This is a genomic window from Bacillus sp. Xin1, assembly GCF_013314535.1.
Classification (GTDB): domain Bacteria; phylum Bacillota; class Bacilli; order Bacillales; family Bacillaceae_G; genus Bacillus_A.
On sequence record NZ_JABUAE010000016.1, the window covers coordinates 1 to 57671 of the forward strand.

General features: G+C 36.9%; 57 protein-coding genes, 2 pseudogenes and 2 other annotated features (1 of these 61 running past the window's edge). Of the genes and pseudogenes, 11 read left to right on the forward strand and 48 right to left on the reverse strand.

The genetic code is table 11. The annotated features are described in order from the left end of the window. Window positions 1–15 precede the first annotated feature (15 nt). Both HRG09_RS15190 and HRG09_RS15195 read right to left on the reverse strand, forming a co-directional pair. Entirely contained in the window at window positions 16–1770 is a 1755-nt protein-coding gene (locus HRG09_RS15190; protein ID WP_174101612.1) for a DHA2 family efflux MFS transporter permease subunit, read from the reverse strand. Window positions 1771–1784: 14 nt separating this feature from the next. Then, on the reverse strand, window positions 1785–2438 hold the full coding sequence (locus HRG09_RS15195) for an HlyD family secretion protein (protein ID WP_174101614.1): 654 nt from the start codon (window positions 2436–2438) through the stop codon (window positions 1785–1787). Between the two features lie 296 nt (window positions 2439–2734). On the opposite strand from HRG09_RS15195, the gene HRG09_RS15200 reads away from it, so the two are divergent. Next, on the forward strand, window positions 2735–3352 hold the full coding sequence (locus HRG09_RS15200) for a TetR/AcrR family transcriptional regulator (RefSeq protein WP_174101616.1): 618 nt from the start codon (window positions 2735–2737) through the stop codon (window positions 3350–3352). 40 nt (window positions 3353–3392) lie between these two features. On the opposite strand, the gene HRG09_RS15205 is transcribed toward HRG09_RS15200, so the two are convergent. From HRG09_RS15205 to HRG09_RS15300, 20 genes and pseudogenes are all read right to left on the reverse strand, one after another. Beyond that, window positions 3393–4478, reverse strand: a complete 1086-nt coding sequence (locus HRG09_RS15205) for a M42 family metallopeptidase (RefSeq protein ID WP_174101618.1) — start codon at window positions 4476–4478, stop codon at window positions 3393–3395. Between the two features lie 68 nt (window positions 4479–4546). Next, window positions 4547–5038, reverse strand: coding sequence for a dUTP diphosphatase (locus tag HRG09_RS15210; RefSeq protein ID WP_000365055.1), 492 nt, complete (start codon window positions 5036–5038; stop codon window positions 4547–4549). A 296-nt stretch (window positions 5039–5334) separates the two neighbouring features. Continuing rightward, window positions 5335–5598, reverse strand: a pseudogene (locus tag HRG09_RS15215) (zinc-dependent alcohol dehydrogenase); the annotation flags it as partial. Window positions 5599–5613: 15 nt separating this feature from the next. Further along, window positions 5614–6159: a dihydrofolate reductase family protein gene (locus HRG09_RS15220; RefSeq protein WP_174101620.1), complete on the reverse strand. Its 546-nt coding sequence runs from the start codon at window positions 6157–6159 to the stop codon at window positions 5614–5616. 131 nt (window positions 6160–6290) lie between these two features. Next, a complete protein-coding gene (gene rplT, locus HRG09_RS15225) occupies window positions 6291–6647 on the reverse strand; it encodes a 50S ribosomal protein L20 (protein WP_174101621.1) in 357 nt (118 codons plus the stop codon). A 38-nt stretch (window positions 6648–6685) separates the two neighbouring features. Then, window positions 6686–6886 (reverse strand): 50S ribosomal protein L35, encoded by a 201-nt coding sequence (gene rpmI / locus HRG09_RS15230; protein ID WP_001125945.1) that lies wholly within the window; start codon window positions 6884–6886, stop codon window positions 6686–6688. Between the two features lie 21 nt (window positions 6887–6907). Further along, entirely contained in the window at window positions 6908–7411 is a 504-nt protein-coding gene (infC, locus tag HRG09_RS15235; RefSeq protein WP_174101776.1) for a translation initiation factor IF-3, read from the reverse strand. A 63-nt stretch (window positions 7412–7474) separates the two neighbouring features. Continuing rightward, window positions 7475–7595, reverse strand: a sequence feature (ribosomal protein L20 leader region). A 210-nt stretch (window positions 7596–7805) separates the two neighbouring features. Next, window positions 7806–9737 (reverse strand): threonine--tRNA ligase, encoded by a 1932-nt coding sequence (gene thrS, locus HRG09_RS15240; protein WP_174101624.1) that lies wholly within the window; start codon window positions 9735–9737, stop codon window positions 7806–7808. A gap of 48 nt (window positions 9738–9785) precedes the next feature. Next, window positions 9786–10014, reverse strand: a binding site (T-box leader). A 31-nt stretch (window positions 10015–10045) separates the two neighbouring features. Next, window positions 10046–10927, reverse strand: a complete 882-nt coding sequence (ytxC, locus tag HRG09_RS15245; RefSeq protein ID WP_174101625.1) for a putative sporulation protein YtxC — start codon at window positions 10925–10927, stop codon at window positions 10046–10048. Window positions 10928–11272: 345 nt separating this feature from the next. After that, the gene (dnaI, locus tag HRG09_RS15250; RefSeq protein ID WP_174101628.1) at window positions 11273–12211 is read right to left on the reverse strand and encodes a primosomal protein DnaI; all 939 of its coding nucleotides are present in this window, start codon (window positions 12209–12211) and stop codon (window positions 11273–11275) included. 33 nt (window positions 12212–12244) lie between these two features. Further along, entirely contained in the window at window positions 12245–13663 is a 1419-nt protein-coding gene (locus HRG09_RS15255; RefSeq protein ID WP_174101630.1) for a replication initiation and membrane attachment family protein, read from the reverse strand. Window positions 13664–13827: 164 nt separating this feature from the next. Next, window positions 13828–14289, reverse strand: a complete 462-nt coding sequence (nrdR, locus tag HRG09_RS15260) for a transcriptional regulator NrdR (protein WP_174101632.1) — start codon at window positions 14287–14289, stop codon at window positions 13828–13830. Between the two features lie 172 nt (window positions 14290–14461). Beyond that, window positions 14462–14845, reverse strand: coding sequence for an adenosylmethionine decarboxylase (speD, locus tag HRG09_RS15265; RefSeq protein WP_006096185.1), 384 nt, complete (start codon window positions 14843–14845; stop codon window positions 14462–14464). 389 nt (window positions 14846–15234) lie between these two features. Continuing rightward, the gene (locus tag HRG09_RS15270) at window positions 15235–16263 is read right to left on the reverse strand and encodes a glyceraldehyde-3-phosphate dehydrogenase (RefSeq protein ID WP_174101634.1); all 1029 of its coding nucleotides are present in this window, start codon (window positions 16261–16263) and stop codon (window positions 15235–15237) included. A 109-nt stretch (window positions 16264–16372) separates the two neighbouring features. Beyond that, entirely contained in the window at window positions 16373–16975 is a 603-nt protein-coding gene (gene coaE, locus HRG09_RS15275; protein WP_174101636.1) for a dephospho-CoA kinase, read from the reverse strand. A 52-nt stretch (window positions 16976–17027) separates the two neighbouring features. Continuing rightward, complete coding sequence (gene ytaF / locus HRG09_RS15280) at window positions 17028–17660, reverse strand: sporulation membrane protein YtaF (RefSeq protein WP_174101638.1); 633 nt, start codon at window positions 17658–17660, stop codon at window positions 17028–17030. Between the two features lie 83 nt (window positions 17661–17743). Then, window positions 17744–18574, reverse strand: coding sequence for a DNA-formamidopyrimidine glycosylase (mutM, locus tag HRG09_RS15285; RefSeq protein WP_174101640.1), 831 nt, complete (start codon window positions 18572–18574; stop codon window positions 17744–17746). 12 nt (window positions 18575–18586) lie between these two features. Beyond that, on the reverse strand, window positions 18587–21220 hold the full coding sequence (gene polA / locus HRG09_RS15290) for a DNA polymerase I (protein WP_174101642.1): 2634 nt from the start codon (window positions 21218–21220) through the stop codon (window positions 18587–18589). 557 nt (window positions 21221–21777) lie between these two features. Beyond that, window positions 21778–23541, reverse strand: a complete 1764-nt coding sequence (pnpS, locus tag HRG09_RS15295; protein WP_174101644.1) for a two-component system histidine kinase PnpS — start codon at window positions 23539–23541, stop codon at window positions 21778–21780. After that, complete coding sequence (locus HRG09_RS15300; RefSeq protein WP_174101645.1) at window positions 23534–24250, reverse strand: response regulator transcription factor; 717 nt, start codon at window positions 24248–24250, stop codon at window positions 23534–23536. The genes pnpS and HRG09_RS15300 overlap by 8 nt, the downstream gene beginning before the upstream one ends. 169 nt (window positions 24251–24419) lie before the next feature. Here HRG09_RS15300 and HRG09_RS15305 point away from each other — a divergent pair, with 169 nt between their 5' ends. Continuing rightward, a complete protein-coding gene (locus HRG09_RS15305) occupies window positions 24420–24743 on the forward strand; it encodes a YnfA family protein (RefSeq protein ID WP_174101647.1) in 324 nt (107 codons plus the stop codon). Window positions 24744–24897: 154 nt separating this feature from the next. On the opposite strand, the gene HRG09_RS15310 is transcribed toward HRG09_RS15305, so the two are convergent. From HRG09_RS15310 to HRG09_RS15330, 5 genes are all read right to left on the reverse strand, one after another. Next, window positions 24898–25371: a MaoC/PaaZ C-terminal domain-containing protein gene (locus HRG09_RS15310; RefSeq protein ID WP_174101649.1), complete on the reverse strand. Its 474-nt coding sequence runs from the start codon at window positions 25369–25371 to the stop codon at window positions 24898–24900. Between the two features lie 216 nt (window positions 25372–25587). Beyond that, window positions 25588–26526 carry a malate dehydrogenase gene (gene mdh / locus HRG09_RS15315; protein WP_174101651.1) on the reverse strand — a complete coding sequence of 313 codons (939 nt, stop codon included), beginning with the start codon at window positions 26524–26526 and terminating at the stop codon, window positions 25588–25590. A gap of 20 nt (window positions 26527–26546) precedes the next feature. Further along, window positions 26547–27839 carry an NADP-dependent isocitrate dehydrogenase gene (gene icd / locus HRG09_RS15320; protein ID WP_174101653.1) on the reverse strand — a complete coding sequence of 431 codons (1293 nt, stop codon included), beginning with the start codon at window positions 27837–27839 and terminating at the stop codon, window positions 26547–26549. Between the two features lie 161 nt (window positions 27840–28000). Further along, complete coding sequence (gene citZ, locus HRG09_RS15325; protein ID WP_174101655.1) at window positions 28001–29149, reverse strand: citrate synthase; 1149 nt, start codon at window positions 29147–29149, stop codon at window positions 28001–28003. A 386-nt stretch (window positions 29150–29535) separates the two neighbouring features. Continuing rightward, window positions 29536–29997, reverse strand: coding sequence for a DUF441 domain-containing protein (locus tag HRG09_RS15330; RefSeq protein ID WP_174101657.1), 462 nt, complete (start codon window positions 29995–29997; stop codon window positions 29536–29538). A gap of 534 nt (window positions 29998–30531) precedes the next feature. Between HRG09_RS15330 and ytvI the strand changes: the two genes are divergently transcribed. Next, window positions 30532–31650, forward strand: coding sequence for a sporulation integral membrane protein YtvI (ytvI, locus tag HRG09_RS15335; protein ID WP_174101659.1), 1119 nt, complete (start codon window positions 30532–30534; stop codon window positions 31648–31650). A gap of 248 nt (window positions 31651–31898) precedes the next feature. Here the strand turns inward: ytvI and HRG09_RS15340 are convergent, their stop codons facing one another. The 8 genes from HRG09_RS15340 to dnaE all read right to left on the reverse strand — a co-directional run bounded on the left by HRG09_RS15340 (window position 31899) and on the right by dnaE (window position 42932). Then, a complete protein-coding gene (locus HRG09_RS15340; protein WP_174101661.1) occupies window positions 31899–32288 on the reverse strand; it encodes an FxsA family protein in 390 nt (129 codons plus the stop codon). A 238-nt stretch (window positions 32289–32526) separates the two neighbouring features. Next, a complete protein-coding gene (pyk, locus tag HRG09_RS15345; protein ID WP_174101662.1) occupies window positions 32527–34284 on the reverse strand; it encodes a pyruvate kinase in 1758 nt (585 codons plus the stop codon). Window positions 34285–34337: 53 nt separating this feature from the next. After that, window positions 34338–35297 (reverse strand): 6-phosphofructokinase, encoded by a 960-nt coding sequence (gene pfkA, locus HRG09_RS15350; protein ID WP_174101664.1) that lies wholly within the window; start codon window positions 35295–35297, stop codon window positions 34338–34340. Between the two features lie 128 nt (window positions 35298–35425). Further along, complete coding sequence (gene accA / locus HRG09_RS15355; protein WP_174101666.1) at window positions 35426–36400, reverse strand: acetyl-CoA carboxylase carboxyl transferase subunit alpha; 975 nt, start codon at window positions 36398–36400, stop codon at window positions 35426–35428. Beyond that, window positions 36388–37257 (reverse strand): acetyl-CoA carboxylase, carboxyltransferase subunit beta, encoded by an 870-nt coding sequence (accD, locus tag HRG09_RS15360; RefSeq protein ID WP_174101668.1) that lies wholly within the window; start codon window positions 37255–37257, stop codon window positions 36388–36390. The genes accA and accD overlap by 13 nt, the downstream gene beginning before the upstream one ends. A gap of 344 nt (window positions 37258–37601) precedes the next feature. Continuing rightward, window positions 37602–38246 carry a FadR/GntR family transcriptional regulator gene (locus tag HRG09_RS15365; protein ID WP_174101670.1) on the reverse strand — a complete coding sequence of 215 codons (645 nt, stop codon included), beginning with the start codon at window positions 38244–38246 and terminating at the stop codon, window positions 37602–37604. A 14-nt stretch (window positions 38247–38260) separates the two neighbouring features. Then, entirely contained in the window at window positions 38261–39469 is a 1209-nt protein-coding gene (gene ystJ, locus HRG09_RS15370; RefSeq protein WP_174101777.1) for an NADP-dependent malic enzyme, read from the reverse strand. A 133-nt stretch (window positions 39470–39602) separates the two neighbouring features. Next, window positions 39603–42932 carry a DNA polymerase III subunit alpha gene (dnaE, locus tag HRG09_RS15375; protein WP_174101672.1) on the reverse strand — a complete coding sequence of 1110 codons (3330 nt, stop codon included), beginning with the start codon at window positions 42930–42932 and terminating at the stop codon, window positions 39603–39605. A 117-nt stretch (window positions 42933–43049) separates the two neighbouring features. Here dnaE and ytrH point away from each other — a divergent pair, with 117 nt between their 5' ends. Together ytrH and ytrI are read left to right on the forward strand one after the other, a co-directional pair. Further along, window positions 43050–43385 (forward strand): sporulation membrane protein YtrH, encoded by a 336-nt coding sequence (ytrH, locus tag HRG09_RS15380; RefSeq protein WP_174101674.1) that lies wholly within the window; start codon window positions 43050–43052, stop codon window positions 43383–43385. Beyond that, complete coding sequence (gene ytrI / locus HRG09_RS15385) at window positions 43382–43885, forward strand: sporulation membrane protein YtrI (protein ID WP_174101676.1); 504 nt, start codon at window positions 43382–43384, stop codon at window positions 43883–43885. Before ytrH ends, ytrI begins: the two co-directional genes overlap by 4 nt. A gap of 40 nt (window positions 43886–43925) precedes the next feature. Here the strand turns inward: ytrI and HRG09_RS15390 are convergent, their stop codons facing one another. Further along, window positions 43926–44858: a DHH family phosphoesterase gene (locus HRG09_RS15390; protein ID WP_174101677.1), complete on the reverse strand. Its 933-nt coding sequence runs from the start codon at window positions 44856–44858 to the stop codon at window positions 43926–43928. 246 nt (window positions 44859–45104) lie between these two features. Here HRG09_RS15390 and HRG09_RS15395 point away from each other — a divergent pair, with 246 nt between their 5' ends. Then, a complete protein-coding gene (locus HRG09_RS15395) occupies window positions 45105–45410 on the forward strand; it encodes a YtpI family protein (RefSeq protein ID WP_174101679.1) in 306 nt (101 codons plus the stop codon). A 22-nt stretch (window positions 45411–45432) separates the two neighbouring features. Here the strand turns inward: HRG09_RS15395 and HRG09_RS15400 are convergent, their stop codons facing one another. Together HRG09_RS15400 and HRG09_RS15405 are read right to left on the reverse strand one after the other, a co-directional pair. Beyond that, window positions 45433–45693 (reverse strand): DUF3949 domain-containing protein, encoded by a 261-nt coding sequence (locus tag HRG09_RS15400; RefSeq protein ID WP_174101681.1) that lies wholly within the window; start codon window positions 45691–45693, stop codon window positions 45433–45435. Window positions 45694–46032: 339 nt separating this feature from the next. Beyond that, window positions 46033–47346 carry a DRTGG domain-containing protein gene (locus HRG09_RS15405; RefSeq protein ID WP_174101683.1) on the reverse strand — a complete coding sequence of 438 codons (1314 nt, stop codon included), beginning with the start codon at window positions 47344–47346 and terminating at the stop codon, window positions 46033–46035. Window positions 47347–47593: 247 nt separating this feature from the next. On the opposite strand from HRG09_RS15405, the gene HRG09_RS15410 reads away from it, so the two are divergent. Next, window positions 47594–47752 (forward strand): hypothetical protein, encoded by a 159-nt coding sequence (locus HRG09_RS15410; RefSeq protein WP_174101685.1) that lies wholly within the window; start codon window positions 47594–47596, stop codon window positions 47750–47752. Window positions 47753–47790: 38 nt separating this feature from the next. On the opposite strand, the gene HRG09_RS15415 is transcribed toward HRG09_RS15410, so the two are convergent. Further along, on the reverse strand, window positions 47791–48474 hold the full coding sequence (locus tag HRG09_RS15415; RefSeq protein ID WP_174101687.1) for a metal-dependent hydrolase: 684 nt from the start codon (window positions 48472–48474) through the stop codon (window positions 47791–47793). Window positions 48475–48622: 148 nt separating this feature from the next. Here HRG09_RS15415 and pepQ point away from each other — a divergent pair, with 148 nt between their 5' ends. Continuing rightward, the gene (pepQ, locus tag HRG09_RS15420) at window positions 48623–49720 is read left to right on the forward strand and encodes a Xaa-Pro dipeptidase (RefSeq protein ID WP_174101689.1); all 1098 of its coding nucleotides are present in this window, start codon (window positions 48623–48625) and stop codon (window positions 49718–49720) included. Window positions 49721–49749: 29 nt separating this feature from the next. Here the strand turns inward: pepQ and HRG09_RS29685 are convergent. Then, window positions 49750–50153: pseudogene (locus HRG09_RS29685) on the reverse strand (DUF3221 domain-containing protein). Between the two features lie 165 nt (window positions 50154–50318). Here HRG09_RS29685 and HRG09_RS15430 point away from each other — a divergent pair. Further along, window positions 50319–51152, forward strand: a complete 834-nt coding sequence (locus HRG09_RS15430) for a DUF2785 domain-containing protein (protein WP_174101691.1) — start codon at window positions 50319–50321, stop codon at window positions 51150–51152. A gap of 13 nt (window positions 51153–51165) precedes the next feature. Here the strand turns inward: HRG09_RS15430 and HRG09_RS15435 are convergent, their stop codons facing one another. The 7 genes from HRG09_RS15435 to HRG09_RS15465 form a co-directional block, all read right to left on the reverse strand. Further along, the gene (locus tag HRG09_RS15435; protein ID WP_098359250.1) at window positions 51166–51372 is read right to left on the reverse strand and encodes a hypothetical protein; all 207 of its coding nucleotides are present in this window, start codon (window positions 51370–51372) and stop codon (window positions 51166–51168) included. Window positions 51373–51655: 283 nt separating this feature from the next. Beyond that, window positions 51656–52000: a DUF6176 family protein gene (locus HRG09_RS15440; protein ID WP_174101693.1), complete on the reverse strand. Its 345-nt coding sequence runs from the start codon at window positions 51998–52000 to the stop codon at window positions 51656–51658. A gap of 2 nt (window positions 52001–52002) precedes the next feature. Next, a complete protein-coding gene (locus tag HRG09_RS15445; protein ID WP_174101695.1) occupies window positions 52003–52797 on the reverse strand; it encodes a GNAT family N-acetyltransferase in 795 nt (264 codons plus the stop codon). Then, window positions 52794–53126 (reverse strand): cupin domain-containing protein, encoded by a 333-nt coding sequence (locus HRG09_RS15450; RefSeq protein WP_174101697.1) that lies wholly within the window; start codon window positions 53124–53126, stop codon window positions 52794–52796. Before HRG09_RS15450 ends, HRG09_RS15445 begins: the two co-directional genes overlap by 4 nt. 174 nt (window positions 53127–53300) lie before the next feature. Further along, window positions 53301–53726 (reverse strand): hypothetical protein, encoded by a 426-nt coding sequence (locus tag HRG09_RS15455; protein ID WP_174101700.1) that lies wholly within the window; start codon window positions 53724–53726, stop codon window positions 53301–53303. A 143-nt stretch (window positions 53727–53869) separates the two neighbouring features. After that, the gene (gene ald, locus HRG09_RS15460) at window positions 53870–55003 is read right to left on the reverse strand and encodes an alanine dehydrogenase (RefSeq protein ID WP_174101701.1); all 1134 of its coding nucleotides are present in this window, start codon (window positions 55001–55003) and stop codon (window positions 53870–53872) included. 274 nt (window positions 55004–55277) lie between these two features. Continuing rightward, complete coding sequence (locus HRG09_RS15465; RefSeq protein ID WP_217448053.1) at window positions 55278–56165, reverse strand: SDR family oxidoreductase; 888 nt, start codon at window positions 56163–56165, stop codon at window positions 55278–55280. A 58-nt stretch (window positions 56166–56223) separates the two neighbouring features. Between HRG09_RS15465 and HRG09_RS15470 the strand changes: the two genes are divergently transcribed. After that, window positions 56224–56682: a universal stress protein gene (locus HRG09_RS15470; protein ID WP_174101703.1), complete on the forward strand. Its 459-nt coding sequence runs from the start codon at window positions 56224–56226 to the stop codon at window positions 56680–56682. Window positions 56683–56725: 43 nt separating this feature from the next. Here HRG09_RS15470 and HRG09_RS15475 read toward each other — a convergent pair whose 3' ends face one another. Continuing rightward, complete coding sequence (locus tag HRG09_RS15475; protein WP_174101779.1) at window positions 56726–57421, reverse strand: hypothetical protein; 696 nt, start codon at window positions 57419–57421, stop codon at window positions 56726–56728. Window positions 57422–57535: 114 nt separating this feature from the next. Here HRG09_RS15475 and HRG09_RS15480 point away from each other — a divergent pair, with 114 nt between their 5' ends. Next, a protein-coding gene (locus tag HRG09_RS15480) for a ProA domain protein (protein ID WP_098335431.1) crosses the window boundary here: on the forward strand, window positions 57536–57671 show its 5' portion. 44 nt of this gene lie beyond the right edge of the window; 136 of the gene's 180 nt are visible here — the first part of the coding sequence; it begins with the start codon at window positions 57536–57538; the stop codon falls past the right edge of the window.

Here is a 57671-nt window from a genome sequence, read left to right on the forward strand (position 1 = left end):
AAAAAGCAGAGAAAATTAATTCTCTGCTTTTCTATTTGGCTTATTACCTGATGGTAAGAAAAATGATAACACCCAAGCAATTCCTGCTAATATAGTTGCAATTAAGAAAGCATCATTAATGCCATTAATTGCAGAAAGCTTTGAAATTTGTCCAAATAGTAGCTGAGAGCTCATCGTATTTCCTGCTTGTGCTGATCCAGCCACGGATGCTAAACTTTGTCCCATTCCATGTACTTGATCAACTAAAATTGGATTTGTTTTTGTTATCATATTTCCGTAGTCTGCAACGTGATTCGTTGTTTGTTGCGTCATAATTGTAATTAAGATTGCTGTACCAATTGAACCCGCTACTTGTCTTGATGTATTTTGCGTTGCTGTACCATGAGAAATTAAATTCATCGGCAGCGCGTTCATACCAGCTGTCATGATTGGCATCATAATGAATGACATTCCAAATGAACGGATAATATAGTCCATCATAATAACGCTATATGGTGTATCCATCGACAGCTGCGTAAATTCATACGTAGCATATGTTGTAATCGCTAATCCAACGATTGCTAGCGGGCGAATACCGTACTTATCAAATAACTTCCCTGCGACCGGTCCCATAATCCCCATAATTAATGATCCTGGAAGAAGCAGGAGACCTGATTCAATTGGCGTAAAGCCACGAATGTTTTGCAAGTATACAGGAAGTAATAACATCCCGCCAAATAATGCCATTGTTACGATTGCATTAATTAATAATGTAAAAGTAAACGTTGGATATTTAAATACTTGTAAATCAAGCATTTTGTTATCAGTCGTCATCTCTCTCCAAATGAATACCGCTATACCAATTACACCAACGATAAGTGAAATCACAACTTCGGCACTACTCCAGCTGTTATTTCCAGCTTCACTGAATCCATACAGTAAGCTACCAAGTCCAATACTCGAACTAATAACTCCAAACATATCTAGCTTTGTTTTTGAAACTGGCTGAGCTAGTGTAAAGAATTTTAAAGATAAGAATGTAATAACTAAACCGATGGCAAACATCGCATAGAACATTAAGTTCCAGCTGTAATTTTCAATAACCCAACCTGTTACAGTTGGCCCGATCGCTGGCGCTAAAATCATCGCTACACCAAGCAATCCCATTGCAGCTCCGCGCTTATGCGGCGGGAACAGCGTCATAAAAATATTCATACCAACTGGCATTAAAATCCCTGCGCCAACTGCTTGAATGACGCGCCCTGTCATCATCATTGTGAAGTTTCCAGATATCGCGCAAATAATAGAACCTACTGTAAAAAATAGCATCGCTGCTACAAATAATTTACGGTACGTAAACCGCGAAACTAAGAACGCACTAATTGGCACTAAAATCCCGTTTACAAGCATAAAGCCTGTAATTAACCATTGCGCTGTTGAAGTTGATACGTTGAACTCATTCATTAATGGAGGCAAGGCAACATTAATGATTGTTTGGTTTAAAATCGACACGAACATACCAAGAATTAATACCGCTACAACGGCTTTTACATTGACATTCTCTATCGGCATTTGCTGTTTCGATTTTTCTTGCTTTTTCGTTTCTTGTTTTGATGCTTCTAATTCAACTACATTTGAAGTTTTTTGCTCTGACTGATTTATTTCTATCTTACTTACGGCTGGGACTTGTTCTTCTCCCGCGTTCGTTTTTTTCTTTCTTAAAAGACGATTTACAAGGAAAAAGACGATAATACAAAATGCTGCATATCCTACAATTAAACCTGAGGACATTTTATCTTCCCCCCTTACTTATGAATACGAACTGTCACATTCATTCCAGGAACAATATTTACTGATTTGCTATGATCTAAAGAAACTTTAACTGGTACAACTTGCGTTACTTTCGTATAGTTCGCTGTTGCGTTGCTTGATGGAAGCATAGAGAATGTATTTGCCGTTGTTAATCCAACTTGTTCTACTTTTCCTGTTAAAGTTGTATCAGGATATGCATCTACATACACATCAACTTCTTGACCTTTTTGCACATCATCAACATCTGTTTCTTCAATATTTGCTGTTACCCATAAATCACTCATATCGTATGCATACGCAATTGGACTACCTGCCGCCACGAAAGCATTTGTTGTCGCATTTGATTGAACAACTGTTGCACTATGCGGAATTGTTACATCCATCGTTTGCTCACCATTTTGACCTGGTGCAGAAACAGAACCTAATTTATCATTTTCATTGTAACTCTTACCTATTTCAGCATTCCATTCTGTTAATTTCCCTGCTACTGGTGATGCGATTGGGATTACTTTCCCATCAATTTTCGCATTATCTGTTTTTAAGTAATTTTCAGCTTGGTTATAGTAGTAATAACCGCCGATACCACCGCCAACTAATACAATTAATGTGATAATGTTAATAATCACCATTCTTCGAAACTGATTCATTGCATTCCTCTCCTTATATCGCATATAATTTTTTTCTAAACTATTTATACCCCTTTTATTTATACTGTTTAATTGTTAATTATATTAACAATTAAACTAAAAAAGCACACCTTACGCATAGCAAACCAATTCTTTGCTTGTATGCTACCGGTGCTGTTTTCTAAAGGAATATCGTTTATAATTATAAATAATTATTTTGAATCTACAACCGACAATTTGAGCATATATGTTGGTTATCCAACACTACACTATATATTTGTTGGTTAAGTAATCAAAATTCAGCAAGGAGAAATAAAATGTCTATTAAAAATACAAACGATCCGCGTGTAAAACGAACGAGACAATTGATACAGGATGCTTTTGTCGCTTTAGTAGGCGAAAAGGGATTTGAAAATGTAACAGTTCAGCATATCGCTGAACGTGCTCCTGTCAATAGAGCTACCTTCTATAGCCATTATCATGATAAATACGATTTATTAGATAAGTGTATAGAGGAAATGCTAGCATCTTTATCAGAAGTGATTAAGCCCACAAAGCAAACAAAAGAAGATTTGCAACTTACCTTTAATTCACCACATCCAATTTTTCTAGCCTTATTTGAACACATCGCTGATAATGCTACCTTTTACAACGTAATGCTCGGTGATAAAGCAGCTGGAAACTATTCTTATAAAATGATGAAAACCATTCAAACACATTTAACATTAAGCTTATCTATTTCTCAGCCAGATGATGAAGAACTTATGGTTCCTCGTGATATTCTCATTAGCTACGTAACAGGTGCACATATCGGGATGATTATGTCGTGGTTAAAGAGAGGGATGATTTATACGCCACACTTTATGGCGATGCAACTCACCCGTTTAATTATTTTAGGGGCTCATACTGCCGCTGGGTTAGAGAGACCTTTTTAAAACATAAAAAAGCGAAGGGAACTCCCTTCGCTTTTTCTCATTAATTAAATGTAATGTTATGTACAGCCTCTTTATCAAGACGTTTAATTACTTCTACAATTAACTTCACTGCATTCTCATAGTCATCACGGTGTAACATTGCCGCATGAGAGTGAATATAACGAGTTGCAATCGTAATCGCCATAGACGGGATACCATTTACAGAAATATGAATTGCACCTGCGTCAGTACCGCCACCAGCTACAGAATCATATTGATAAGGGATGTCTAATTCATCTGCCACATCAACTACGAAATTGCGAAGTCCAGTATGTCCAATGACTGATGCATCATATAAAATGATTTGTGGTCCATCACCCATTTTACTTTGCGCTTCTTTTTCTGTTACTCCTGGTGTATCGCCAGCAATACCAACATCTACTGCAAACGCGATATCTGGTTTAATGTAGTTTGCAGATGTTTTCGCACCGCGAAGACCTACTTCTTCTTGTACAGTTCCAACACCGTATACAACGTTTGGATGCTTTTCATCTTTCAATTGTTTCAACACGTCAATTGCAATTGCACAGCCAATACGGTTATCCCATGCTTTTGCAAGTAGCATCTTTTCATTTTTCATTACTTGGAATTCAAAATATGGTACAACTTGATCCCCTGGTCGTACGCCCCATTCCATTGCTTCTTCTTTGCTAGAAGCACCAATATCAATGAACATATCCTTAATTTCAACCGGTTTTTTACGAGCTTCTGCTGGTAAAATATGAGGTGGTTTTGAACCAATTACACCTGTTACATCCCCCTTGCGCGTTACGATTGTTACACGCTGCGCAAGCATAACTTGTGACCACCAGCCACCAACTGTTTGAAAACGAAGGAAACCTTTGTCATCAATTTGCGTAATCATAAAACCAACTTCATCTAAGTGACCAGCTACCATGATTTTCGGACCGTTTTCTTCCCCTACTTTTTTCGCAACTAAGCTCCCTAAATTATCTGTAGAAAGTTCATCTGCAAACGGCTCGATATACTTTTTCATGACTTCACGTGGTTCGCGTTCATTACCTGCAATCCCGCGTGCATCTGTTAATTCTTTTAGCATTGTCAATGTCGCGTCTAATTTTGTCATTGTCAATACCTCCTTTTTCTTCAGTCACTTCATTATACAAAAACGAGTTGAAATATTCAAAAATTAAGTCAATACCCTTGTGTTTGACGCTGATGGTTTACTTCGTTTTTATCTAAATATGCTTTTTCAATTTCTTCTTGTCCAAAATCAAGAGCTTGTCCAAGACGAAGATAACTTGTAAATAGTTCAATATAATTTGTAATAGATGGCTGATCAGTAAAGCGAATCACTTTCGCATACGTGTCTAAGAAAATTTCAACTTGTGTTTTGTTCGTTTGAGCACATTTATAAAACAAGAAGTTTTTATCAATGCCTAAGTCGATCCCAATTGATAAAATAAAATGTAAACCGTCTACATATTCTTCAAGAATAACTTCGCGCTCAGCAGCTGGTTTTTTGCTCCAATATTTAAAACAACGTGTTTCATTTGCAAGTTCCCCAATTTCAACAAGCAGTGCTAACATTTTTTCTTTTAATAACTTCTTTGGTTGTAAGTCATGTTCCTTTACAATCCGATCATCTAATTCTTTTTGTAATTTAAATAGTTGTAGTAAGTCCATTCTATTCCTCCTCCAACATTGCCTAAATACAATGTTGTTTCATCTCATATTTATTGTAAGCTTAAAAAACCCTACCCTTTATGATTCGCTTTTTATCCCCTTATAAGATAGCTTGTCCCTAAATCATCAGTACGTTTCAAACATTATCTACATATGATGAAACTTCCATATCATCTTTCCATTATAGCAGTGTCGTTTCTACTAGGAAAGGTTCCTTTAAATGACAATAAAAAAGCCAGAGGAAACTCCTCCGACCTTTTACTATATATTCTTCTGTGTTGTTATAGTTCTTATACTTATTTTGTCATATCAATTACAACACGTCCGTTAATCTTTCCCTCTTCCATTTCACTAAATATCTCATCAATTTCATCAAGCTGACGTGTTTCTATAATCGCTTTCACTTTTCCTTCTGCAGCAAATTGCAATGTTCCTTGTGAGTCTTTTTTCGTCCCTACAATGGAACCAATAATTTTCACGCCACTTAAGACAGTATCAAAGATTGGTACTTCCATCATTTCTGGCGATAATCCTACTGCTACACATGCACCACCGCGTCTTCCATGTAAATGTTTCTAAGAATAAATAATATTATAAGTTGATTTAACGACACCATTTACATATTGTTTCGCATCAACTAATTTCAATTTTAAACGCGGTTTCACGCTACCAAATAAAGGTGTTCCTTCACCAATTATGACTGGATTTATTTTCAATACTACTTGGTCAATTAGTTTTTGCTGAACTAACGAGCCAGCCAGTTCTCCGCCTCCGCAGAGCCACAGATTACCAGCTTCTTTCACTTTTAAGTTTTTGATAAACTCAACTGCATCTTCCCTAACAAGTTCTACTTTTTCACTCGATTCAAATTGCATAGTATTTGAGAAAATATAATGCTTTAATTCTTTAAAATAACCTGGCTCTCCTGGCTTCGCACCAAATTGAAATCCAAACTCATATGTTTTTCTCCCCATTAATACCGCGTTATATTGCTCGACATCGGCAATAAAATCTGATACATGTTCACCTTCATATAAAAAAATCGAATCAGTAGCATCACCATCTAAGTCCGCAATAAAGCTATCCGCCGTAACTGCAATATGATAAATTAGCTTTGCCATGTGGTTCCTCCTCGTATCTTTTTCCATGCCCATTTCTATTTCTAATCCTTTTCTTTGTTTCCTGCTAGAGTTGTATCATTCAGATAAATAAAAAAAACCTTAGAAGAAAATCTTCTAAGGTTTTTGAATAATTAGTTTAAGTTGTTTTTTGCAACTGTTGCTAATTCAGCGAAAGCTTTTTCGTCATGAACAGCTAAGTCAGCAAGCATCTTGCGGTTAACTTCGATACCAGCAACTTTTAAACCGTGCATTAAACGGCTGTAAGAAAGACCATTCATGCGAGCAGCTGCGTTAATACGAGTGATCCATAATTTACGGAAGTCACGTTTCTTTTGACGACGGTCACGGAACGCATATAATAAAGACTTCATTACTTGTTGGTTAGCAACTTTGAATAAAGTATTTTTAGAACCGTAGTAACCTTTCGCTAGTTTAATCATTTTTTTACGACGTTTACGAGTAACTGTACCACCTTTTACTCTTGGCATAATATTACCTCCTAGATTGTTCTATATATAACCCGAACTTATTTTAAGTTGTCAAGCATTTGACGAATACGTTTGAAGTCACCAGCGCTTACTACACCAGCTTTACGTAGTTTACGTTTAGCTTTTGTAGATTTGTTAGCGAATAAGTGGCTTGTGTAAGCGTGAGAACGCTTAAGTTTACCAGATCCAGTCTTTTTGAAACGCTTTGCAGCGCCGCGATGAGTTTTTTGTTTAGGCATAGGTATTTCCTCCTCTATCTATTACTTATCGTTTTTCGGTGCTAAAACTAAGAACATACTGCGTCCTTCCATTTTAGGCTTAGATTCGATTGTACTAACTTCAGCACAAGCTTCAGCGAAACGATCTAAGACACGTTGACCGATTTCTTTATGAGTAATGGCACGTCCTTTAAAGCGAATTGATGCTTTAACCTTGTCGCCTTTCTCTAAAAACTTGATAGCATTACGAAGTTTTGTGTTAAAGTCGTGTTCATCAATTGTTGGACTTAAACGAACTTCTTTCATGCTAATTACTTTTTGGTTTTTGCGCTGTTCTTTTTCTTTCTTTTGTTGCTCAAAGCGGAATTTACCGTAGTCCATAATGCGGCATACTGGCGGTTTCGCATTTGGAGCAACCAATACTAAATCAAGATTAAGATTTGCAGCTAAGTCTAAAGCGTCATTACGAGACTTGATTCCAAGTTGATCGCCATTTGCGCCAACTAAGCGTACTTCACGTGCACGAATTTGCTCGTTAATCATCATATCCTTGCTAATAGTAAGCCACCTCCAAGGTTTTATCAGAATACGTTTTGCAATCATAGAACCCGAACAAAAAAAGTGCGGGCATACGACACCCACACTTGTAATATCTTTAGTAAGAAATACATTTACCTGCTAACTGCGCATGCGTCAATCAGGTGAGAAGCGGGTGCTTCTACTTGTTCTACAAAACAATATTCTATTATCCTTGATGAGTTTATCATAGGACATGACGTCTGTCAAGAAGACGCAATGTGTTTTACTAACAACAAGAAATATTGTAACAAACAACTAGCATACATGCAATACTTTTTTATGATAAGTGTTGTTTGGTTATTCTTTCTAACTTTTATTGCTTGTAATATACAAAAAAGTCGCGGCATGCCGCGACTTTTCATTAGCGTTTTCCTTCTACTTTAATCATATCGACAAACGCATCTAATGCGATTGTTTCTGATTTTTGCTCGCCATATTTACGTACATTTACGCCATTTTCAGCAACTTCATTGTCACCTACTACAAGCATGTACGGAATTTTTTGCATTTGTGCTTCACGGATTTTGTAACCGATTTTCTCTTCACGAGTATCTACTTCAACACGGATACCAGCACGGTGTAATTCTTCTTGTACTTTCTTCGCGTAATCTAAATGCACTTGCGGAGAAACCGGAATTACTTGCACTTGAACTGGAGCTAACCAAGTTGGGAATGCACCTTTATATTCTTCAATTAAGAAGGCAACAAAGCGTTCCATAGTTGATACAACACCACGGTGAATTACAACTGGACGATGTTGTTTACCGTCTTCACCAACATAAGTTAATTCAAAGCGTTCTGGAAGTAGGAAGTCTAATTGTACAGTTGAAAGTGTTTCGTCTTTTCCAAGTGCAGTACGAACTTGAACGTCAAGTTTCGGACCGTAGAATGCCGCTTCACCTTCAGCCTCATAGTACTCAAGACCCATTTCATCCATAGCTTCTTTTAACATTGATTGTGCTTTTTCCCACATCTCATCATCAGCATAATACTTTTTAGTATCTGCTGGGTCACGATAAGATAGACGGAATGAATAATTTTCTAAACCGAAATCTTTGTATACTTCTAAAGTTAAGTTTACAACGCGCTTCAATTCTTCTTTTATTTGATCTGGGCGAACAAAAATGTGCGCATCATTTAAAGTCATTCCGCGTACACGTTGTAATCCAGATAATGCTCCAGACATTTCATAGCGGTGCATTGTTCCAAGTTCCGCAATACGGATTGGTAGTTCACGATAGCTGTGAATATCATTTTTATAAACCATCATATGATGAGGGCAGTTCATTGGGCGAAGAACTAATTCTTCATTATCCATTTCCATTGATGGGAACATACCATCACGGTAGTGGTTCCAGTGACCAGAAGTTTCATAAAGTTCTCTGCTTCCTAGTACTGGAGTGTATACGTGATCATATCCTAAGCTTGCTTCTTTATCAACGATATAACGCTCAATAATACGGCGGATTGTTGCACCCTTTGGTAACCAAAGGGGTAAACCTTGACCTACTTTTTGGCTATTAGTAAATAGTTTTAACTCTTTACCTAATTTACGGTGATCGCGCTCTTTCGCTTCTTCAAGCATACGTAAGTGCTCATCTAATTCTGCTTTTTTCACGAATGCAGTACCGTAAATACGTTGTAACATTTTATTGTTGCTATCGCCGCGCCAGTAAGCACCTGCAACGCTTAATAATTTAAATACTTTAATCTTTCCTGTAGATGGAAGGTGAACCCCACGACAAAGGTCGAAGAATTCGCCTTGTTCGTAAATTGAAATCACTGCATCTTCTGGAAGATCATTAATTAAGTCTAATTTTAACTCATCGCCAATTTCTTCATAACGACGAAGTGCTTCTGCACGTGGTACTTCGTGACGAACGATTTCTAAGTTCTCGTTCACAATTTTTTGCATTTCTTTTTCGATTTTTTTGAAGTCTTCAACTGTAATTGCTTCTTCCATATCGATATCGTAGTAGAAGCCATTTTCAATTACTGGGCCGATACCAAGTTTCACATCTTTATATAAACGTTTTAACGCTTGTGCTAAAAGATGAGCTGTTGAGTGACGTAAAATATATAAGCCCTCTTCAGAATCTAATGTAATGATTGAAACTGCACCATCTTCTTCGATTGGTGTAGAAAGATCGATCATCTCATCATTTAATTTTCCAGCCACAGCTTTTTTCTTTAAGCCTGGGCTAATAGAAGCTGCGATTTCTTCAGTTGTTACTCCTTTTGGAAACTCCTTCACAGCTCCATCAGGGAAAGTAATTTTAACTACATCTGCCATCACTGGTCACTCCTCTTTTTTCTCAAAATAAAAAACACTCATCCCGTAAAAAGGGACGAGTGTTGAATTCGTGGTTCCACCCTTGTTCCAATTAACAAAACTGTTAATTGCTCAAGTACAACATAACGGTGTTGACCGTTAGCAATTACTAGACAAAACGTTCACTGCTAAAGTTTAGAGGTGGTAAGTAATAGACCCGTACTAGGAAGCTCACACCCTAAGGCTTCCCTCTCTGAAAATCGTAGTAAATTACTCATGTCCTCATCGTGACATTTCAATATATTTCATTTATGTAGGTAATTATATGCTCAAAAACTTAGAAAATCAAGGGCGTTCCCTTTATTTTTTAAATTTTTCACGTTGTGTTCAAATTCATGCGGTGCACATATTTGTACTCTTTCTTGAAATACATTTTGAAGGGTAACAATCATATTATGATCTTGCTCTTTCGTATACAAATAAATCATTTTCGGCGAAATAGAAAGAAGCGGTGCAATTACCTTCGTGTCAATGTACACACCCTGCTTAGTTAGTAACTCCTCGTCTATATATTGAACCAATTTCTCTTGTTTTAAACGTATTCCTTTTTCATCATAAAAAATAAAACTTTCATCAAATACAAGATGTAAGCAAGATAACCGTGATTTTCGGCTACTTACTTGTTGCCGTAGCATCTCTACAAACATTTGATATTCTTGCTCCATTTTATATTCATCAATTGCTACTTCCGCAAGCCTGTGCACCATTTCTTTATACGCGCGCAGGCGAAAACGAATATAGGATGAAAAGGAAAACGAAAGCGGGTCACAGATCCATCCTTTTAAAGAAGACATAACATACATCTCAATTTGATTACGTGTTAAATCTCGGGTAATTCCTTTTCTTTTTCCATTTAAAATTGCTTGTGCCATATGTAAAATTTGATGGCATTCTTCTTGCTCTTGATAAAAAAACTTTTCTTTTAAAATAGCACGAAGCCATTCATTTTGTTTTATATTAACAATAAAATAAAGGAGTACCGGTATCAAAACTTTCTCCATATAATTCGATTCGCATATTGGAATATGAATTGTTACCTTTTGTTCATATAAATAAACACTCGTTTCTTTATATAGCTTTTCCGTTCTCTTTATCAGTTGTTGATATACGTGCGCAGCATCATTTTTTTCTTCGAAGCAGATTTCAATCACTCTTGTCCCCCCTTTTATCCCGCTCTAAAGGACAGTTAACCCCTCAGCTTAAAACGAAGTGAGGCACACATCCATAAGAGTCCGATCCGTGAAGCCTTACTCTAAGTAGAAATAACTCCCCTATCGCCGAAAGCCTTCACTCGATATTTCTTGCTAATTTTATATATATTAACGGTGGAAGAAAAAAATGATACAAGCTCGTATGAATTTTCAGATTAACAATGTATTTCCATTGCTTAACTGAGCATAAAAAAGAGTCTGTTTTCATACAAAACAGACTCTTTTTTATATAAGTACAAATTTAAAATATATAAAAAATAACTTTCTCCTATTTCTTTTCTATCTTTAAGCATGACGACGATTCTTCCCGCCAATCGCAACTGGTTTTGCCAAATATTTAATACGCTCCATAATACGGGCTGCTTTCATTTCTTCTGCTTCTCCGCGCTGCGTATACGTTAAATGATGCTCTAACTGTTTAAAGTCAAAATTAGATGTAAAGAACGTCGGTAAGTTTTCTAGCATACGGAACTGCAGTATAGCACCAAGCACATCATCACGCACGAAACTTGACATTGCTTCTGCCCCGATATCGTCTAGCATTAATACTTGTACACGCTTCACAGCATCAATCTTTTCACCTATCGTATTATTTTGCAATGAGCTTTTAATTTCTCGCAAAAATTCTGGTAAGTATACAATCATTGAACTTATTTTTTTCAAGGCTAATTCATTTGCAATCGCTCCTAAGAGATACGTTTTCCCTACACCAAATTTACCGTAGAAATATACCCCTTGTACTTTCTTCCCAGGTTCGTATGCACTTAAAAATTCATTTGCCGCACGAATCGCTTCAATGCGCGGCTCTAAATCTGATGGATCTAACTTTTCCATAGAAGCCTGTAAAATATCACTTGGCATATAGACACTTTGCACTAATTTTTCATACTTCTTCCTTTCATCATAAGCCACTTTTCTTACACAGCGATCATATTGAATATCAATCATCTTACCTTGAATAATCAATTTCGGCTCATATCCTTGAATCATATTTTTACACGATTCTAAGTTCGGACAATCTGCACATCCAACGCTTTGCCCAATGTATTCATATAGCTTCACAAGACTTCGTTCTATCATAGAAGTCGTCACTTCACCTTTATGTTCTTCAATAAACTCTTTCACACGCGGATGCGCCATCACTTCCGCTTTTAACACTTCATATCTATTTTTAAAATTTTCATTTTGCATCAACTTTGCAAATGAATTTTGAATATGCTCCATTCTCTCACCTCAAAGAGTGTTCATTCTCCTCTATTAATCACGCTTATATTTTTTCAACTCTTCTTCCAATCTCTTTCGTTCTTCTTCTAGCTTGCTCGTATTTTCTTTTGAACTTGCACCTTTTTGTGATTGTTTTTTCGATTCTTTTTTCGGCTCTTCTTTCTGTTCTTCCTTAAGCCAATCTGGCACCATCTCTGTCCGTACTGCTTTCTTCGTTGTAGGGCCTTTCTTCTTCGTCTCAGCCCACTCTTGATATTGACGATTCTCTTCTTTCGCTAAAGCCATCGCTTCTGATACGGTACCAACCTTTTTTCGTGCCCAATGCCCTGCAATTTTCTCAACATATGATTTAGCCAGTTTCATGTCAGAACGAAGCATAACGTAATAAATAAGTACATTGACAACACCTGGCGCTAGTTTTTGACTCAACATCACTTCTTCTACAATTTGTAAATCTGCTTTTGTTGGTTCTACCCCGCCTGAGATTTCTTTTAATAATTGTTTCGGTGAAATTTCCTCAAGCTGTTTGATAAGCATCTCTTCTTGCGTAGTTGGCTCTTTCTCTTTCATCGTACGCGTAGAATGGGGTTGCACCCGTTCACTTAACACCGGAAGCGCTTGACCGTTTTCAAATTGATACCAATCACGCGCTCCTTTACGAAGCCTCTCCGTATCAATCGTTTGTAATTCTGTCACTGCACCAAGCACTATATTTTGCATCGATAATACATCGACGTCATACACGTAGGCTAGCGTAATGACACATTCACGTACTTGATCCGTAATTGCCTTTCTTGGGACGAGCGTCGATACCCCTTCTACAAATAAAGAAAAGTCAAAGAAATCATTCCAAACCTTAGGCGCAGTCCCCTGTTCATTTCCAGGCATGACTGTTGTCTTTGGAATACGAACTTCCTCTTGTGCATGCTCAAATTGACCTGGATTAAATGAACCAAATACATCATTAAAAGAACGTGTAACATTTTCATATGAAGCAAAATCGAATTCTTCTTCTAAGAAGTATTGTTTAACTTGATTATATTTCGCTCTGCTCAATCTGTTGTACAAGAAAATACTCAAAACAATATCATCAAAAAATTGTTTTGGAGTTAGTGGTGGCTGCAATTCATATATAAACATCCGAATATCTTTTTCTTTTTTAATATATACGTTTAAAAGCCCAATTGCTTCTAATTTCACCCGTTCTTCATATACTTCAGGAAGCTGCATTTGCATTGTCACCATCAGAGAGTGATGTGTATTCTCTTTTCCGAATACACGATCCTGCTCTAGCTCTCCCCACAGCGTCATGTATAGGCTAAAAGCCTTGCTACCCACTAATGGTTGATATAACATTGTTAATACCTTCCGATCGTAATTATGCAATAGCCCTTTTGCACTTACTTTATAACGATCGATTGGCAATAGCTCCATCCATGACTGTTTTTCCATTCCCTGCAATTCCTTTCTTTTGTCCATTTTACGTATTCTATTAGTAAAAAAGAGCTAATAGCTTACGCTTATAGCTCTTTTTCACGTAATTTGCGGGTTCAATTCTTCCATCATTCCAAAAGAAATGAAACAAAGAGACAGCCACCGCGAATCAGAGTTTTATCTTATTCTCTTTCTTTTTGCAGTATATCTTTTAATTCCTCAATGAATACATTTAAATCTTTAAATTGACGGTATACAGACGCAAATCGTACATAAGCAACATCGTCAATATCTCGAAGTGCTTCCATTACGATTTCACCGATCATATCGCTTTTCACTTCTGATATTCCTAAATTACGAAGTTCACGCTCTACTTTTTGCGTTACTTCTTCTAATTGCTTTAACGATACAGGTCTTTTTTCACACGCTTTAATTAACCCGCGTAAAATCTTTTCTTTATTAAACTCTTCTCGTGTTCCCTCTTTTTTTACAACAATAAGAGGTGGTTCTTCTACCCGTTCAAATGTCGTAAATCGATTTAAACAACTTTCACACTCTCTTCTTCTTCGAATGGAGCGTCCCTCATCTACCGGACGTGAATCCAATACTCTTGTACCATTATGAAAACAGGTTGGACAACGCAACTCATTCACTCCCTTGCAATTTAATCTTCATTCTTCTCGTTTCACCTACATGCGAAAATATATATACAATATTATATAACCTATTTGTCTACGCTTACTACTTCCATTTATATAAACTAAAAAAGAGGTGCATTATACACCTCTTTACATTTTAAATCAATTATGTTCTTTTTTAAAGAGCTTTTGTTTCTCTATGCTTAATTTCGAAGCTACCTGTGCCTCGAGGAAGCTCGATGCTCTCTCGCGTTTTCGCATTTAAACCTTCTGCAATGTATTCTGCAGCAACATTTGGATCAATACGATCCCCACAAGTATAAACATCAATACTTGCATAGCCGTGCTCCGGGAAGCTATGAATTGTTAAATGTGATTCCGAAATGATTACAACTCCACTTACACCCTGCGGTGCAAACTTATGGAAAGCAACCTCACGTACTTCAGCACCTGCTCTTAGTGCTGCATCCACAAATAATTGTTCAATAAACGGCATATCATTAAGCTTGTCGAAATCGCAATCCCAAAGTTCAGCGATTACGTGACGACCCATCGTGTCCATAGTATCCATTCTACAGTTCCCCCTCATAAAAATTTAATCTAACTGTTCGAATTGAAAACTAATTTGCAATTTGGCTTGCTCTACTACCACGGGGGAAAGTTAGTCCAGAGAGGTCCTAACCCTTTAAGTAGTAACTACGTACCTCAGCTCTTAAGTTTACGAGTGTTAGTATACTTTGTTTATTTTCATTTTGCAACAACAGTTTTTTCGATTTTTTGTCATATTCTCTTCTTTACTTTTCCAAAAAACAAATAATTGATTCACAAATGCAATAATCACAATGGTTTCTCCTATGTACCATTCGCGAAAATATACTTGTATAATTTTTTTCCTTTTCAGAAAAAAATACAAAAAAAGAAGACAAGCAATCGCTTGCCTTCCTTGTATCATTAAATGTGTTGTACATTTTCTTGTTTTGTTAATTCAGCAGCAACTAACTGCACAAGATCTACAACACGGCGAGAGTAACCCCACTCGTTATCATACCAAGCAAGTACTTTCACTTTACGTTCGCCCATTACCATTGTAGATAAACTATCAATGATAGCTGAGTGTGTATTTGTATTAAAGTCAATCGAAACTAAAGGTTCCTCACTGAATTCAATAATCCCTTTCAGTGGACCGTTTGCAACAGTTTTAAACGCTTCATTAATTTCCTCAACTGTTACATCACGTTTCACATCTACTACTAAGTCAACAAGAGACACGTTTGGTGTCGGAACACGAAGTGCCATTCCATGAAGTTTTCCGTTTAAATGTGGAAGAACTTTCGCTAGAGCTTTTGCAGCACCTGTTGTTGTAGGAATAATAGACTGTCCACAAGCACGTGCTCTTCGTAAATCTTTATGTGGGTTATCAATATTTTTTTGGTCATTTGTATAAGCATGAACAGTTGTCATTAAACCGTTTTCAATTCCAAACTGCTCATCTAACACCTTAACAACAGGCGCTAAACAGTTTGTTGTACAAGATGCATTTGAAATCACGGTATGTTTTGTAATATCTAATTGTTCTTCATTTACACCAACTACAATTGTTACATCCTCATTTTTACCTGGCGCTGTTAAAATAACCTTCTTTGCGCCAGCTTCTACATGAAGAATCGCTTTTTCTTTCGCATTAAATTTACCAGTTGCTTCAATTACAATTTCAACACCCAGTTCTTTCCAAGGCAATTCTTTTGGATCGCGGTTGTTTAGAAGGCGAATCATTTTCCCATCCACTAATAAATGATCTTCAAATGCTTCCACTGTTCCGTCAAACTTGCCATGAACTGTATCATACTTGATTAAATGTGCTAATGTTTCTGGTGGATAGCTTGCGTTAATCGCTACAATGTCGAATGCGCTTTCTTTTATCGCTTGACGAAATACCATTCTCCCAATACGTCCAAATCCATTAATTGCCACACGAGTCATAATATGTTATCCCCCTTGAATGCGTTATACTATTTATCTCCAATCCCAATAATAGTATAACACAAAAAGAAGATATGTCACTAAGCATTTTCACTAATTTCATATTTTTTTAATTAATGATGTTCCACTCTTTTAAAATGAGCTGTAGTTGTGCTTTTGTCTCAGCAATTGTGCCATCATTATAAATCACTTTATTAGCTAATGTTACTTTCTCTGCTAAAGACATTTGCGAATCAATGCGCGCTTTTGCTTCTTCTTCTATAAAACCATTCCGCTTCATTAAGCGTTCTAACTGTGTACTAGGCGCTACAGCTACAACTAAAATTTGATCCACAAGTTCTGTTAACTTACTTTCAAATAAAAGCGGAATATCTAGCACAATCGCTTGCACATCTTCCTTTATGTACATATCCTTCTGAGCATTCATTTCTTTGCGGACAGCTGGATGAACGATTTTGTTTAAATGCAATCGTTTTTCTTCATTATGAAATACAATACTCCCAAGCTTCGGACGATTAAGTTCACCATCTGCTTGTAATATTTCTTCACCAAATACCTCTACAATTTCTTTATACGCTTCTTTACCTTTTTCTACAACTTCTCTTGCAATAATATCTGCATCAATAACAGGAATGTTCATCTCACGAAACATTTGTGAAACTGTACTTTTCCCGCTTGCAATGCCTCCCGTTAAACCAATAACAATTGTCATTATGCTACCCCCTTATGAATAGGAGCGTGAAACTTATGTTTCACGCTCCTACTTACATTTTCCAAATACCAATAATAATGAGTAAAATTCCAGGTAGGAACGTAAATTTTTGTAACCACCGCATATTTGATAAAACAGTTCCGAGCTTCATTCCAATAAATAAAAACAAAGAACTCATAACAGCAACTAATACCGCCATCATGGCAGGGGTATACCCTAATAAAGATGCACCAATCCCAGCCCCAAACGAATCTACCGAAAGAGCAATACCAAGAAGTAAAGCTTCCCCCCCAGAAATCGTGCCTGATTTATCAAAATCAGCAACAGTCGGTCTCCGTAAAATTTGAATGACTAATCCAAGTGAAGCAATTTCTAATTTCCAAACTTTTTCTTCGTGCTGCGGCTCATCTTTTTTCTCACTCCGAAAAAATTGATATACAACCCACGCTCCAATAGCTATTAGAACGATTCCTCCAATACGCGTTGCAATCACTGGGGAAAACACTTTGGCAATCATATGTCCAATTCCCATCGACACAAGCATAACAGCCGCTGAACACATTCCAATGATGAGTATCGATTTTAACGGAATCCGTACGCCCCGCAGACCATAAGTAAGCCCTACACTACAGCTATCCAAACTTAATGTAAAAGCTAATAAAATAAGAGAGAAATATTGATACATCGGTAAGCTCCTTCCCTATACATAGCTTTGCTGTATGTATATGACAAATGCCTATCCGATGTTATTAGAAAAAAATCTCTTTCTTAGCTTTTGGGCTGGCATATAGGACAATAGTGCGTCCCTCGTCCACCAACAACTGTCTTTTCAATCACATTCCCACAAGTTACACACGGTTCACCTTTTCTACCGTACACATTTAACAGCTCCTGAAACGAGCCAATTTGTCCTTGTGAATTGATATATGTTCTAATTGTACTGCCACCGCGCTTCACTGCTTCACCCAATGTTGCGACTATTGCTTCATAGATTTTTTCTATTTCTGCCGTTGTCAAAGTAGAAGCTTCCCGTTCTGGATAAATCCCAGAACGGAATAGCACTTCATCCACATATATATTACCAAGTCCTACCACAAGACGCTGATCTAGCAATACAACTTTTATTTTGCGGTTTGTCTTTTGCAATCTTTCTTGCAAATACCTTGGTGTCAATTCGGAAGCAAACGGCTCAGGCCCTAAATCTGCAAGTGGCATTTGGTCGAATTCTTCTCCTTTTTTAAAGAGATGCATCGTACCAAACTTTCTTACATCTTTATAGTGCAATTCTGTCCCGTCTGTAAACTGAAAACGCACATGCGTATGTTTATCAATTGGTTCATCGCCTTCATGAAGCAAATACTTACCTTCCATACGCAAATGTGAAACGATCACATATTTTGTTACATATAGAAGTAAAAACTTACCTCTTCGCTCAATTCTTTCAATCTTTTCACCGCGTAACATTTCTTTAAAAAGCTCAGCGTCATCAGGTCGCTTTACTAATTTCGGATATGTTACAATTACATCTTTAATTATCTTTCCCGTTACAAGGTTTTCAAGAGTCCTTCTAACGTTTTCAACCTCTGGTAGTTCAGGCATTCAATCACTTCCTTATTTTGCATCATACCAAGTTGGACCAGAAGAATAATCCACTTTTAGCGGAACAGCAAGTTCAATCGCATGTTCCATTACCTCAGGTACAAGCTTCTCTAGTTTTTCTATCTCTTCTTTCGGCACTTCAAAGATTAATTCATCGTGTACTTGCAAGAGAAGACGCGCTTGTAATGCTTCTTCGTTTAAGCGATCCGCCATAATAATCATCGCTTTTTTAATAATATCTGCCGCACTACCTTGAATTGGCGTATTCATTGCAGTACGCTCTGCAAAGCTGCGCAAATTAAAATTACGACTCGTTATTTCTGGAATATAACGGCGACGATTTAATAATGTAGACACATACCCTTTTTGCTTCGCTTCTTGTACAATCTCATCCATATATTCTTTTACACCAGGGAAACTTGCGAAATACTTTTCAATAAATTCTCCTGCTGCTTTTCGTGTAATCCCTAAATTTTGTGAAAGTCCATAATCACTAATACCATACACAATTCCGAAGTTAACCGCTTTTGCTTGACGTCTCATGTTCGATGTTACTTCATCTTTTCCAACGCCAAACACGTCCATTGCAGTTTTCGTATGAATATCCATATCATACTGGAACGCTTCTACTAACCCTTTGTCTTTTGCGATGTGTGCCAGTACGCGCAGCTCAATTTGTGAATAATCGGCAGCATACATAACCCATCCTTCTTTCGAAGGAATAAATGCTTGACGAATCTTCCTTCCTTCTTCCAAACGAACTGGGATGTTTTGTAAGTTTGGATCTGTAGAACTTAATCGTCCTGTTTGTGTTAACACTTGATTAAAACGCGTATGAATTTTAGAAGAATCTTCATGAACAACTTTTAATAATCCTTCAATATATGTTGAATTTAATTTTCCTAATTGACGATAGTGTAAAATTTTAGGGATAATTTCATGATGATCCATTAACTTATCCAGTACATCGGCTGATGTAGAATATCCTGTTTTCGTCTTTTTAATAACTGGTAAGTTTAAGTTTTCAAATAGAACAACACCAAGCTGCTTTGGTGAGTTAATGTTAAACTCTATCCCAGCCAGCTCATAAATCTCTCGTTCCATTTCTTTCAGTCTACCAGCAAGCTCATCCCCCATATTACGTAAGCGCTCCGTATCAACCTTAACACCTTTTACTTCCATTTCAGCTAACACGCGAGCGAGCGGCATTTCGAGATCTGTAAACAGTTCATACTGTTCATTGTTTTGTAATTCTTCTACAAATGTTGGTTGAACATCATATAATACATGTACTTTGCGCGCTACATGCTCCGCAACTACACCTTGTTCTGGAACTGCACGTTTCGCACCTTTTCCGTATACTTCTTCATCAGATTTAACAGCATGCGTCTCTTTCATTTTCGCTACGGCACGGAAATCTTTATCTGTATCAGCTGGATCAAGTAAATAAGCTGCAATTAGTAAGTCAAAGTCAATTCCTCTGATTTCTACATCTTTCCACTTAAGTGCAACAATTGCACGTTTCGCATCAAACGTATACTTTCTCATTTCATCATTTGCAAGCCATTTCGTAAAAGCTTCAGACTTGAGCGCAACATCAGTTGGAATGAAATAACAACCATTTTCATTTTGAATACCAAATCCTTGAATGTCAGCTTTATGATAGTTATCTTCCTGTACCTCAACGATAATTGCACTATCTTGCTGAAGCATCTCTTCTGTCACTTCTTCTACAATATCAAATGAAATATCATCTAATTCAGCTGGCGTTGTTTCTTCTGGAGTCGCACCAAGCTTGTTTAATAGAGAAGTAAACCCTAAATTCTCAAACATCGGAATAACATCACTTGCTTCATAGCCTTTATATTCGATATCGTCCACATGTACCGTAATCGGTGCATCTGTAATAATTGTTGCAAGCTCTTTGCTCATGAGCGCCTGCTCTTTATTTGCTTCTAACTTCTCTTTTAATTTCTTTCCACTTACCTGATCTAAATTTTCGTATACTGCTTCTACTGTTTCAAATTGCGTTAACAATTTAATCGCAGTTTTCTCACCAACTCCTGGTACCCCCGGGATATTATCTGATTGGTCTCCCATTAAACCTTTCATATCAATAATTTGTTTTGGTGATAAACTATATTTTTCAAATAGAGCTTCTGTCGTATATTCATCTACTTCTGTAATCCCTTTACGCGGAATACAAACAAGTGTGTTATCAGAAACAAGTTGCAGTAAATCTTTATCTCCAGAAATAACTTTTACATAAGCACCTTGTTCGCTCGCTTCTTTCGCAAGTGTCCCCATAATGTCATCCGCTTCATAATTCTCTAGCTCATAGCGCGGTACATGAAATGCATCTAGCAGTTCACGAATAAATGGGAATTGCTCGGACAATTCAGGTGGCGTTTTTTGACGCCCTCCTTTATATTCACTGAATGTTTTGTGACGAAATGTTGTTTTACCCGCATCAAACGCAACAAGCATATGCGTCGGTTTTTCCTCTTCTAATATCCTCATTAACATCATCGTAAAACCGTAAATTGCGTTCGTATGTATACCTTTGTCGTTATTTAAAAGCGGCAGTGCAAAGAAAGCACGATACGCGATATTATTCCCATCGACTAATACGACCTTTTTTTCCAAATCAGAAACCTCCCCATACAAATTTAAAACGATTTATATATATAAATACCTATTGAAAACCGACATAATCCCTTTCTTTTTAGAGGGAAAGGGCATCCTGCCATACATAGAAACGATCAGCCATTCTTCCTGTCCCATGCCAAATGAAAACCAAAAGAATAAACGATCCCTTTTGTTCTTCGTAGCAGCAACTTATACGCCTGCAAATCAAATGGATTTATATAGAAAGAAAAAACCGTTATTTCCTTCTCTCTATATTAACATGACTACGAGAGAGAAGAAAAATAACGGTTCTTCCGATTACATATATTTAGACATACAAATGAAGATGCTGTCACAATGTCCTTATTGTATTGTTATAACACTTTGACATAAGTTACAAGAGATATTATGTTTTTACAAAAAAGGGAAGTGACGAGAATAGAGCACTATCCTCGTCCAAAACTACTCCTTGGATGAAGGGGTTTTCATGTATTATATTAACAGGACTTTATTAATATTTAATGAAGCTATTGTTAATATAATGTAAATCTATCCCTTCCAAAGGTTTCATATTATTACTTTTCCAAATCCGCTTTTGGTAAAGCAACTGTAAATGTCGTACCTTCTCCTACTGTACTATCCACAGTAATCGTCCCTTGATGCGCTTCTACTAAATGTTTTACAATCGATAACCCTAGGCCTGTACCGCCCGTATTTCGACTTCTCGCTTTATCTACGCGATAAAAGCGTTCAAAAATACGCGGAATTTCTTCATTACTAATCCCAATTCCTGTATCAGATACTTTTATATAAGCATTATGTTCATCCTCTAACAACGCTACAGAAACCATTCCACCAGCTGGTGTATATAGAATTGCATTATTAACTAAATTGATAAAGATTTGCTTTAATCTGCTCGGATCTCCTATTACAGATACATGTCTCAATACATCCACTTGCAAGGGAATCTCTTTCTCTTGTGATTTATTCTCTAATACCATCTTGATTTCTCCGAGCAATTCTTTCATATCAACAGTGCCCATGTTTAATTTAAACCCTTGTTGTTCAATCTTGGATAAATCCAATAAGTCTTCGATTAATCCTTGCATGCGCTCACTTTCCTTTAAAATAATATGCAGGAAGTGTTCACAAAACTGTTGATTTTCCATTGCACCATCAAGCAATGTTTCAGAAAATCCTTTAATAGAAGTGATTGGCGTTTTGAGTTCATGTGAAACGTTCGCTAAAAAGTCTTTTCGCATTTGCTCTAATTTCTTTAGTTCAGTTATATCGTGAAATACAAGAACAATCCCTTTCCACTCATGATTCGTCCCGATAATTGGCGCACCATATACCTCAAAATGCTTTCTTTCAATTCCAAGTGACAGCAGCATTTGCTTCCGTACTTTTACTTCTGTCATAAAAATTTCTTCCACAAGTTCAATGATTTCTGCATGAAGAAATGCTTCATAATATAAGCGATCTAAATACTCTTCATCCGTTACATGAAAGATTTCTTTATATGAACGATTTACAAGACTTATATAGCCGCGGCTATCAATCAAAATCATACCGCTTCCCATGTTTTCAATCAATGTATGTAAACGATCTTGTTGCATTTCTTGCTCTAACGTCATTTCTTGTAAATTACGTGCTAAAATATTGATGGCCTTACTTAACATTCCTGTTTCATCTGAATGATTTTCATACGCACGCGCCTTATAGTTACCCTTCGCTAATTCAATCGCCACTTTTGTAACAGACTCTATCGGACGAATATATTGGCCTGTAATTTTTATACCAAGAAAGACAACGACAAGACAAGCAATTACAAATCCTATAATTAATAATCCCCACGTTTTTTGGTGAACGTCTTTTAAAGGAGCTATCATGCTTTTTATAAGAATATATCCTTGCTTACCATCTGCATCTTGAACAAATATCGCATAATGAAATACGTTCTTATCATTGGTGTCTTTCGTAATCACTCTATTTTTTTGTTTTTCTGTTTCAGAAGAAAGTTCATCAATTGTCGCTTGATTGAATATAGTTTGCTTATCTTTACTATATTCGACCTTCTTCTCTTCATCAGCAAATACAATCGAAACAGGAACTTGTTCTTCTAATTGCTCAAATATATTTGGCGCTTTTAAAACATGATCAATACCTTCTGTCTCTACTAACGAAGCAACATATCGCGCTTCTTTTATCGTTCTCTCTTTCGCATGATCAATATAATAATTCTCAAACAGCGTTTCCAAAAGTACTCCTAGTCCAACTAAAATAAGTACAATGAGAGAAACAAATGTAAAGAGAAGCCTTGAGCGAAATTTATTCATTCCCCTTTGGCTCCTCTAATTTATACCCTAATCCACGAATGGTTTTTATATATGCTGGTTTTTTCGTATTCTTTTCAATTTTATCTCGCAAATGGCTAATATGAACATCGACGATTCTTGTATCACCGGCAAAATCATAGTTCCATACTGCACTCAATAACTGATCACGTGTTAACACACGTCCCTTATTTTTCGCTAAATATACAAGTAATTCAAATTCTTTTGGCGTCAACTCTAACTTTTCCCCTTGGAAATACGCCTCATAAAACTCAGGTGAAATTTTCAGATCAACGATATTAATACTATTTTCGTCCTGCACTTCTGGAACTTGTTCATCTTGCAATTTCGTACGACGTAAAATCGCCTTTACACGTGCAACAACTTCCCTTGGGCTAAATGGCTTTGTCATATAATCATCAGCCCCAAGCTCAAGTCCTAACACTTTATCAAACTCGTCATCTTTCGCTGTGAGCATTAAAATCGGTGTCATAACCCTTTGCAAACGCAATTCTTTACACACTTCCATACCATCCATTTTAGGAAGCATTAAATCTAATATAATCAGATCCGGACGTTCCGTTACCGCCTTTTGAAGTGCCACTTCACCATCCATCGCTGTTATAACTTCAAACCCTGCTTGCTGTAAGTTAAATTCAATTAAAGTTAAAATAAACTCCTCATCATCAACAACTAAAATTCGATTGCTCATTCTCTTCCTCCAAGTTATAGACTTGAAACCTTCTTCATCCTAGTATTTCCCCACTATTCCCATCATACTAGAAAACAATGCCCCTCTCAATAGAATTGTCCATCCACTAAGCTTGATTATGATATAGTTATACAGAAAAATATCTCTAATAGAAAGCGATGGTCTATTCATGTTTAAAGCAGCTATTATTTTCATTCTTGCCGGTCTAGCTGAAATTGGTGGTGGATATCTCATCTGGAAGTGGATGCGAGAAGGTGGTTCCATCTGGTTCGGTCTAATCGGAGGCATTATTTTATGTTTATATGGTGTAATTGCCACATTCCAAGTATTTTCTAGCTTCGGCCGAGTATATGCAGCTTACGGCGGCGTATTTATTGTGATGAGTTTATTATGGGGATGGATGGTAGATAAGAAAACACCCGATATCTTTGACTTTGCTGGTGCAGCCATTTGCCTTATTGGTGTTTTTATTATTCTTTGGCCACGTGCCTAATACATAAAGCGAAACTTCTATCACCAATCGGACTTTTACGGGTAGTTGATTCCCTACCTGACTTCTTTGCCTTTACTGAATTTTGAGGTGAGGGCTTACTGCCCGCGAATAGCGGGATAAAATAGAAAAACAGGCGATTTCTCACCTGTTTTTCTTAAAAATTATCTAATGCTTTTTCTAAAATAGAAGCTGATTTGTAAGGCGGCGCTACTGTTAATACACCTTTTACCACCACTGCTTCTTTTTCATCATAAGCGAATACACGCATATCAATCGTATGCTCCTCGTGAGAAACAGCTACAACTTCAAAATGAATTTGCAAAGTTTCATAATGGTGTACATGCTTCACAAAAGTAAGGTCCTTCCTAACAACATGACTGCCTGGACCTGGCAAATATTTCGTTACCGCTGTTGTAACCATGCCCGTTAACATAATGCTTGGTACAATCGGTTTTTCATATGGAGTTTGGGATGCATAATCATGCTGGATATATAATGGATTTGAATCATTTGTTAATCCTAAATACAATAACAGATCTTTATCCTCGATTTTTTCAGTGATAGATAACTTTTCCCCTACTGTAATTTCATCCATTCGACGACCAATTTGAACTTTTTTCTTTAACATGTTACAATCCCCCTCCAAGTTTTATTTTATTATCCTACCAAAAACAATATATTATCCGAAATGCTACTATAATGAGGGCAATGTATATTATAAGTCTATGCTTCCATTGTAGGATACATAAATGATAGCGTTTTCATATTATTTCAAAAAAACAATCCAGTAAATAGTAGAAAAAGATTCGGGATTCCGAATCTTTTTCCTAACATATATTTTGTATTAAGCAAGAACTTTCATAACGTTACGCACAGATTCTACTGAACGATCTAACGCTTGTTTTTCCTCTTCATGAAGTTCTAATTCAATAATTTTTTCGATTCCGTTACCACCTAGAATTACCGGTACACCTAAGTACAGGTCACTATAACCATATTCACCTTCAAGGTATGCGATAGCTGGTAATACGCGGCGCTGATCTTTTAAAATCGCTTCAGTCATTTCAACTAAAGAAGCCGCTGGTGCGTAATATGCACTACCATTTCCTAGTAAGCCTACAATTTCACCGCCGCCTTTACGCGTGCGTTCTACAATTGCTTCTAAGCGCTCTTTCGGAATTAATGTTTCTAATGGAATACCACCAGCATAAGAGTAGCGTACAAGAGGTACCATATCATCACCATGACCACCAAGAACGAATCCTGTAATGTCTTTTACCGAAAGATTCAATTCTTGTGCAATGAATGTACGGAAACGTGCTGTATCTAATACACCAGATTGACCGATAACGCGCTCTTTCGGGAATCCAGCTTCTTTAAATACAGAATATGTCATTGCGTCAACTGGATTTGTTAACACAACAATAATTGCGTTTGGCGAATGTTTTGCAATATCTTGCGTGATACTTTTCATAATTTTAGAGTTGGTTGCTACTAAATCATCACGGCTCATTCCTGGTTTACGTGCAATCCCTGCTGTAATAACAACAACGTCGGAATCGGCAGTATCTGCGTAATCAGACGTACCTATAATGTTAGCATCAAAACCTTGTACAGGGCTTGCTTCTAACATATCTAACGCTTTTCCTTTTGTTGGATTCTCCAGTTGTGGAATGTCCACTAATACAACATCTGCAAGCTCTTTTTGAGCTAATAAGAACGCTGTTGTTGCTCCTGTAAATCCTGCACCGATGACTGAAACTTTTTTGCGTTTGATTGTCATACTTTCTCCCCCACTCTGAATTATGCGTTTTTGATTACTGCTAAATCCATATTATTAATAAGAGCATCAGCAAATTCGGAACATTTCACTTCAGTTGCACCATCCATAAGACGTGCGAAGTCATATGTTACCACTTTTGAAGCAATTGTTTTTTCTACTGAAGCAGTTACTAATTTCGCAGCTTCATTCCATCCTAAATGTTCTAATAATAATACTCCTGAAAGAAGAACAGAAGATGGATTCACTTTATCTAAACCTGCATATTTTGGAGCTGTACCATGTGTCGCTTCGAAAATAGCATGTCCAGTAACATAGTTAATGTTTGCACCAGGTGCAATACCAATGCCACCTACTTGTGCTGCAAGCGCATCAGAAATATAATCTCCATTTAAGTTCATTGTTGCAACAACATCGAACTCGCGTGGACGCGTTAAAATTTGTTGTAAGAAGATATCTGCAATAGAATCTTTTACGATGATTTTACCAGCCGCTTCAGCTTCTGCCATCGCTTTATTCGCTGCATCTTTACCATCTTTTTCAACAATACGATCGTATTCAGCCCAAGTGAATACTTTATCGCCAAATTCTTGTTCAGCAACTTCATAACCCCAGTTTTTGAAAGCTCCTTCTGTAAATTTCATAATATTTCCTTTATGAACTAATGTAACAGAAGAACGTTTTTCATTAATTGCATATTGAATTGCAGCACGAACAAGACGCTTTGTCCCTTCTTCTGAAATTGGTTTAATACCAATTCCCGATGTTTCTGGGAAGCGAATTTTGTTTACTCCCATTGTTTCTTTTAAGAACTCAAGTACTTTTTTTGCTTCTGGAGATCCTTGTGCATATTCAATACCAGCATAGATATCTTCTGTATTTTCACGGAAAATTACCATATCAGTATCTTCCGGACGTTTTACAGGTGAAGGAACACCTTCAAAATAACGAACTGGACGTAAACATACGTATAAGTCTAACTCTTGACGAAGCGCTACGTTTAGAGAACGAATACCACCACCAACAGGAGTTGTAAGCGGGCCTTTAATTGCGATTAAATATTCACGAATCACATTTAACGTCTCTTCTGGTAACCAGTCACCTGTTTGGTTGAATGCCTTTTCCCCTGCAAGCACTTCTTTCCAAACAATTTTCTTCTCACCATCATAAGCTTTTTCAACAGCTGCTTCTAATACACGAGATGCTGCTGCCCAAATATCTGGTCCAATACCATCGCCTTCAATAAAAGGAATAATCGGATTGTTTGGTACATTCATAACACCATTCGTTACAGTAATTTTTTCTCCTGTCGTCACTGTGATAACCCCCATGTTTGAAATTTCATATGTGTGAAACTGAGGGAATATAACCCTCAGTTCAAACCGTTAGTCAAATTAAAATATTCCAATCATTACATCTTTCCCAAAAAATCTGACTTTTGAAAGCATATTTACACTATCCAAATAGTGTTTTTAGCTTATCGTTGCGCCAGTGGTACATAACGTTGATGCGTTGGTCCATTGTAATCAGCACGCGGACGGATTAAGCGGTTATTTTCATATTGTTCTAGAATATGAGCTAACCATCCTGACATACGGCTAATCGCAAAGATTGGTGTAAATAAGTCATGATCAATTCCTAAACAATGGTAAACAGAAGCAGAATAGAAATCGACATTTGGTGGAAGACCTTTTTCTTTTGTGACAATGTCTTCGATTTTGATAGACATATTATACCATTTATCTTCCCCTAAAAGCACGCATAATTTCTTAGACATTTCACGCAAATGTTTCGCACGAGGATCACCGTGCTCATATACGCGATGGCCAAATCCCATAATTTTCACTTTATTTTGAAGTGCATTATGAATATAGGATTCTACATTTTCTTCTTCGCCAATTTCTTTTAACATCTTCATTACGTTTTCATTTGCCCCACCGTGAAGAGGACCTTTTAACGCGCCAATTGCTGCAGTAATACCAGAATATACATCTGAAAGTGTCGCAACGCAGACACGCGCTGTAAATGTAGAAGCATTTAACTCATGATCAGCATGAAGTACAAGTGCTTTATCAAAAGCTTCAATTTCCACTTCATTTGGCTCACGGTCATTTAACATATAGATAAAGTTTGCAGCTAATGATAAATCTTTTCGTGGCTCAACAACTTCTAAACCTTTACGAATTCTTGCATATGCTGCAACAAGAGTACCTACTTGAGCTTGTAATTTAACCGCTTTCAAATAATTAGATTTTTCATCCATTAATTCAGCACTCTCATCGTATAATGATAACATGGAAATCGCTGTTCGTAAAACAGACATCGGATGAGCAATCTTTAAATCTACTTGTTTTAAATATGTTAAAATTTCACTTGGAACTTTAGAATATCCAGATAGAGTTTCTTTTAACTCATTTAATTCCTCTTCGTTAGGAAGCTTGCGGTGCCATAATAAGTATACCACTTCTTCAAACGTAGCATTTTCCGCTAAATCATCAATATTATACCCAACATACGTTAATGTATCATCAATAATTGAACTCACGGATGACGTTGTTGCTACTACCCCTTCTAATCCTCGAATAACAGTCATTACACTCTCTCCTTTTCCTGAAAATTCTCCCAACCTTGCTCCCTTGTATCTGTTTGCTTCCCTTCTAGATTATGAACGCCCGTTCACTCTTTAGGCAAGCAAAATGCACGATCATGCAAATTTGTTGTGGTGTTCCCATCTAGTTGTTCTATCGCTTTCTTCAAGCATGAGCGTGAGTTTTCTCCCCGAATCCTCACGCTTAGAACAACAGATGGTGAGGAAAACTAGTTCCGAAGAGTTTAGGATAAAAACAACATAAAACAATATCAGCAGAAAATTACTTTATGTTGTTTTTATTTTATTTGGTGTAAGTCTTCGTTGCTATGTAGCCTTTACATGTCTTCTAATCCTATTATAAACAATTATCTGACTTTTGTGAATGGAAAGAATTCAAAAAATTTATATTACTATAAAATTTCTCATTTAAACATCTGCATAATGTTCATCACAGCATAGGCAATTCCCGCTCCAATTAACGGTCCTACAGCGACTCCATTAAATAACGCAACTGCTATAATCGTCCCAAATACGAGCGCAGTTGTAATATGAGGATCACTCGTTAATAACTGTACTCCCCCTTTTGCTAAGAGAGCAACCGCTATTCCTGAAGCTAAAGCAATCCATGCATAATAAGATTTAGTCGCTTCACTTAGCTGCTTAAATCCGATTTCACCCGTAGCGATCGGAACAAGGACCGCAACTGTAATAACCGTTACACCAAGATTAATTCCTTTTGTTTGTAGATATGGAAGGATTTTATCTCCTAAAAACGTCCATTTTAATAAAAATAAAACACCAACCGCTACAGTAAGCGATTGATTTTTAGCAATAAGTCCAATAATAAGTAGTATGAATAAAAATAACGTTGATTGACTAATCATGATTACACTTCCTTTCTGAAAATAATGAACCTGTTTACAAAATAAATTGCTGTTAAACATATCATTATACACGCTATAGATGAAAGTATTCATCAATTAATATAGATGATACATACAAACTTCAAACACTTTGAATGAGATGTTTATACTTAACTAAGAAAGAAAAGCGCACTTCTTTCTTTTCTTATAAGAAACAGGTAAAATAAAAAGTAGATAAAATGAGACTCTCGCCAATCAGTACAAAGAAAATTCCCACCACTGATTAGCAATCACCACCAGGATTTTGCGAACGGTTTGCTTCATGCCTTGAGGCTCGCAAATAGCAGGATAAATCCATCATTCCACTATAGCATAAAGTGAAACTTTAATCAGCGCGGAGTTCTATCTCTAATGGTTATTAGCATTCACCAATCGAGCTTTTACAGACAGTTCATCTCCCGTCTAACTTTGCTGTTTCCACTGAACTTTAATGCGAGATTGTTGCTGTCCGCAAATAGCAGGATAAATACCATTTGGAATGGGAGGTAAGCACCTTTGAATCGAAATTCATTGTATATCATATTACGACTTATATTTGTCATTTCAGCAACAATAATTGGGTTTTATGCACTTTTATATATCTCAGGCCTTATATACCCTTTTATCATTGCATTAGCTTTTGCTTATTTGATCAATCCAGTCGTAAATTTTCTCAACCAAAAATTACAATTCCCTCGTGCCTTAGCGGTACTCGTCAGCTTAATTCTCGTGTTCGGCGCCATCGTCGGACTTGTTACATACCTTGTGACAGAAGCAATTTCCGCCACAACTTACTTGCTGCAAATTGTCACAGAAAAGTTTCCAGCAATTGTACAGTATGCACAGCAGTTTGCACTCAATCATATTATGCCTTTATATGATGATTTAATTTCTCAATTTAATCATCTAGGTGAATCACAACAATATACAATTACACAAAACATTCAAAACCTAGGAACGGAAGCAACAAAGCAGATGAAAGAATTGTTGACCGCTATTATAAGTGGATTAACAAACTTCATCAGTGCACTTCCAACGACTTTAACAGTCCTTGTCTTCATCTTATTAGCAACTTTCTTTATTAGCTTTGATTGGCATATACTTGCTAATAAAGTAAAACGATTGCTTCCAAATCGCGTACACGGATACGGAAAGACTATTTTCGTCGATTTACGAAAAGCATTATTCGGATTTGTAAAAGCACAACTCACCCTTGTATCTATGACAACCGTCATTGTACTAATTGGACTATTAATTTTGCGCGTACCCTATGCCATCACAATCGCAATTATTACAGGAATTGTAGACTTACTTCCTTATTTAGGAACCGGAGCGGTTTTTGTCCCTTGGGTTATATATGTATTTTTCACAGGGGATACAGCATTCGCAATTGGTCTACTTATTTTATACATTGTTGTCATTGTTCAAAGGCAAATCATGGAACCAAAAGTGTTATCCTCCAATATAGGACTTGATCCATTACCAACACTTATCGCATTATTCGTCGGGTTTAAGCTATATGGTTTTTTAGGATTAATCATTGGTCCAGTCACATTGGTACTCTTAAACACATTGCACAAAGCCCATGTATTTCATGATTTATGGAAATTTATTAAAGGTTCACCATTAAAATAAAATTTTCACTCTCACCCAATTCTTACATTCAAATTTTCTTCAAAAAAATAGAACAAGGGAATTACCCATAATAAATGGATAATTCCCTTGTTTTTTACGCAAAATGACACTTTCAAGGTTTACTTTACATTTTTATTCTATTTTATACATTTTTATTATTCCCTTTTCTTCCTTTTTCTACAAATGAATAAATATTCATTTTATATTTCGACAAAAAATAACACTTGGAACAATTCATGTTCTAAGTGTTATTTTTGTACTATAACGGTTGTATTCCTTCTTAATTTCCACTCTAACCATTTCATTATTACAGGTTTACATAACTTTCTCGTTGCCGGAAATATAAAAATAACTCCCATCACATCCGTTACGTAGCCAGGCACCAACAGAAGCACCCCACCCACCAGGACAAAAATACCATCTAATACAGCATCACCCGGCATCTCACCTCTATTCAACCTTGACCGAATCTCCCCCAATACCATAAATCCTTGTCGTTTTGCTAAATAGACACCTAAGGCACCGGTACATACAATCATAGCGAACGTTGGCCACATACCAATCAAATAACTAGAGCCAATTAACACCGTAACTTCAAGCGCTGGAATTAAAATAAAAAGAAACAACATCCACTTCATTCTTCCACTCCTTCCACAAAAAGAACCCTCTTCACATCTCCTCAAACCCTCAAAATAACGCTTTGGTGCCCTCTTATATGATTCTCTAACCTCAATCCAGCAAACAGTCATCTAAGAGCCTTCTAGACGTTAATAACGAGAGCTCTATAGCTACGAAGCCTGATATCTTTACTATATCCTTTGTACTCTAGAGGTAAAAAAAAGAGAAGGACTCCCATCCTTCTCTTCACATTACTTCTTATAGCACTTCCGCATGTCCATTATAAACAATTCCGCGCGCCGCATCAACTGTTACTTCTTGGCCATTTTTTAAAGTTGCTGTTACACCATTCACACCAACGATAACCGGAATACCGATTGATACACCTACAACAGCTGCATGGCTTGTTAAGCCACCTTCTTCTACAACTAGAGCTGCAGCTTTTTCAATTGCAGGAATCATATCTTTATCAGTGCTTGTTGTAACTAGGATATCTCCTTCTGTTACGTTCACTACAGCTTCTTCAGCTGTTTTCGCTACAACTACTTTACCTTTTGCAGCTTTACGACCGATCCCTTGTCCTTTAGCGATTTCTTCACCAACAACATGGATTTTCATTAAGTTTGTTGTACCAGTCTCAGCCACTGGTACACCAGCAGTGATTACAACAGTATCACCAAGTCCGATTAAACCTGCATCCATACCTGTTTGAATTGCAGTATCTAACATTTCATCAGTAGATGCTGCACGTTTTTCAGCCATAAATGCTTGTACACCCCAAACAAGTGCAAGACGACGGCCCACTTGCTCGTCAGATGTTACAGCTACGATTGGAGATTTCGGACGGTATTTAGAGATCATTTTCGCAGTGTAGCCACTTTCCGTTGGAGCTACGATTGCAGCTACGCCAAGAGCAAGTGCTGTGTGCGCAACAGATTGACTAATTGCATCTGTAATTGTTGGAGTGAACTCTTTAATACGTTTTTTGAACATATCTTCATACTGTAGTGATTTTTCAACACGAGTTGCAATGTTTGCCATCATTGTTACTGCTTCTACTGGGTATTGACCTGCAGCAGTTTCACCTGAAAGCATGATTGCATCCGTACCATCGAAGATTGCGTTCGCTACATCACTTGCTTCCGCACGAGTTGGACGTGGGTTACGTTGCATAGAATCTAACATTTGCGTTGCAGTAATAACTGGTTTACCTAATACATTACATTTTTTAATTAGACGTTTTTGCACTAATGGTACTTCTTCTGGTGGAATTTCCACACCCATGTCACCACGAGCTACCATTAAACCGTCAGAAACTTCTAAGATAGAATCGATATTATCGATACCTTCTTGGTTTTCAATTTTTGGTACGATTTGAATGTATTGTGCATTATGCGCTTCTAACAATTCACGGATTTCTAACACGTCAGCTGCTTTACGAACGAAAGATGCCGCGATGAAATCAACTTTTTGCTCGATACCGAAGACGATATCTTTTACGTCTTTTTCAGTGATACCAGGAAGTTTAATGCTTACGTTTGGTACGTTAACACCTTTTTTATTTTTCACAGTTCCGCTGTTCAATACTTTTGTACGGATGTTTCCGCCAGCTTTCTCGATTACTTCTAGTTCGATAAGACCGTCATCGATTAGAATGCGAGAACCTGGGTCTACATCGTCATAAAGACCAGCATAAGATACAGAGAACTTCTCTGCAGTTCCTAATACTTGCTCTGTAGAGATAACTACCTCTGCACCTGTTACAAGCTCAGCTTGTCCGTCTACGAAGTCATGTGTACGGATTTCTGGACCTTTTGTATCAAGTAAGATTGCAACTGTTTTACCAGTTTTCTTTGAAGCTTCACGAATGTTTTTAATACGTGCTCCGTGCTCTTCATGACTACCATGAGAGAAGTTTAAACGAGCAACATTCATACCCGCTTCGATTAATTGCTCTAATTTCTCAATACTTTCACTAGCAGGACCTATAGTACATACAATTTTAGTTTTACGCATATTGCACCTCCGAAAATTATGAAACCGTTCCCAAATATTTGACATTAAGTCGATTAGATGGATAATTCTTTAGATAATTGATACATATCTTTATCAATCGTATGCTTTTGAGCTAACGCTTCGATAATGTCATGATCAACAAGTTTGTTGTTTTGGATACCAACGCAACGTCCACCTTTACCTTCAATCAACAGTTCAACTGCTCTTGCGCCAAGGCGACTTGCTAATACACGGTCTTGTGCACTTGGTGATCCACCACGTTGTACGTGACCTAATACAGTTACGCGAGTATCAAAGTTTGTTGCTTCTTCGATATGCTTACCGATGTCAATTGCACTTCCAACACCTTCAGCTACAACGATGATACTATGCTTTTTACCACGCTCACTACCGCGTTTTAAACGAGCAATAACATCTTCCATATCATGCTCTTCTTCTGGAATTAAGATTGTTTCTGCACCATCAGCTAAACCAGCCCATAATGCGATATCTCCAGCGTGACGTCCCATTACTTCGATCACATATGTACGTTCATGAGATGTAGCTGTGTCACGAATTTTATCAATTGCATCAATAACAGTGTTTAACGCTGTATCGAAACCGATTGTGAAATCTGTTCCAGGAATATCATTATCGATTGTACCTGGTACACCGACACATGGGAATCCTTGCTCTGTTAACTTTTTAGCACCTTGGTAAGAACCATCGCCACCAATAACAACAAGTCCTTCAATACCAAGTTTATTTAATTGCTCGATTCCTTTTTCCCTTACTTCTGGGTCTTTAAACTCAGGACATCTTGCTGTATATAATTTTGTACCACCACGGTGGATAATATCGCCAACAGAACCAAGTTCTAATTTTTCAATGTGACCAGAAATTAATCCAGCGTATCCATGGTAAATACCATATACTTCTATATCATGAAAGATCGCTTTACGAACAACTGCACGAATGGCAGCATTCATACCAGGCGAATCTCCACCGCTTGTTAATACACCAATACGTTTCATTTGTACTCACCTCATAAAGATTATTTGCCTTATAATAAAATAACACGAAAAAATATAAAAATACAATGGAGAAGATGTGTCTTTTCATAATAAAAACGTGCATTCGCGAAGTGGAACGCACGCTTTTCTTATTTTATCCAAATGGAAGCGTTTGAAAACGAAACTTGCCCAATTTTCATATATTTTTCATAACGTTTTTCAATTAATTCCTCTTTCGAAATACCGTTTAATTGTTGGAAAGTTTTTCCGATCATTAGATCGATATTTTCAGACTGTTTTAAAATATTACGATGTGCACCGCCGCGCGCTTCTGGAATAATTTCGTCAATTACACCTAATTCTTTCAAATCTGCTGCTGTAATTTTTAAAGCTTCAGCGGCATCTTTTGCTTTCGTAGCATCTTTCCAAAGAATTGTCGCCGCACCTTCTGGACTAATAACAGAATAAGTGGAATTTTCTAGCATGTAAATGTAATCGCCTACCCCTAAACCTAGCGCACCACCACTACCACCTTCACCAATAACAATACAAATAACAGGTACAGTAAGTCCTGCCATTTCAAATAAATTACGTGCAATCGCTTCACTTTGGCCACGTTCTTCAGCTGCTTTACCAGGATAAGCACCTTTTGTATCAATGAAACAAACGATTGGACGATTAAACTTCTCTGCCTGCTTCATTAAACGTAGCGCTTTTCGATATCCTTCTGGATGAGGCATTCCAAAATTACGACGAATATTTTCTTTCGTATCTTTCCCGCGCTGGTGCCCGATTACTGTTACAGGCATCCCTTTATACTTCGCAATGCCGCCGACAATCGCTGCATCATCGCCAAATAGACGATCTCCATGACATTCAAAAAAATCAGTAAATAAGTGCTTAATATAATCGAGCGTTGTCGGTCTCTCTGCATGACGAGCAATTTGAACGCGGTCCCATACTTTCATATTGCCATATATTTCTTCCTCTAAATTTTCTAGCTTATCTTCCAAAATACGAATCTCCTCACTGAAATCCATCTGGCTGTTTTTCGTATAGTCTTTCAGTTCTCGAATCTTATTTCTTAGCTCCACAACTGGTTTCTCAAATTCTAGTTCTGCCATATCGCCGTTTCCCCTCCTTGATGAACTTCTAAAATCTTACGGAGTGAATCTTTCATATGATCGCGATGCACAACCGCATCTAATTGACCGTGCTCTAGTAAAAATTCTGCCGTTTGAAAGTCTTCTGGCAGCTTCTCACGCACTGTTTGTTCAATTACACGTCTACCAGCAAAGCCGATAAGTGCACCTGGCTCTGCAAGATTATAGTCACCAAGTGAAGCAAAACTCGCTGAAACACCGCCTGTCGTCGGATGAGTCATAACAGAAATAAATAATCCTCCAGCATTGCTATGCTTTTTCAAAGCTACGCTCGTTTTTGCCATTTGCATTAAACTTAAAATACCTTCTTGCATGCGCGCACCGCCCGATGCAGTAAAGATAATAAATGGAACTTGTAATTCGTATGCTTTTTCAACTGCACGTGCAATTTTTTCTCCTACAACAGAGCCCATGCTGCCCATTCGAAAGCGAGAATCCATTACTGCAACTACAACAAGCATCTCATCAATTGTTCCTTCACCTGTCACAACAGCTTCATTTAATTCTGTTTTCTTGCGATCACTCTCTAATTTTTCTTCATAATTTGGGAACTGGAGTGGATTTAACGAAACCATCTCTTTGTCATACTCACGAAATGATTCTTCGTCCAATACACTATCAAGACGTTCCCACGCATTCATAGGATGATGATAACCACAGTTTACACATACTTTTAAATTTTTAAGAAGCTCTTTTGTATACATGATTTTCTTACATTTCGGACATTTTGTCATAACACCGTCCGGTACATCTTTTCGTACTTGTTCCGAAGGAATTGCAGCGTACTTTTTCTTTTTTACGAATAAATCTCTTAGCACAATTTGACCCCCTTTGTTGAGAGCTAAGGTTAGGTTAGGAAGAAAATGGGGCTAACACCAAAGATTGATGTTAGCCTTCTTTTCCTAACCTGTCTAATAGAGGATATTCAAAAAGTCCGGTAAAGATAGCTTTCGCATTTCTTCGTTACTTCGCCAGTCCGGTACTCATGTAGTTCCATCTACACTCCTTGTCCTCCTGGCTTCCGTGCCTCGAATTGCTCGGCTCTCTTTATCCTCCTTTTTGAACCCTGTCTAATAACCTCTCTCTTTACGTTTAACTTTAACCGCTATGCGATAGATTGTTTGTCATAACGTGTCATGGTCATTTCGACAAATTTTATACATTACGAATGAAACTGTACATTTTCCATTAATTCATCATAAATTTTTAGCGCCTCTTCTTCTTTTTTCGTGTATAGCGCTTCATAAAGTTTTCTATACATTTCTATAGACTCTAGTGAAATTTCAGAAGAAAGAGTCGCAACGTAATCATTTACAATTCTCCAAATTCGATATAGTAAATAATTGTCCACTTGTTCAATAAGTGTTTTAAAAAACGTTTGATGAAACTCCTGAATGGAACTCTTGTCCTTTTTAAAAACCTTTTGCAACATACTTAACACATTAGAGAACGTTTCTTTCGGTAAACCACATACGATTCGAAGAATATCTTTTTCAAGCAATCGTTTCGTCTGTAACAAATCACGAATTGTTTTCTCATCTTGTAATAAAAATGGTGCGATTAATTGAACAAGACCGTTATCATAGAAGTTTCGAATAAACGTCCCTTCTCCGCGTCTTGTTTCAATTAATCCTACGAGTTCTAAAGCTCGCAATGCTTCTCGTACAGATGAACGTCCAACATTTAAACGTGCGCTTAACTCACGCTCAGATGGCAATCGATCACCTGCTACTAAACCATCCTCTTCCATAATGGAACGGATTTTCTTTACAATTTCGAGATATACTTTTGTATTTGATGATGTCAATAGAAATTCCTCGCTTACTCTTTACCAATCAGCGCTAATTGTCTCGTTTTCTCAGCAACTTCATTTGGATCTACTTGACGGCGAGCTACTCCTGTCTCCATCGCAGCTTTCGCAACGTAAGCGGCCACTTGAGGGGCTACACGCGCGTCAAACGGCGCTGGAATGATATAGTCTGCATTTAACTTATCTGCTGCTACAAGTTCAGCAATCGCTTCTACAGCTGCCATCTTCATTTCTTCATTAATTTGCGTAGCATGTACATCAAGTGCACCACGGAAAATACCAGGGAATGCTAGTACATTATTTACTTGGTTTGGGAAGTCAGAACGACCAGTTCCCACAACAGCTGCGCCTGCTGCTTTTGCAATTTCCGGCATAATTTCTGGAACCGGATTCGCCATCGCAAAAATAATTGCATCGTCATTCATTGTACGAACCATTTCTTCAGTTAACGCACCTGCTACAGATACACCGATAAATACATCTGCATCTTTCACAACGTCTGCTAATGAACCTGCTACACGATTTTTATTCGTATATTTTGCTACTTCATCTTTCACCGGATTCATCCCATCAGGGCGTCCTTCATAGATTGCGCCTTTTCGGTCACACATAATAATATCGCGTACACCATAGCGGTATAAAAGTTTAATGATTGCAATACCCGCTGCACCTGCACCATTTGCTACAACTTTAATGCCAGACATTTTCTTTCCAACTAGTTTTAGTGCGTTTACAAGACCTGCTACTGTTACGATAGCTGTTCCATGTTGATCATCATGGAATACAGGAATATTCGTTTCTTTTTTCAGACGTTCTTCAATGATAAAGCAGTTTGGTGCTGCAATATCTTCTAAGTTTACACCGCCAAATGTTGGCTCCATTAATTTGACAGTTTCAACAATTTTATCTACATCGTTTGTATTTAAAGCAATTGGGAATGCATCTACGCCAGCAAAGCTCTTAAATAATACAGCTTTACCTTCCATTACTGGAAGAGATGCTTCTGGTCCAATGTTACCAAGACCAAGTACAGCTGTTCCATCTGTCACAACTGCTACCATGTTTCCCTTCATTGTATATTCATATACCTTACTTTTATCGTCATAAATTTCTTTACAAGGTTCTGCAACCCCTGGAGAATACGCAAGACTTAAATCTTTAGCATTTTCTACTTTTACTTTTGATACAGTTTCTAATTTTCCTTGATGCACTTTATGCATGTGAAGTGCTTCTTCACGAAGTGTTGACAAACTATCCACTCTCCTCAAATTATTCTTGCTATTATCACTCTCTCCAAGTGGTCTGACCACGAACACTATTACTATAATAATCGAACTATAGGGAAATTGTCCATTATATTTTCACTACGACATTTTCCTTACCGACTATTTCACGAAGTGCTTCTAAACATTCTTCACTTGGATGGATTGACAAACTACGAGATAATTGTACCATTTTATGTTCCTTTTCATAATAAATTAGTACTTTCGCAAAACCTGAATAGTGAAACAATATTTTTGTAATTTGATTTAACAACTTCTTTTCATACTGCGATGGTAGTTTTATATAAATTGTTGCTTCTTTCATTTCATTGTAAACATCCATTTGTTCTAATGAGTAAAGACCGTTTACAATCCATTGCAATTTATGATTTCGCTGTTCAATTGTCCCTTCCACTAAAACAATTTCACCTTCTTGTAACCTTTCCGAAAAATGAATATATGTCTCCGGAAAGACAACCGCTTCCATTTCATCATTTTGATCACAAAACGTGACGAACGCCATTTTTTGTAATTTTTTCGTCCGAATGACTTTTACACCTGTTATATATACAATGGCACGTTGTACTTTGCGCTTTTGCCTCATCGCTTGCGCAAGCGACGGAATTTCTAGTTCTTTCACAAGCTTTGCATACTGCGCCGTTGGGTAACTGGATAAATAAAAGCCAAGTGCTTCTTTCTCATTATTTAATTGTTCAATAAAAGATAGCTCATCTCCTTGTACATATACAGATTTTGGGACACTATCTTCTCCTAATTCACGCGCAAGGCTTGCATACTCTAAAGCACCCTTTATGCTATTAAACAAAGTTGTTCGCGAAACTTGAAAATCGTCGAAACAGCCAGCCCAAACAAATGCCTCTAAATTGCGCTCCGTAACAAACTTTGCCGGCATGCGAAGACAAAATTCAAATAAATCTTGGAATGGACTTTTTTCCCTCTCCTCAATCACAGCACTCACTGTAGCCATCCCGATATTCCGAATCGAAAGCAAACTATAACGAATTGCATTTCCTTCTATTCGGAAATTATAACTACTTCTATGAAGAGATGGCGGTAAAACCCGAAAACCTTTGCGCTTCGTTTCGCGTATATATTGCACAATCTTATCTTCATTTCCTATCGCACTGGATAATAGGGCAGTCATAAACTCTAAAGGATAGTTCGCTTTTAAATAAGCCAGCTGGTATCCAATCATACTGTACGCTACAGCATGACTGCGGTTAAAACCGTAATTCGCAAATCTAACAATTAAGTCATAAATTTGTTCCGCTGATGTTTCATCATATCCATTTCGTAAACAACCTTGTACAAAATGCTTACGTTCCTGATCTAAAATCTCACGTTGTTTCTTACTTACCGCACGGCGAAGTAAGTCAGCTTCTCCAAGTGAAAAACCTGCTAACTTCGAGGCAATCTGCATAATTTGCTCTTGGTAAACAATTACGCCATATGTGCTCTCTAAAATCGGTTTCAAATCATGGTGTAAATATTGAATTTGGTGTTTTCCATGCTTCGATTCAATAAAGGTTGGAATTTGCTCCATCGGTCCTGGACGATATAAAGAGTTAACCGCAACAATATCTTCAAACTCATTTGGTTTTAAACTACGTAATACACTCCGCATTCCCCCGGATTCAAGTTGGAAGACACCTGTTGTATCCCCTCTTCCAAGTAGCTGGAATGTCTTTTCATCCTGAAGAGGTAAATTTCGTATATCAATTTGTTTCCCCGTTTTCCCTACAATAAACGTAAGGATGTTTTCAAGTAACGTTAAATTACGTAAACCTAAAAAATCCATTTTTAACAAACCAAGCTCTTCCAACACTTCTGCTGGATATTGCGTTACATATACATCATTATGTCCTTCTTGAATCGCAACGCTTCCTGTTAACGGCTCCTGACTCATGATGACTCCTGCCGCATGAATAGATGTATGACGCGGCATACCTTCGACACGCTTCGCAATTTCAAAAACACGCTCATGCAAGAGATTCCCTTGTACAAATTCACGAAGCGATCTGGATTCTTCATATGCTTCTTTTAGTGTGATTCCAAGCTTTGACGGAATAAGTTTTGAAAATATGTCAATATCCCTTGGTGGAAGCCCCATTACGCGGGCAATATCTCGAATCGCTGCTTTTGCAGCAAGTGTTCCGAACGTAACAATTTGAGCAACACGAAGCTGACCATATTTATCTTTTACATAACGAATCATCTCATCACGTCTAATATCCGGAAAATCAATATCAATATCTGGGAGCGTAACACGTTCAGGATTTAGAAATCGTTCAAACAGCAAATCATACTCAATTGGATCGATATCTGTAATTTCTAACACATAAGAAACAAGTGAACCCGCTGCCGAACCACGGCCCGGTCCTGTTAAAATGTCATGTTCATGAGCGTATTTCATAAAATCCCAAACAATAAGGAAATAATCGCTAAATCCCATGCGAGAGATAACTTCAAGTTCATGATTTAAACGTTTCCGATGTATATCTTGAACCTTTCCATATCGCTTATTTAGACCTTCATCACAAATACGGCGCAAATAAGTATCTGACGTTTCGTTAGATGGAACAGTAAACTTCGGCAATTGATTGACGTGGAAAGGAATTTCTACGTGGCAACGTTCAGCTATACGAACTGTATTTTGAAGCGCTTCTTCTTCATGAGAAAATAAAGCTTCCATTTCAGCGGATGACTTTAAATAGTACTGATCTGTTTTGAGCCTTGGTCTATCTGGATCCGTCATCTTCGTTCCGCCCTGGACAGATAACAAGCATTCCTGCACAAGCGCATCGCTTTGATTCACATAGCGGACATCATTTGTCGCAACGATTGGAATGCCTATCTCACTTACGAATTGTGGTACGTTCTCTTGCAAGAAGAGCTCATCTTGAATCGCATGATGCTGCAAACTCATATAAAAGCTTCCAAACATATTTTGATATGCACGAGCTACATCTTCAGCAAGATCATCTCTTCCTTGTAATAATAACTGTTCAATTTCCCCATCTTTTCCTGGTGAAATTGCAATTAACCCTTTTGCATAATGAGCAAGCCACTTTTTCGGAATTCCGTCTTTAGACTTCGTCATGATGGCGCTAGAAATTTTCAATAAGTTTTGATAACCTATTTCATTTTCTGCAAGTAATACAAGCGGATAAGTCCCCTCTTCTTCCCCACTAAAAACAGAGGCTGTTAACCCAATAATTGGTTGTATGCCATTTTTCTTACATGCTTTATAAAATGGAATCACCCCGTACATCACATTTTCATCTGTAATCGCAAGCGATGAAAAACCAAGCTCTTTCGCCCGGATGACTAGCTCATCGATTTTACAAGCACTTTTTAACAAACTATAAACGGTTTGACATTGTAAATGCACAAACTTCACTGTTGTACCCTCTCTTTATCTATTTGACTACTTTCATTATAGGTGATGAAGAAAGCGGAAATCAAAACATACTTCTTATACTTTGTCCATATATATGAAGAAGAAAGGGGAATAACGATGGATGTAGATCAAAGATTTTTCTCTCTACTTATTACAACTTACTTTATTGCCTTTGGGGTTATGCTTGGCGGTTCTATAATTGGTGGCATCGGTGCTTTTTTAGTTGGAAAACCCGCACTCACCGCAATTAATCAATTTTCTCAAAACTTAAGAATTTGGGCACTCGTCGCAGCAATTGGGGGAACGTTTGATACATTTTATAGCTTTGAACGAACTTTCTTTGAAGGTGCTACAAAAGACATCGTAAAACAAATTTTACTCATTTTTTTCGCAACAGGCGGCATGCAAACCGGTCTCATTATTATTAAATGGCTCACGCAGGAGCATGTATGAGGGTCCCTAACGCTTCTACTGCTAAACGATGGTATTTATTTTTAGCAGGCGCTGCTGTTGGCGGTATTCTAAGCTGGTTTATTTTTTTGTACATATACGGTGTTTTTCAACAAGAGCAAGCAAGTACAATTGCAGAACAAAAACAAATTATTAAACAGCAGGAAGAAAAACTCCATGTTCTCCTTGAAGACCACGATAAATTAAATAAAGAAAACAAACAACTCTTAACAATCCAAGAAATTAAAATTAAAATTGCAAACGGAGATAAATACGATTTAGACAACCTAACTTTAGAAAACATTACAACTTCTATTCATAATGATTTACAACATCTCTTAACAAAAAACATACAAAGCATTGCGCAAAATAAAGAGCTACTAAAAAAAGCAATTGAGAATAAAGTATATAAGCATTATGACCGAAACTATCGCTTTAAAGTCGACATGATTTCTTTTGATACCGTGCTCGAAATCAGCATCAATATAAAACAAGAAAAGTAGAGCTTTCACGCTCTACTTTTTCCTTTTAACGCCTATATTTTTACTTACAAATCTCACGTAAGTCTGCGAAAAGACGATCCGCTTCTTCCCAAGAAGATGCTTTCGCACCAGAAGCCATCGGATGTCCTCCGCCGTTATACTGCATTGCTAATTTATTAATAACAGGTCCTTTTGAACGAAGGCGAACGCGAATTACATCTTCCTCTTCTAAAAAGAGAACCCAAGCTTTTAATCCGTCAATATTACCAAGTGCTCCTACAACGCCAGATGCCTCTGAAGGAAGTACATCAAACTCTTCTAATACTTCTTTTGTCAGCTTAATATACGCTGCACCTTCTTCTGTTATTGTAAAGTTTTGTAAAATAAATCCATTTAAACGAGCGATTTTCTCTTTCGTTTTATACATTTCATTATATAGATTTGGAAACTCAACACCCATCTCAACAAGCTCTGCTGCAAAGCGTAATGTTCTTGCAGATGTATTTGGGAATAAGAAACGCCCTGTATCTCCAACAATTCCAGCCAAAATAAGGCGCGCAGATTCAGTTGTAAGCTTCAATCCTTTTTCTTTTCCGTAAGTATAAAACTCATAAATGAGCTCGCTTGTAGAACTTGATGTCGTATCTACCCACGTAATATCTCCGTATGGGTCTTCATTCGGATGATGATCGATTTTAATCAGCATCTTCCCTTTCGTGTAACGCTGATCACAAACTCTCTCTTGATTCGCTGTATCACAAACGATAACAAGTGCATTTTCGTAAGTCTCATCATCAATTTCATCCATTACTCGTAAATACGATAACGAAGGTTCATTGTATCCAACCATATAAACCTTTTTCTCTGGAAACGATTCTTGAAGAATTGTTCCAAGACCACATTGAGAGCCTAATGCATCTGGGTCTGGACGCACATGACGGTGAATAATAATCGTATCGAACTCTTTAATTGCTGCTAAAATTTGTTCATGCATATGTATAGTCTCCTTTTTATAAAAGTCTCACTTTATTTTTCATTATAACGTAAAACAATTTATACATAGAAAGAATTGCTTTATAATAATAGTGTGAAAGTTTCGATAATGTCTCTTTATTTTCTCTTAGCACGGGGTCAAAGCAGGCACTGACCGCTTCTATGCTTGAGCGGATCCTCTCTACCGCCTAAAAAGATGGGGTTTTATTGAGATTTACCTATATACAAAATAATGGAGGATTGTATTATGCCAGTATTAGTCTTTTGTATTATCGTCTCATTTATGTTGTACCTCTTCTATAAAACAAAATATTTTCGTACAAATCGTCCGATGGAAAAAGGATGGCTTGCTGGAAAATCCGGGATGGCGCTTGGCGTATTCGTTGCGTTATTTGGTGCAAATCAGTTTTTCTTAGAGCTCTCTACCGTGCGTATCATCGTCGGTATCTTATTTGTCTTATTTGGTGGGGCAAGCATTTTTAATGGATTCCGCCAATATAAACACTTCTCGCCTCTTGCAATAGAGGAAGCAGAGGCCTATGAAACAATGTAATCATGCAAAAAGCATCAGCCATTCATGCTGATGCTTTTTTACGATTTTTTATTTTTAAAATCAAATAGGCAACAAGCGCAGGTGGTATATTAAAAGGGTTTCCTTGCACGTGAAAATGTAATTGTTCTTCCTCAAAAGACATATTTTTATATAGTTCTTGTTGTGAACGTCTTGTTCTTTGTCTCTGTTCATTTAAACCTTCAATATAAAGATACTGAATCGGTATCATCGCAAGAAAATAAAATAATGCAACACCGCCAAAAAAGAGCAACTCTGATGACATATGGAACACCATCCTTTTTCTTTTTATATATTAATTATCTGATAATTAAATTATACTACAATTTAATTACCAAATGAAGGGAATATGTATCGTTTTTTTATGTCCCTACATATCAGTAACGGCTATGAAACCAAAAAAGATCTCCCACTCATTTTCTCCTTCTGTCCTCACTCGGCACGGTGCTAAAACAGGCACTGACCGCTTCTACACCTCGGCGGATCCTCTATTCTAATCTAAAAAGAGTGGTTTTATATCTCTATTTCAATTTTTATGTATACATAAAAAAGCTGAATGAATCTCCCCCAAAAAAGGGATTTTTCATTCAGCTCTTTTCCATTCTTATCGATCAATAAGTTGCACCATTAACAGTGCTTTCCCAACAACATCTCCTCCGTGCCGCACTTCCACATCTACCTTTCCAAATTTACGACCGATTTCTAACACCTTCGGATGTACAGAAACAACGTTGTCGATTTGAACTGGCTTTACAAAGTAGATTGTTAAATTCTCAACAATCGAATCGCTTTTTTTCTGCGCACGGATAGCGCGATTCGTTGCTTCTGTAACAACGGTTGTAAATACACCATATGATAATGTCCCAAATGAGCTTGTCATTTGTGGCGTCACAGAAAATTGATAACTATGTTCATGTTTTGCTTCTTTCGGGGTCACAAATTGATTTGTGACGATATCTTCAATTGTCTCCCCAACTTGCGGTTGACGTTGAATCATTTGCAGCGCCTGAAGTACGTCTTGACGACTAATAATTCCTTGCAGATGGTTGCTTTCATCGACAACAGGAAGAAGTTCAATCCCTTCCCATACCATCATACGTGCTGCCGCTGCAACAGACATTTTTCCATTTACTGTAATCGGTTGCTTTGTCATCACTTTTTCAATTGGCGTTTCTTTTGCGATGCCAATCATATCTTTTGAAGTAACAATCCCTAATACTTTCTTATTTTCATCTACAATTGGATAACGTCCATGCATCGTTTCTTCATTATACGCATGCCATTGCTCTACTTTATCTGTAGGTTTTAAGTATAACGTTTCTTCAATTGGCGTTAAAATATCTTCAACGAGTACAATTTCCTTTTTGATAAGCTGATCATAAATCGCACGGTTAATTAACGTTGCCACAGTGAACGTATCATAGCTACTTGAAATAATCGGCAACTTTAATTCATCTGCTAATTTTTTTACATGATCTTCTGTATCAAAGCCACCTGTAATTAATACGGCAGCACCTGCTTCTAACGCTAGTTGATGCGCATTCGTACGGTTACCGATAATCAACAAGTTCCCTGCTTCTGTATAACGCATCATCGCCTCTAACTTCATGGCCCCAATCACGAATTTATTTAATGTTTTATGTAACCCTTCTCTTCCGCCAAGCACTTGGCCATCGACAATATTGACTACTTCGGCATATGTTAGTTTTTCAATGTTTTCCTTTTTCTTTTGTTCAATTCGGATTGTTCCGACACGTTCAATTGTACTAACATATCCTTTATTCTCTGCATCTTTAATCGCACGATAAGCTGTTCCTTCACTTACACTCAAATCTTTTGCAATTTGACGCACAGAAATTTTATGCCCTATAGGCAGGCTATTAATATGTTCTAAAATTTGATTATGTTTGGTAGCCAAATGGTTTCACCATACTTTCTTTTCCCTAAATTCTTCATGTGTTGTATTTTTAGTATACTATATTTCCGAAACTGTTACACTGTACTTTTATGTACCTGTACTATTTTTTTTATAACAAAAATGACTCTTACATTTCATTAGTCACATTCTTACAACAGTGTAATGCTATTGTCACCGTATTTGATAGTTTGTCCCTGATTTCAAATGTACAATAAAGGCAAGAAATCAAACAAAGGAGCGAATGAAAATGAAAAAATTTTTAGAAGTTGTAGGTGCTGTATTTTTAGCTATCGTTGATGGTAAAAAGGTTGCAACGGAATTAAATGAGGCACCAGAACAAACATTACCAGAAACAAAAGAAACACCAAAACAAGCACAGACTTTTCAACCTATTTTACACACATAAAAACCCCTCACTTGTCTTTTCAAATGAAGGGTTTTTTCTTATAGTGTAATACTTTCTCCAGCTTCTAATACCTTTCCTGTACTACTTGTTAGTTTTTGTATAAAAAGATGCGGATCTTGCTCAATCACTGGGAACGTATTGTAATGCATAGGTACAACTGTTTTTGCACCAATCCATTCCGCAGCTAACACTGCATCCTCTGGTCCCATTGTAAAGTTATCACCGATTGGTAAAAATGCTACATCAATGTTGTTAAGAGAACCGATTAATTTCATATCAGAAAATAAAGCGGTATCTCCTGCATGATAAACTGTTTTCTCTTCTGCCGTAAATAAAATTCCAGCTGGCATTCCTGTATATGTAATGGTCTGATTTTCCTCATCAATATAGCTAGACCCATGGAATGCTTGTGTAAACTTCACTTTTCCAAAATCAAATACATGTGAACCACCGATATGCATTGGATGTGTATTCACACCTTGCCATCCTAAAAATGTCGCGAGTTCAAACGGCGCCACAACCACTGCATTATTTTTCTTCGCGAGCGCTACTGTATCACCGACATGGTCACCATGACCGTGCGATAAAATAATTGCGTCTACCTTGACATCTTCAGCCTTTAAATCTGTTTTCGGATTACCTGTTAAAAACGGATCAATTAAGATAACTTTTCCATTCGTTTCAATCTTTACAACTGAATGCCCGTGATAAGATACTTTCATCGTTATATTCCTCCCTTGTTTACATTCACACCTTCTATTCTACATAATTTCACAATTTCCTGTCTTTTCAAACAGCGATTTGCTTGTCATAACGCTTTCATCCGATGTAAAGTAATACATGTAACTGAAATCTCGGAGGTGCCAATCTATGAATACTAGATTAGAAAACTTAATGCAATGGCTACAAGAACAAAACGCGGAAGCTGCATTTTTAACTTCTACACCAAACGTCTTCTATATGACAAACTTCCATTGCGAGCCGCACGAAAGACTACTCGGTCTATTTGTCTTCCAAGAAAAAGAACCAATTTTAATCTGTCCTAAGATGGAAGAAGGCCAAGCTCGAAACGCTGGCTGGGCGCACGAAATTATCGGATTTACTGATACAGACAAGCCATGGGATATGATTGCACAAGCAATGAAAGATCGCGGCATTGATGCAACTGCAATAGCAATTGAAAAAGAACATTTAAATGTAGAGCGCTATGAAGAATTAACAAAATTATTCCCAAAAGCTGCTTTCAAATCTGCGGAAGAAAAAGTACGCGAACTTCGTTTAATTAAAGACGAAAAAGAACTTTCTATTTTACGCCAAGCAGCTTACATGGCAGATTACGCTGTTGGAATTGGTGTGGAGGCAATTAAAGAAGATCGCAGTGAATTAGAAGTGTTAGCAATCATCGAGCATGAATTAAAGAAAAAAGGCATCCATAAAATGTCCTTTGACACAATGGTATTAGCAGGCGCAAACTCTGCCCTGCCACACGGTATTCCAGGAGCAAACAAAATGAAACGCGGTGACTTCGTACTATTTGACTTAGGCGTAATCATTGATGGTTACTGCTCTGACATTACACGTACAGTCGCATTTGGCGATATTTCAGAAGAACAAACACGCATTTACAACACTGTATTAGCTGGCCAATTACAAGCAGTTGAATCTTGTAAACCAGGCGTTACACTTGGCGAAATTGACAATGCTGCTCGCTCTGTTATCGCAGATGCAGGTTACGGAGAATTCTTCCCACACCGCTTAGGTCACGGGCTTGGCATTAGCGTACACGAATATCCAGATGTAAAAGCAGGCAACGAATCACTATTAAAAGAAGGCATGGTCTTCACAATCGAGCCAGGTATTTACGTACCAAACGTAGGTGGCGTTCGTATTGAAGATGATATCTACATCACGAAAGACGGATCAGAAATTTTAACGAAATTCCCGAAAAAATTGCAGTTTGTGAAATAAAGAAAAGGTAGCACAGTGTCGCTACCTTTTTAAATATCATTTTTCTCTACGATTTCAAACTTATTCACAATCATTTTTGCCGGAGAACTTTCAAGTATCTCAGAAGACCATACTTTTATTTTATATCCTGATTTCAACTTTTTATATGCACTTTCATCGTTTAAGTGTAAAATCGTATCCGCTGGAATAGGTGAATGTTTTTTTTGATCTAAATACTCCTGCAACTCTTTTGTCGTTTCAAATTTCTTATTCATGATGAAATTACCTTCTTATTTTTCACCATAACGTATCCTTCTATAACACCTTTTTCTACTGATTGTTGCACATTCGCTGGTTCATCCTCAATTTGCTCATTACGTGTACATCCTGTTAATATCACGAAAGAAACGATAAGTAAAATATACACATACAGCCTTAATGTATTTTTCTTCATCTCATGCCCCCCTTATAGAAATCTCACTAACTAATCCCATTTCTAACATTTTTATTCGTCCCTAATCACTTTTGAAATCCTCAATACAACGTATTACTTGTATATTCTCTGTTTCTATCATAACATTTAAATACATAATTTTCCGAAAATAAAAGGAGAGATTGCATGCAACAACTTCAAAAACAATTAGAAGAAATAAAAGCTAATCATTACGTCATAGATCCCACTATAGATATTGATAATTTAAGTTCAACAATGCTCCAACATATCGGTGTACCAGATGGCTACTTACGAGATAAATTAATCTACACGACCTTTTTCCATCTCATTAAAAATGACCTTATCCCAAACACACAATTACAACAATTATTGTCCCAAAGTATAAGCGAGCAATATTTATTTTATAAAATAAATATTGACGATAAGGACGCTGTATTTACTCGGGCGTTTACAACATTATTAATTGCTTTAATTTTAAGTGCCGTTACAAAACATAACTTCTTATCAGAGTCTGATATATTAAAAGTAAAAGATAAATTAATTTTATACATGAAGCAAGAACATGATTTTCGCGGGTATGTAAACGGTCAAGGCTGGGCTCATAGTATCGCTCATGTTTCCGATACATTCGATAAACTCATTAAAAACCCGAAGCTTGAAACTGAACATTATCAAGAAATACTGCAAACCTTATTAGAAAAAATAAATGTACATACACTGTATTACAAGTACGAGGAAGATGAACGAATTGTCTATCCGATTGTCGCTATGTTGCAAAATGGCTTAGAAGAAAAAGAACTCATCGCATCCTTACATTCCTTAGTAAATCAAATGCAATCTCAAAAAACAAAATTATCTATCATACTTTATGAAACATTATATGGAAATGTACAATCATTTTTACGAAGCTTATTCTTTAGATTAAGAGCATTATCTATATGTAAAGAAACAGAGAAGCAAATTGAAATATTATTAAAAGAGTTAAACAGGTACTATTAAAAAAGAAGGCCACTCAAAAAGTGCCTTCTTCCATTTCACTAATATTCAATTGAAACTTTACAATCCAAACGGAGAAAAGGTGTACACAAATCGCAATAGCCATACATGTACCACTCAAAAAAGTTAAAATTGGATGCGAGTATAAATGACCTAATCCATAAGACGCTCCAATGAAAAACATTGTTATGTAGATGTAGATTGCTCCATGTATTTGCTTCATAACAGCCCCCTTTTCCCATATTATAACATAAATTTTCTAACTATTCTAATTACTTTGTAATAATCCTTGTTTCTCAACTGTTACACTTCTTACAGCTATTTATATATGATGTCCCTTTTAACTATATTTAATCGTACCTTATTAATTAATAGTAACGCAAAATAACCACGATATTCATCGCGCTAATAGAAATTATTTTATAAGCAGAAAAAACTTTCTGCAGACAAAAAAGCCCATCTATTTCGATGCGCTTTTCTTACTACACACAAAGAATACTATTCTATTACTTCATCACTTCTTTAACAACATCTTGAATCATGACAACTTCTGTCTTCATATCAACTGCCGGTGCTTCTTCATCAATGCATTCATACCAAAACTCTAAATGCTTTTTATCGATTTCATGCTGAGAGCTTTCGACATCCGTCCCGCCTTCTCCTTGGGCAGAATACCAATATAGGTATTCTTCACCATCTCTTATTTCCCGGAAAATTGTCTCTACATACATTTTCTCGTCGTTTAATGTCAAAAGCACTTCTTTCATATGATCATTGAGAAGTTTCATCCATTCATCAACGCGATGACTCTTACCTTGTTTTACCTTGAATCTTGTTAATTCGATGTTCATGTTTATTCCCCCATCTTTTTTCGTACATATAAAACATATTCTATCGAATAACCAAAACCTAGTTTACTAGCTAACTTTTGTGAAGGAATGTTGTCCATATTACAATCCCAGCACGGCGTAATCCCACTTTGTATACAATGTTCTATAAAATAAGTTGCGACTAACCGAGCAAGTCCTTTTCCTTGATAATCTGGATGTGTTGCAATATCAATTTCAGCAAAGTCATGCCCTCTAAAAATCGAAACACATTCAGCTACTACTTTTTGACTTTGAATCATACAAAATCCAAAGCCATGCTTTAAAAACGCTTCTTTTGATCTCCAATACTCCTTATAATACTGCTCCGTAAATTCGGTACTTTTTTCTATTATGTTTTGATCAATCCGCATAACCTTGTATGTAAAATCATCTAATTCTCTTTTCCTATCTTCAAAACTCTCTCTCTGAAACAGAATTTTTTTACGAGGAATTTTTTGAAAAGAATCCTTGAAATGATTTTCAATAACGTTCTCCCACTTTACACTAGAAACAAATAATGTAAATCGTTTCTCTGTTGTTAACACATTATTTTCAATGTAAGGAAACAAAGTACGTTGAAATTCCTGATCATATGTATCTCCAAACAAATAATAAACACCGTTAGCAGTCGCAATTATTCCCGCTGTTAACCTCTCATTTACAAAGATGTCACCATCTATTATCCCATCATATACTGCATAGGCAAAAGTAGCTGTCCGTTTATCCTTTTCTAAAACTGGAAGAATTGTATGATAATCTACTAACGCTAACTTTTTCATACATTCTCCACAATAACGGTGTCCGCATCTAAGTTTTCAAAACAAAGATTAATAGTGCGCTTAAGTGCCCTTGTTCGATGAACGGTACCTGCTGGAATCAAGATTGAATCATTCGGTTTTAATATGACTGTATTCTTATCTTGAAAATCAATTAATAATTCTCCCTCTAACACGATAAATAGCTCATCCGAGTTTGAGTGAAAGTGCCAATCATACTCCCCTGTAAACACAGCAATCCGTAAACAGTGACTATTCACATTTGATACAACAAAATTTTTGTGCTGCTCTGTAATATCTTTGGTGAGTTCTAAAAGATTCACTTTCTCCATCGTTCTCTCCATCCTCTAGTTATTTATTATTTCTCCCAAAAGCCTATCGTTCCAAAGTCAATATCTTTTTTCTGTTTCCTTCGCTAAATTCATTGCTATGCACCCTTTTCGCGACACTCTGTTGCATTCTATTATTTTCATCTTTTTTATTAATGACACCCTATATAATCCCGTTTAGTCTCCACCACCTCCGCAATCTCCACCCCCGCTATTGCTTGCACTACTACAATCATTATCGCTATAGTTTACAAATCCACTTGAGGAATTGGAAGAGCGTTTCTTTTTCTGCTTTCTTTTCTTATCTTTTCTACTTTCACGGCTTGGCCATACTTTATCAAACACTACAAAAAACAGACCGAATGGTGCAAAAAAAGCAATGCCCTGAAAGATATCTTCCAAAAATTCAGGTCTTATCTCTATTTGATAAAATACACCTAACAAATACATACACAAAATCACATATAAAACCATACTAATATACCTAGCAATTTCCTCTATACGAAGAGCCAATTTCTTTTTAAATGGTATATTCTGTTCTTGCTTTTTCTTTATATATTTCTGCCGTTTTATCTGTTTTTTCTTCCTACTCTTTCTCCCCATGACATTCCCTCTCTTATTTTCCGCATACAATTACAAACTATCATAAGAGGAATTGTATTAACAAGAAAAAAATTCCATTTTGATAGATTTTTAACTAACAAAAAAGCCCTCCTTATCATAAGGAGGGCTTCGTCTCATATTTATTATGATAAAGCAGGAGCTTTTTCTAGAAGCTCTTTCGCATCAGCATATTGTAGACCGTGAGCTTCTGCAACTGCTTCGAATGTTACATAGCCATCTAATGTGTTAATACCTTTTAATAATGCAGTATTACCTAGGCAAGCTTGTTTGTAGCCTTTGTTAGCAATTTGTACTGCATATGGTACTGTTACGTTTGTTAATGCAAGAGTTGATGTACGTGGAACCGCACCTGGCATGTTTGCAACTGCATAATGAACAACACCATGTTTTTCGTAAGTTGGGTTATCATGAGTTGTAATGCGATCAGTTGTTTCGAAAATACCACCTTGGTCAATTGCGATATCTACTACAACAGAACCTGGTTCCATTGATTGAATCATTTCTTCTGTTACAAGTTTTGGCGCTTTTGCACCTGGAATTAATACCGCACCGATTACAAGATCAGATTCTTTTACAGCTTCTGCGATGTTGTAAGGGTTAGACATTAAAGTTTTCACTTGGTTACCGAAAATGTCATCTAATTGACGAAGACGTTCTGCACTTAAGTCGATGATTGTAACATCCGCACCTAGTCCAACTGCAATTTTAGCAGCATTTGTACCAGCTTGACCACCGCCGATAATTGTTACTTTACCGCGTTTTACCCCTGGAACGCCTGCTAGTAAGATACCTTTTCCGCCTTTTGTTTTTTCAAGGAATTGCGCACCAATTTGTGCAGACATACGACCAGCTACTTCACTCATAGGTGCAAGTAGTGGTAAAGAACGATTGTCTAATTGTACTGTTTCATAAGCAATTGATGCTACTTTGTTATCAATTAAAGCTTTTGTTAATTCTGGTTCTGGAGCTAAGTGTAAGTATGTGAATAAAATTAAACCTTCACGGAAGTAACCATATTCGCTTGCAATTGGCTCTTTTACCTTCATAACCATATCTTGATTCCATGCTCCTTCAGCAGTTTCAACAAGTTTTGCTCCAGCTTGTACATATTCTTCATCTGTAAAGCCCGATCCTAAACCTGCACCTTTTTGAACAAAAACTTCATGACCATTGTGTACCAAATGTACAGCACCAGCTGGCGTCATTGCCACGCGGTTTTCATTGTTTTTAACTTCTGTTGGAATACCGATACGCATTATTAATTCCCCCTTGAGTTATGAAATGACCCCTGAATCATTTTTTAAAGCGCTTTCTACGCTCCTACATTTTAACATAATATCTCAATATTTTACAAAAAATAATGCGGGTTTCCGATAGATTTTATCCCGCATTAACGGAAAGTAATATCCCCCTCTCAAGATGAAAAAGCCCCAAATTTAGGTGGGGGATACACTGTCCATAAATGCCCGATTGGTTCAACTAACCATCATTGGGGGATAAAGCTCCCCAATGATGGAAGTTTCACTTTATCTATTTTTGTCGATATCTATGAATGACGTCAACTGCACCTGTTACTTCTATAATGGTGCCCGTAATCATATCGGAATCTTCCTCGCATAAAAATGCAATGGTACGAGCGATATCTTCACCTGTCCCAGATCTACCAATTGGCGTCCTACTTTCTTTCATCTTACGCGCCTCTTGAATCGTTGCTTCTTTCATTTCACCAATGATATCGCCTGGGCAAACCATATTTGATGTAATGCCATACTCTGCTTCTTCATAAGCAATTGTCTTTGTTAACGAAACAAGTCCTACCTTTGCAGCTGCGAATGCGGAGCGATACATCCAACCAGGTGCACTATCTGCCCCTTGAAATCCATAATTAATAATTCGGCCAAAATGGTGTTTTCTCATAATCGGAACGACAAGCTTTAATAAACGAAACACTGCTGTTAGGTTTCCTTGTATCATTTCATTCCATTCATCTTCTTCGTAATCAATTAAATTTTTACGTTCAAATACGTAAGGACCCGCATTATTAATTAAAAAATCGATTTTGCCAAAGCGGCCGATTGCTTCTTCTACTATTTTATGTAAATCTTCTTTATTAGTGACATCCGCTTGTACAAACTGCAAACGTTCTTCTAGATGTTTATATTTTTCCTTCATTGTTTCTACAGCACGCATATCACTATGATATGTTACGGTTACTGAATATCCTTCAGCCAATAATTTTTCTGTTACTTTCTTTCCTAAACCTTTCGTACCGGCTGTAATGAGCGCGTGTCTCACAAAAATAGCCTCCTTTTTATTCCTATACTCAATATGTAACAAGTTCTCCCTACAATTACAACTAAAAAGAATCGAAATACATTTTTCAAAATTCTGTAACGTTTTCAGCAAGCACGTTACCATATTTTTCTTTATAATTAAGTTGTAAAAGGTTATAAAAATGAATTGGGAGGAATCTACTATGAATAATACATATACAAATATTTTAATTGCAGTGGACGGTTCCAAAGAAGCAGAAAAAGCCTTTAAAAAAGCAATTCAAGTCGCAAAACGTAACAATGCAACATTAACAATCGCTCATATCGTTGATGTAAAAGCATACTCTGCAGTAGAAGCATACAGCAGAGCAATTGCTGAGCGCGCAAACCTTTTTGCAGAAGATCTATTAGAAGACTACAAAAAAACTGCAGCTGAAGCTGGTCTTGAAAAAGTTGAACTTGTATTAGAATTCGGTAATCCAAAATCTAAAATTTCAAAAGAAATCGCTCCAAAACATAAAGTAGACTTAATCATGTGCGGTGCAACTGGTTTAAACGCAGTAGAACGCTTCTTAATCGGTAGCGTCTCTGAACATATTATTCGCTATGCGAAATGCGATGTCCTTGTTGTTCGTGGTGAAGAAGAGCAAGGTAACCTTTAATAAATAGGGAAAACACCAAATCTTATGCAGACTTGGTGTTTTTTTATCTTATGTATTTTCCTATGAAAACAAGACAAGCTATGATGACAATCACAATGGCATATAAATGTGGTGGGAGGAACTTCATTGCCCATAATCCCATCGCAATGGTTGCAAGTGTCAAATAACTCATTTTCGCATAGTATGTCATTTTTTTTCGTAAAAGAAATACATACACATAACCAATTGGTGGTGTAACTAAACAAAGAATGAAGATAAGTGTTGAATTGAAATACCATTTTTGTTTAGCTAATTGCTCCATTTCTTCTTCTATCATTTTATCTTCTTGTTCTTGTATATCTTTTTCAAAAGGATCCTCATCTGCCTCAGTCTTTTCACTCATATACGGAATAAAGTGAAAAAAGAAATAATAGAAAAACATCGTTGCCCCAAGCTTTAAATCGAATCCCTTTTCCGCGATGCGTTCACTTACAAAACTCAGAACTATCGGAAAAACAAAAACGTATGTCATCATCCAAAATGATTTTTTCCGCTTTTCCTTCTTTCTCTCCCTTTTATTTTGTTCCTGTTTTCTCCTATATATCCATAGTGAGATGCAGCAATCCATTACAAATATACAAAAAATAAAAAACGCGATATACATAGGTTTTATATATTGCAAAGTAAGAATATCAGGAAATGCATATGTGACTATAATGACCGTGTATAAAATAATGACAAACCTATAAAGCAACTCTATCTCCCCTTATTTTTTAACATCCTAATAACAAAACATTAACATATGAAACACAACTATTGTTATACAATAAGGAACTTTCGGTTACGCTAAGAAAAACGAAATGAGGGATGCTACATGGGAGATTATGAACGAATTATTCTAGATGTAAATGATGAAGAACTTGAAATGCTCGATACGATCTGTTCTCATTTTAAAGAAAAGCATGGCGTTGAGCTAAGCCACGGTGCATTACTACGTGATTTAATGGATA

Coding starts and splice junctions, on each gene's coding strand:
- HRG09_RS15190 (WP_174101612.1), bottom strand. CDS start 1,770: ATGTCCTCAGGTTTAATTGTAGGATATGCAGCATTTTGTATTATCGTC.
- HRG09_RS15195 (WP_174101614.1), bottom strand. CDS start 2,438: ATGAATCAGTTTCGAAGAATGGTGATTATTAACATTATCACATTAATT.
- HRG09_RS15200 (WP_174101616.1), top strand. CDS start 2,735: ATGTCTATTAAAAATACAAACGATCCGCGTGTAAAACGAACGAGACAA.
- HRG09_RS15205 (WP_174101618.1), bottom strand. CDS start 4,478: ATGACAAAATTAGACGCGACATTGACAATGCTAAAAGAATTAACAGAT.
- HRG09_RS15210 (WP_000365055.1), bottom strand. CDS start 5,038: ATGGACTTACTACAACTATTTAAATTACAAAAAGAATTAGATGATCGG.
- HRG09_RS15220 (WP_174101620.1), bottom strand. CDS start 6,159: ATGGCAAAGCTAATTTATCATATTGCAGTTACGGCGGATAGCTTTATT.
- rplT (WP_174101621.1), bottom strand. CDS start 6,647: ATGCCAAGAGTAAAAGGTGGTACAGTTACTCGTAAACGTCGTAAAAAA.
- rpmI (WP_001125945.1), bottom strand. CDS start 6,886: ATGCCTAAACAAAAAACTCATCGCGGCGCTGCAAAGCGTTTCAAAAAG.
- infC (WP_174101776.1), bottom strand. CDS start 7,411: ATGATGATTAACGAGCAAATTCGTGCACGTGAAGTACGCTTAGTTGGC.
- thrS (WP_174101624.1), bottom strand. CDS start 9,737: ATGGCAGATGTAGTTAAAATTACTTTCCCTGATGGAGCTGTGAAGGAG.
- dnaI (WP_174101628.1), bottom strand. CDS start 12,211: ATGGAGCATATTCAAAATTCATTTGCAAAGTTGATGCAAAATGAAAAT.
- HRG09_RS15255 (WP_174101630.1), bottom strand. CDS start 13,663: ATGGAAAAACAGTCATGGATGGAGCTATTGCCAATCGATCGTTATAAA.
- speD (WP_006096185.1), bottom strand. CDS start 14,845: ATGGACACGATGGGTCGTCACGTAATCGCTGAACTTTGGGATTGCGAT.
- HRG09_RS15270 (WP_174101634.1), bottom strand. CDS start 16,263: ATGACTCGTGTGGCAATTAATGGATTTGGACGTATTGGGAGAATGGTA.
- coaE (WP_174101636.1), bottom strand. CDS start 16,975: ATGACAATTGTTATTGGTTTAACGGGAGGCATTGCAAGCGGGAAAAGT.
- ytaF (WP_174101638.1), bottom strand. CDS start 17,660: ATGTATCAATATTTCTCTCTTATTTTATTAGCTTTTACATTAAGTTTG.
- mutM (WP_174101640.1), bottom strand. CDS start 18,574: ATGCCTGAACTACCAGAGGTTGAAAACGTTAGAAGGACTCTTGAAAAC.
- pnpS (WP_174101644.1), bottom strand. CDS start 23,541: ATGAATAAATTTCGCTCAAGGCTTCTCTTTACATTTGTTTCTCTCATT.
- HRG09_RS15300 (WP_174101645.1), bottom strand. CDS start 24,250: ATGAGCAATCGAATTTTAGTTGTTGATGATGAGGAGTTTATTTTAACT.
- HRG09_RS15305 (WP_174101647.1), top strand. CDS start 24,420: ATGTTTAAAGCAGCTATTATTTTCATTCTTGCCGGTCTAGCTGAAATT.
- HRG09_RS15310 (WP_174101649.1), bottom strand. CDS start 25,371: ATGTTAAAGAAAAAAGTTCAAATTGGTCGTCGAATGGATGAAATTACA.
- mdh (WP_174101651.1), bottom strand. CDS start 26,526: ATGACAATCAAACGCAAAAAAGTTTCAGTCATCGGTGCAGGATTTACA.
- HRG09_RS15330 (WP_174101657.1), bottom strand. CDS start 29,997: ATGATTAGTCAATCAACGTTATTTTTATTCATACTACTTATTATTGGA.
- HRG09_RS15340 (WP_174101661.1), bottom strand. CDS start 32,288: ATGAAGTGGATGTTGTTTCTTTTTATTTTAATTCCAGCGCTTGAAGTT.
- pyk (WP_174101662.1), bottom strand. CDS start 34,284: ATGCGTAAAACTAAAATTGTATGTACTATAGGTCCTGCTAGTGAAAGT.
- pfkA (WP_174101664.1), bottom strand. CDS start 35,297: ATGAAACGTATTGGTGTATTAACAAGCGGTGGAGATTCGCCTGGTATG.
- accA (WP_174101666.1), bottom strand. CDS start 36,400: ATGGCAGAACTAGAATTTGAGAAACCAGTTGTGGAGCTAAGAAATAAG.
- ystJ (WP_174101777.1), bottom strand. CDS start 39,469: ATGCATAAAGTGCATCAAGGAAAATTAGAAACTGTATCAAAAGTAAAA.
- ytrH (WP_174101674.1), top strand. CDS start 43,050: ATGGATGTAGATCAAAGATTTTTCTCTCTACTTATTACAACTTACTTT.
- ytrI (WP_174101676.1), top strand. CDS start 43,382: ATGAGGGTCCCTAACGCTTCTACTGCTAAACGATGGTATTTATTTTTA.
- HRG09_RS15390 (WP_174101677.1), bottom strand. CDS start 44,858: ATGCATGAACAAATTTTAGCAGCAATTAAAGAGTTCGATACGATTATT.
- HRG09_RS15395 (WP_174101679.1), top strand. CDS start 45,105: ATGCCAGTATTAGTCTTTTGTATTATCGTCTCATTTATGTTGTACCTC.
- HRG09_RS15400 (WP_174101681.1), bottom strand. CDS start 45,693: ATGTCATCAGAGTTGCTCTTTTTTGGCGGTGTTGCATTATTTTATTTT.
- HRG09_RS15410 (WP_174101685.1), top strand. CDS start 47,594: ATGAAAAAATTTTTAGAAGTTGTAGGTGCTGTATTTTTAGCTATCGTT.
- HRG09_RS15415 (WP_174101687.1), bottom strand. CDS start 48,474: ATGAAAGTATCTTATCACGGGCATTCAGTTGTAAAGATTGAAACGAAT.
- pepQ (WP_174101689.1), top strand. CDS start 48,623: ATGAATACTAGATTAGAAAACTTAATGCAATGGCTACAAGAACAAAAC.
- HRG09_RS15430 (WP_174101691.1), top strand. CDS start 50,319: ATGCAACAACTTCAAAAACAATTAGAAGAAATAAAAGCTAATCATTAC.
- HRG09_RS15435 (WP_098359250.1), bottom strand. CDS start 51,372: ATGAAGCAAATACATGGAGCAATCTACATCTACATAACAATGTTTTTC.
- HRG09_RS15440 (WP_174101693.1), bottom strand. CDS start 52,000: ATGAACATCGAATTAACAAGATTCAAGGTAAAACAAGGTAAGAGTCAT.
- HRG09_RS15445 (WP_174101695.1), bottom strand. CDS start 52,797: ATGAAAAAGTTAGCGTTAGTAGATTATCATACAATTCTTCCAGTTTTA.
- HRG09_RS15450 (WP_174101697.1), bottom strand. CDS start 53,126: ATGGAGAAAGTGAATCTTTTAGAACTCACCAAAGATATTACAGAGCAG.
- HRG09_RS15455 (WP_174101700.1), bottom strand. CDS start 53,726: ATGGGGAGAAAGAGTAGGAAGAAAAAACAGATAAAACGGCAGAAATAT.
- ald (WP_174101701.1), bottom strand. CDS start 55,003: ATGCGTATCGGTATTCCAACAGAAGTTAAAAACAATGAAAACCGCGTG.
- HRG09_RS15465 (WP_217448053.1), bottom strand. CDS start 56,165: ATGGTAACGTGCTTGCTGAAAACGTTACAGAATTTTGAAAAATGTATT.
- HRG09_RS15470 (WP_174101703.1), top strand. CDS start 56,224: ATGAATAATACATATACAAATATTTTAATTGCAGTGGACGGTTCCAAA.